At 63.8% G+C, this 57,671-nt stretch carries 23 protein-coding genes and 1 pseudogene (2 of these 24 only partly in view); 20 read left to right on the top strand and 4 right to left on the bottom strand.

Annotated elements, in window-relative coordinates; translation table 11 throughout:
* The 12 genes and pseudogenes from G6N57_RS32280 to G6N57_RS01965 all read left to right on the top strand — a co-directional run.
* Positions 1–660 carry the 3' end of a non-ribosomal peptide synthetase gene (locus tag G6N57_RS32280; protein ID WP_407665959.1) on the top strand. 18,918 nt of this gene lie to the left of the window's left edge, so the window shows 660 of its 19,578 coding nt (coding positions 18,919–19,578); the start codon falls outside the window, past its left edge; its stop codon occupies positions 658–660.
* A 29-nt stretch (positions 661–689) separates the two neighbouring features.
* Positions 690–12,923 carry a non-ribosomal peptide synthetase gene (locus tag G6N57_RS32275; protein ID WP_163646686.1) on the top strand — a complete coding sequence of 4,078 codons (12,234 nt, stop codon included), beginning with the start codon at positions 690–692 and terminating at the stop codon, positions 12,921–12,923.
* A gap of 118 nt (positions 12,924–13,041) precedes the next feature.
* A complete protein-coding gene (locus tag G6N57_RS02010; protein ID WP_165777816.1) occupies positions 13,042–14,382 on the top strand; it encodes a wax ester/triacylglycerol synthase domain-containing protein in 1,341 nt (446 codons plus the stop codon).
* A gap of 31 nt (positions 14,383–14,413) precedes the next feature.
* Positions 14,414–15,088 (top strand): methyltransferase family protein, encoded by a 675-nt coding sequence (locus tag G6N57_RS02005; RefSeq protein ID WP_097926529.1) that lies wholly within the window; start codon positions 14,414–14,416, stop codon positions 15,086–15,088.
* Positions 15,089–15,229: 141 nt separating this feature from the next.
* Positions 15,230–16,567: a WS/DGAT/MGAT family O-acyltransferase gene (locus G6N57_RS02000; protein ID WP_097926528.1), complete on the top strand. Its 1,338-nt coding sequence runs from the start codon at positions 15,230–15,232 to the stop codon at positions 16,565–16,567.
* Positions 16,568–16,889: 322 nt separating this feature from the next.
* Positions 16,890–17,843 carry a ketoacyl-ACP synthase III gene (locus tag G6N57_RS01995; protein WP_077742609.1) on the top strand — a complete coding sequence of 318 codons (954 nt, stop codon included), beginning with the start codon at positions 16,890–16,892 and terminating at the stop codon, positions 17,841–17,843.
* A complete protein-coding gene (locus tag G6N57_RS01990; RefSeq protein ID WP_133118415.1) occupies positions 17,824–18,108 on the top strand; it encodes an acyl carrier protein in 285 nt (94 codons plus the stop codon). The genes G6N57_RS01995 and G6N57_RS01990 overlap by 20 nt, the downstream gene beginning before the upstream one ends.
* Positions 18,109–19,239: 1,131 nt before the next feature.
* A complete protein-coding gene (locus G6N57_RS01985; protein ID WP_077742607.1) occupies positions 19,240–19,536 on the top strand; it encodes an MbtH family NRPS accessory protein in 297 nt (98 codons plus the stop codon).
* Positions 19,533–31,814: pseudogene (locus G6N57_RS01980) on the top strand (amino acid adenylation domain-containing protein); the annotation flags it as partial. The gene G6N57_RS01985 and the pseudogene G6N57_RS01980, both read left to right, overlap by 4 nt.
* Complete coding sequence (locus G6N57_RS01975) at positions 31,811–33,127, top strand: WS/DGAT/MGAT family O-acyltransferase (RefSeq protein ID WP_077742606.1); 1,317 nt, start codon at positions 31,811–31,813, stop codon at positions 33,125–33,127. The pseudogene G6N57_RS01980 and the gene G6N57_RS01975, both read left to right, overlap by 4 nt.
* An 80-nt stretch (positions 33,128–33,207) precedes the next feature.
* Positions 33,208–34,254 (top strand): ornithine cyclodeaminase family protein, encoded by a 1,047-nt coding sequence (locus tag G6N57_RS01970; RefSeq protein WP_077742605.1) that lies wholly within the window; start codon positions 33,208–33,210, stop codon positions 34,252–34,254.
* A gap of 33 nt (positions 34,255–34,287) precedes the next feature.
* Complete coding sequence (locus tag G6N57_RS01965) at positions 34,288–35,631, top strand: hypothetical protein (protein WP_077742604.1); 1,344 nt, start codon at positions 34,288–34,290, stop codon at positions 35,629–35,631.
* Here the strand turns inward: G6N57_RS01965 and G6N57_RS01960 are convergent.
* The 3 genes from G6N57_RS01960 to pks2 all read right to left on the bottom strand — a co-directional run bounded on the left by G6N57_RS01960 (position 35,628) and on the right by pks2 (position 44,825).
* Positions 35,628–36,944 (bottom strand): WS/DGAT/MGAT family O-acyltransferase, encoded by a 1,317-nt coding sequence (locus tag G6N57_RS01960; protein WP_077742603.1) that lies wholly within the window; start codon positions 36,942–36,944, stop codon positions 35,628–35,630. The two genes, G6N57_RS01965 and G6N57_RS01960, sit on opposite strands and share 4 nt — an antisense overlap.
* Positions 36,945–37,304: 360 nt before the next feature.
* A complete protein-coding gene (locus tag G6N57_RS01955; protein WP_077742602.1) occupies positions 37,305–38,117 on the bottom strand; it encodes a GAP family protein in 813 nt (270 codons plus the stop codon).
* 447 nt (positions 38,118–38,564) lie between these two features.
* A complete protein-coding gene (pks2, locus tag G6N57_RS01950) occupies positions 38,565–44,825 on the bottom strand; it encodes a sulfolipid-1 biosynthesis phthioceranic/hydroxyphthioceranic acid synthase (protein WP_077742601.1) in 6,261 nt (2,086 codons plus the stop codon).
* A gap of 474 nt (positions 44,826–45,299) precedes the next feature.
* Between pks2 and G6N57_RS01945 the strand changes: the two genes are divergently transcribed.
* The 6 genes from G6N57_RS01945 to G6N57_RS01920 all read left to right on the top strand — a co-directional run bounded on the left by G6N57_RS01945 (position 45,300) and on the right by G6N57_RS01920 (position 54,762).
* Positions 45,300–47,027, top strand: a complete 1,728-nt coding sequence (locus G6N57_RS01945; RefSeq protein ID WP_077742600.1) for an AMP-binding protein — start codon at positions 45,300–45,302, stop codon at positions 47,025–47,027.
* Positions 47,028–47,050: 23 nt separating this feature from the next.
* On the top strand, positions 47,051–47,851 hold the full coding sequence (locus G6N57_RS01940; RefSeq protein ID WP_077742599.1) for an alpha/beta fold hydrolase: 801 nt from the start codon (positions 47,051–47,053) through the stop codon (positions 47,849–47,851).
* A gap of 312 nt (positions 47,852–48,163) precedes the next feature.
* On the top strand, positions 48,164–48,574 hold the full coding sequence (locus G6N57_RS01935; protein WP_097925935.1) for an MmpS family transport accessory protein: 411 nt from the start codon (positions 48,164–48,166) through the stop codon (positions 48,572–48,574).
* The gene (locus G6N57_RS01930; protein ID WP_077742598.1) at positions 48,571–51,453 is read left to right on the top strand and encodes an MMPL/RND family transporter; all 2,883 of its coding nucleotides are present in this window, start codon (positions 48,571–48,573) and stop codon (positions 51,451–51,453) included. Before G6N57_RS01935 ends, G6N57_RS01930 begins: the two co-directional genes overlap by 4 nt.
* 5 nt (positions 51,454–51,458) lie before the next feature.
* A complete protein-coding gene (locus G6N57_RS01925) occupies positions 51,459–54,323 on the top strand; it encodes an MMPL/RND family transporter (RefSeq protein ID WP_077742597.1) in 2,865 nt (954 codons plus the stop codon).
* 115 nt (positions 54,324–54,438) lie between these two features.
* Positions 54,439–54,762 (top strand): hemophore-related protein, encoded by a 324-nt coding sequence (locus G6N57_RS01920; protein WP_077742596.1) that lies wholly within the window; start codon positions 54,439–54,441, stop codon positions 54,760–54,762.
* Between the two features lie 11 nt (positions 54,763–54,773).
* Here G6N57_RS01920 and G6N57_RS01915 read toward each other — a convergent pair whose 3' ends face one another.
* The gene (locus G6N57_RS01915) at positions 54,774–55,679 is read right to left on the bottom strand and encodes an IclR family transcriptional regulator (RefSeq protein WP_077742595.1); all 906 of its coding nucleotides are present in this window, start codon (positions 55,677–55,679) and stop codon (positions 54,774–54,776) included.
* A gap of 111 nt (positions 55,680–55,790) precedes the next feature.
* Between G6N57_RS01915 and G6N57_RS01910 the strand changes: the two genes are divergently transcribed.
* The gene (locus G6N57_RS01910) at positions 55,791–56,918 is read left to right on the top strand and encodes a hypothetical protein (RefSeq protein WP_077742594.1); all 1,128 of its coding nucleotides are present in this window, start codon (positions 55,791–55,793) and stop codon (positions 56,916–56,918) included.
* 3 nt (positions 56,919–56,921) lie between these two features.
* On the top strand, positions 56,922–57,671 hold the 5' portion of the coding sequence (locus tag G6N57_RS01905; protein WP_077742593.1) for an SDR family oxidoreductase. It continues 33 nt past the right edge of the window; the window shows 750 of its 783 coding nt (coding positions 1–750); the start codon lies at positions 56,922–56,924; its stop codon lies beyond the right edge, outside the window.

Genomic DNA, 57,671 nt, shown 5'->3' with positions numbered 1-57,671 from the left:
GCGGTGGAGTGGCCTGTTGAGCTTCAGCAGCGGATCGCCCGGGTGGCTCGTGAACAGAATGCCACCAGTTTCATGGTGGTGCAGGCGGGGTTGGCGCTGCTGCTGTCGAAGCTCAGTGCGAGTCCAGATGTGGCGGTGGGAATTTCAATTGCCGGCCGCAATGATCCGGCACTCGACAGGTTGGTCGGGTTCTTCGTCAACACGCTGGTGCTGCGCGTCGACTTCTCCGGCGATCCGACTATCGGTGAACTGTTGGAGCAGGTGCGGCAGCGTGGTTTGGCGGCCTTCGAGCATCAGGACGTCCCGTTCGAAGTTGTGGTGGATCGAGTCAACCCGACTCGCAGCCTGACCCATCACCCGCTGGTGCAGGTGATGCTGTCCTGGCAGAACCTGGAATGGCAGCACACCGCGGATGTCGCCGGTGGCCTGGCGCTGGGAGACGTGCAGGTTACTCCGCTACCTGCTCAGACCCACACCGCCCGTACTGATCTGACCTTCGCGCTAGGTGAACGCTGGACAGAGACCGGCGAGCCCGCCGGGATTGGAGGAACCGTGGAGTTTCGCACCGACGTCTATGACGAGGCCACTGTCATGCGGTTGACCGATCGGTTGCGAAAGGTGTTGATGGCGATGACGGCTGAGGTAGAGGCGGCGTCGTGACAGCCGACCTCAGTCGGCGCTCGTCGTCGATGGATTTCCTGGATGAGGACGAGCACGCTGAGCTGTTCGGCTGGGGCAATCGGGCGGTGCTGTCCGACCCGACCTCGGTGTCGTCGTCGATTCCGATCTTGTTTGCAGCGCAGGTGGCGCGCGCACCCGAGGCGCCGGCGGTGACATTCAACGGCTACTCGTTGTCGTATGCGGAGTTGGATGAGTCATCGGATCGCTTGGCGCACCGGTTGATCAGTTTGGGCGTGCGCCCGGGTATGCGGGTGGCATTGTTGTTCCCGCGCTGCGTTGAAGCGATTGTTTCCATCGTTGCGGTGTTGAAGGCGGGGGCGGCGTATCTGCCGATTGATCCGATGCATCCTGATGCGCGGGTTCGGTTCATGTTGGATGATGCGGCGCCGGTGGTGGCGGTCACGACCGCGGAGTTGATGGGCCGGTTCGCCGGGTGCGATCTGGATGTCATCGATTTCGATGAGGTGCGTCAGCACGACGGGCAGGGGCAGAGACTGCCGGCGGTGACGGCTGATGATGTCGCGTACTTCATCTATACGTCGGGGACGACGGGTCGTCCGAAGGGTGTGGCGATTACTCACGCCAATGTGGTGCGGTTGTTGGCGACGTTGGATGCGGAGTTGGGTCTGGCGGGTCAGGTGTGGACGCAGTGTCATTCGTTGGCGTTCGACTATTCGGTGTGGGAGATCTGGGGCGCGCTGTTGTTCGGCGGCCGGTTGGTGGTGGTACCTGAGTCAGTGACGCGGGCTCCGGAGGATCTGTTTGCCTTGTTGGTTGCTGAGCAGGTCACCATGTTCAGCCAGACGCCGTCGGCGTTTTATGCGCTGCAGACTGTCGATGCGGTGCACCCGGGGTCGGGTGGCGGGTTGAAGTTGGAGACGGTGGTCTTCGGTGGGGAAGCTCTTGAGCCGCAGCGGCTTCGGGGCTGGCTGGATCGGCATCCGGGTTCGCCGCGGTTGATCAATATGTATGGGATTACCGAGACGACGGTGCATGCGTCGTTCCGGGAGATCGTGGCCGGCGATGTTGAGGGCAGTGTCAGTCCGATTGGTGTGCCGTTGGGTCATCTTGGGTTTTTTGTGTTGGATGCATCGTTGCAGCCGGTGCCGGTTGGTGTGACGGGTGAGTTGTATGTGGTCGGCGCGGGGTTGGGGTTGGGTTACTGGCGTCGTGGTGGGTTGAGTGCGTCGCGGTTTGTGGCGTGTCCGTTCGGCGGGGTCGGGTTCCGGATGTATCGGACCGGGGACCTGGCGTCCTGGGACAGTCACGGGCAGCTGCGGTATCTGGGACGTGCTGATGAGCAGGTCAAGATTCGTGGGTATCGGATCGAACTGGGTGAGATTCAAACAGCTCTGGCTGAACTTCCTGGTGTCGATCAGGCGGCGGTGATCGCCCGGGAGGATCACCCTGGCGACAAGCGTCTGGTTGGCTACATCACCGGCACTGCGGACCCCGCCGCTGTCCGTGCCACGTTGGGTCAACGGTTGCCCGGTTACATGGTGCCCGCCGCGATCGTGGTACTTGATGCCTTGCCGTTGACGGTGAACGGAAAACTCGACCGGCGCGCTCTGCCGGCCCCTGACTACGTCCAAGGCCAGCAATATCGTGCTCCGGCAACTCCGGTAGAGGAGGTCCTGGTCGGGATCTACGCGCAGGTGCTGGGGTTGGAACGCGTCGGGGTCGACGATTCGTTCTTCGACCTGGGCGGGGATTCGCTGTCGGCCACCCGTTTGATCAATGCCATCAATGCCAGTCTGAGCGCCGATCTACCGGTAAGGGCGGTGTTCGAGACACCTTCGCCTGCACAACTGGCGGCCCGTGTGGGTGAGAGTTCGGGTGGGCGTGAGCCGTTGGTGGCTTTGCCGCGGCCTGATGTCATTCCGTTGTCGTTTGCGCAGCAGCGGTTGTGGTTTCTTGATCAGTTGGAGGGGCCGTCGCCGATCTACAACATGGCGGTGGCGCTGCAGGTCACGGGCCACCTGGATGTCGAGGCGCTTGGTGCGGCGCTGGTTGATGTGGTGGGGCGTCATGAGTCGTTGCGCACGGTGTTCCGGTCGGTTGAGGGGATTCCGGAGCAGGTGGTGGTGCCTGCCGAGACAGCTGATTGTGGTTGGCGTGTGGTTGATGCGGGCGGGTTCTCGGCTGCTGAGTTGCGTGGGGCCATCGGCGAGTTTGCCGGTCGCGCTTTCGACCTGGGCAGCGAGATCCCGTTGCGGGCAACGCTTTTCCGGGTTGATGAGGATGAGTATGTGTTGGCTGCGGTGGTGCACCATATCGCTGCCGATGGTTGGTCTGTGGCTCCGTTGATCGCGGATCTGCAGTTGGCGTATGCGGGGCGGTCTGGGGGATGCGCGCCGCAGTGGGCGCCGTTGCCGGTGCAGTATGCGGATTACACGTTGTGGCAGCGGGCGAATCTGGGTGAGCTGGCTGATCCGAACAGTCGGATTGCTGGGCAGGTGGCGTATTGGGAGCAGGCGTTGGCCGGGTTGCCCGAGCGGCTGGAGTTGCCGACGGACCGGCCGTATCCGGTTGAGGCGGATCATCGGGGTGCCAGTGTGCCGGTGTCGTTGCCGGCCGAATTGCATAAGCGTGTCCGTGAAGTGGCGCGGGAGCACAATGTCACGACGTATATGGTGGTGCAGGCCGCGCTGAGCATCCTGTTGTCGAAGCTCAGTGCGAGTTGTGATGTGGCGGTGGGTGTTCCGATCGCGGGTCGTGGTGATGCGGCGCTGGATCGTTTGGTGGGGTTCTTCGTCAACACGTTGGTGTTGCGGGTGGATCTGGGCGGTGACCCGACTGTTGCGGAGTTGGTGGCCCAGGTGCGTCAGCGCAGCCTGGCCACTCTTGAGCATCAGGATGTGCCGTTTGAGGTCTTGGTGGATCGGCTCAAGCCGACTCGGTCGCTGGCGCATCATCCGCTGGTGCAGGTGGCGTTGGCTTGGCAGAATTTCACCGCCGACACATCGACCGAAGCGACTCTGGGTGAGGCGCGGGTCAGTCCGTTGTCGGTTGATACTCAGGTCGCTCGGATGGATCTGACGTTCTCGTTGGCTGAACGGTGGGACGAGGCTGGTGAGGCGGCCGGGATTGGCGGTTCCGTCGAGTTCCGCACTGATGTGTTCGACGCGTCCAGCATCGAGACCCTGATCGAACGGTTGGCGCGGGTCGTTGAGGCACTGATTGCTGACCCGGGGCGGCGGCTGTCATCGATTGATGTGCTCGATGCCGCCGAGCACGCTCGCCTCGACGAGATCGGCAACCGGCCTGAGTTGACCCGTCCCGCACCTCCTGTGGCGTCGATTCCAGGGTTGTTCGCTGCGCAGGTGGCTCAGGTGCCGGATGCGGTGGCACTGAGTTTCGATGGCCGTTCGATGACGTATCGGGAGCTCGACGAGGCATCGAACCGGTTGGCACACAGTCTGGTTGAGCATGGTGCAGGTCCTGGTCGGTGTGTTGCGGTGTTGTTGCCTCGGTCGGCGGAGGCGATCGTCGCGGTTCTGGCGGTGCTGAAGTCGGGGGCGGCGTATCTGCCGATCGATGCGATGCATCCTGATGCGCGGATCCAATTCACGCTCGGTGACGCCGACCCGGTCGTCGCGGTGACCACGTCAGCACTGGCCGGGCGGCTGGATGGAACCGGCGTGGCGGTCGTCGATATCGACGCCGCCGGTGTCGCAACTCAACCCGGCGCGCCCCTACCTCCGCTGCCCGGCGCCGGTGACATCGCCTACTTGATCTACACGTCGGGGACGACGGGTCGTCCCAAGGGTGTGGCGATTACTCACGCCAATGTGGTGCGGTTGTTGGCGACGTTGGATGCGGAGTTGGGTCTGGCGGGTCAGGTGTGGACGCAGTGTCATTCGTTGGCGTTTGACTATTCGGTGTGGGAGATCTGGGGCGCGCTGTTGTTCGGGGGCCGGTTGGTGGTGGTACCTGAGTCAGTGACGCGGGCTCCCGAGGAACTGCTCGCATTGTTGGTGACTGAGCAGGTGACGGTGTTGAGTCAGACGCCGTCGGCGTTCTACGCGCTGCAGTCGGCTGATGCGGTGCAGCCGGAACTGGGCCGTCAGCTGAAGTTGGAGACGGTGGTCTTCGGTGGGGAAGCCCTTGAACCGCAGCGCCTTCGGCCGTGGTTCGATGCCCATCGAGGGACACCGCGGCTGATCAACATGTACGGCATCACCGAGACGACGGTGCATGCGTCGTTCCGGGAGATCGTGGCCGGCGATGTTGAGGGCAGTGTCAGCCCGATCGGTGTCCCGTTGGGTCACCTGGGCTTTTTCGTTCTGGACCAGGGTCTGCGGCAGGCCCCGTTCGGGGTGGTCGGCGAGTTGTACGTCGCGGGTGCCGGTGTCGGAATGGGATACTGGCGCCGCGGTAACCTGACTGCATCGCGGTTTGTGGCCTGTCCGTTCGGCGGGGCCGGGTTCCGGATGTATCGGACCGGCGATCTCGCGGCCTGGGGTTCTGATGGGCAGCTGCGGTATCTGGGACGCGCTGATGAGCAGGTCAAGATTCGCGGGTACCGCATCGAGCTCGGTGAGATCCAGTCTGTCCTCGCGGATCTGGATGGTGTCGATCAGGCGGCGGTGATCGCCCGGGAGGACCGCCCGGGCGATAAGCGTCTGGTCGGCTATGTCACCGAAACATCCGTTGGCAGCGTCAATTCGGCGTCGATCAGGGCTGTGATGGCCGAGCGGTTGCCGTCGTATATGGTGCCCGCGGCGGTGGTGGTGGTTGACGCGTTGTCACTGACCGTCAACGGCAAACTTGACAGGCGAGCCCTACCAGAACCGGAGTACGCCGACGTCGATCGCTACCGGGCTCCGGGTACGCCCACCGAGGAGATCCTGGCGGGCGTCTATGCGCAGGTGCTGGGGTTGGAACGGGTCGGGGCGGATGATTCCTTCTTCGACCTGGGTGGAGATTCGCTGTCGGCAATGCGGTTGATCAATGCGATCAATGCCAGTCTGGATACCGATCTCGCAGTGCGGGCAGTGTTCGAGGCGCCCACGGTGGCGCAACTCGCGGCGCAGGCCGGCGAGCGTTCGGGTCGGCGGGAACCGTTGGTGGCCCAGCCGCGGCCCGACGTTCTTCCACTGTCGTATGCCCAGCAGCGGTTGTGGTTCCTCGACCAATTAGAGGGGCCGTCACCGATCTACAACATGCCGACCGCGTACCGGATCACCGGCGGGCTTGATGTTGATGCGATGGGCCAGGCGTTCGCCGATGTGGTGGAGCGCCACGAAGCTCTGCGCACGGTGTTCCCGGCGGTCGACGGTGTGCCAACACAGGTCGTGCTACCGGCCGGACAGGCCGATCTCGGGTGGCAGGTCGTCGACGCCACCGATTGGTCGATGGAACGGCTGTCCGCCGCGATCCACGGCGCTGTCGGGTACAACTTCGATCTGTCGGCCGAATCACCTTTGCAAGCAACCCTTTTCCGAGTGGATGAGGATGAACACATCCTGGTCGCGGTGGTCCATCACATCGCAGGTGATGGCTTGTCGATCGGCCCGCTGGTACGTGATCTTGGCGTGGCGTATGCCGCGCGGTGCCTGGGACAGGTACCGGGGTGGGCGCCGTTGCCCGTGCAGTATGCGGATTACACGCTGTGGCAGCGCGCGTATCTGGGTGATCCGGCCGATCCCGAGAGTCGGATCGCCGGGCAGTTGGCGTACTGGGAAGAGGAGCTGGCCGGGCTGCCGGAGCGGCTGGAGCTGCCCACCGACCGGCCGTATCCGGCGGAGGCAGACTACCGCGGAGCCAGTGTCACGATGGAGTGGCCGGTCGAGTTGCAGCAGCAGATCGCGCACGCCGCGCGGGGGCACGATGCAACCAGTTTCATGGTGGTGCAGGCTGCTCTGGCGGTGCTGTTGTCGAGTCTGAGCGGGAACACCGATGTGGCGGTGGGATTCCCGATCGCCGGTCGTGGTGATCCTTCGTTGGATGAGTTGGTCGGGGTTTTCATCAATACACTCGTGCTACGAATCGAGCTTGACGGTGATCCCACTTTTGCCGACCTCTTGGCGCAGGTGCGTAGACGCAGCCTGGCTGCCTATGAGCACCAGGATGTGCCCTTCGAGATGATTGTGGATCGGCTCAACCCGGCCCGCAGCCTGACCCACCACCCGCTGGTCCAGGTGTTGGTGGCGTGGCAGAACTTGACGAAACAGGACGAAGGCCAGCCCGCGGCAACGTCTTTGGGCGGTATGCAAGCCACCCCGCTGGAAGCCGATACTCAGGCCGCGCGCATGGACCTGACGATCTCGTTGGCAGAACGTTGGAGCGGAGGTGAGCCCGCCGGGATCACCGGGGCGGTGGAGTTCCGCACCGATGTGTTCGACGCCGACACCATCCAGACCTTTATCGAGCGACTGTCGCGAGTGGTCGAAGCTCTGACCGCCGATCCCGCGGCGAAGCTGTCTTCGGTGAATCTGCTGGGGCCGGCTGACCACGCCACCCTCGAGGGGTGGGGCAACCGGGCGGTGCTGGCCGATCCTGTCTCCGCGGTGTCGATCCCGGTGGTCTTCGCCGAGCAGGTGGCACGGGACCCGGACGCGGTGGCGGTGGTGTGCGGTGACAGTTCCTGGACCTATCGCGATCTCGACGATGCGTCGAATCGCCTGGCCCACCTGCTTGTTGGTCATGGGGCAGGGCCCGGTGAAAGTGTCGCGCTGCTGCTCAACCATTCGGCCGAGGCGATCGTCGCGATCCTGGCAGTGCTCAAGTCCGGCGCGGCGTACCTTCCGATCGACCCGATGGTGCCGGACGCGCGGGTCGAGTTCATGCTCGGCGATGCCCGCCCGGTCGCAGCAATCACCACCTCCGGGTTGAGTGCGCGGCTGGATGGCGCCGACCTGGCTGTCATAGACGTTGCCGACGACCGGATCGAGATGCAGCCAAGCAGCGCGCTGCCCGGGCCTGCCGCCGATGACATCGCATACGTGATCTACACATCGGGGACCACTGGTGTGCCGAAGGGCGTGGCGATCACGCATCAGAACGTGACCGAGTTCCTCGGGGCTGTGGACCCGGCGTTGGTGGGCCCCGGAACAGTGTGGTCGCAGTGGCATTCGCTGGTGTTCGACGTCTCGGTGTGGGACATCTTCGGCGCGCTGTTGCACGGTGGCCGGTTGGTGGTGGTGCCCGAGGAGGTGGCACGTTCACCGCACGATCTCCACGCGTTGCTGGTCGCCGAGAAGGTCAGCGTCTTGAGCCAGACGCCGTCGGCTGCGGGGATGCTCTCACCGCAAGGCTTGGAGTCCGCCGCCTTGGTGGTGGCCGGTGAAGCTTGTCCCACTGAGTTGGTGCAGCGCTGGGCGCCGGGGCGGGTGTTGATCAACGCTTACGGACCGACCGAGGCCACCGTGTACGCGACGATCAGCGCGCCGTTGAAAGCCGAAGAGGCCGGGTCGAATGTTGTTCCGATCGGCGCACCGGTACCGGGCGCGGCATTGTTCGTCCTGGATCGCTGGCTGCGGGAAGTGCCGCCCGGCGTTGTAGGGGAGTTGTATGTGGCCGGCCGCGGCGTCGGGGTCGGATATGTGGGTCGACCGGGGCTGACCGCATCCCGCTTCGTTCCCTGCCCGTTCGGCGGCGCAGGAGCCCGCATGTACCGGACCGGCGACTTGGTGCGCTGGGGCGGCGATGGGCAGATGCAGTACTTCGGGCGCGCCGATGAGCAGGTCAAGATCCGGGGCTACCGGATCGAACTCGGCGAAATCCAGGTCGCTCTGGCGGATCTGGATGGCGTGGAACAAGCCGTCGTCATCGCCCGCGAGGACCGCCCGGGTGAGAAGCGTCTTGTCGGCTACGTCACCGAGTCCGTGACGGGAATGGTCGACGCCGGAAAGGCCCGCGGCCAGCTTGCCGAACAACTCCCTGCCTACCTGGTGCCTGCTGCGGTGGTGGTGCTCGACGAGATACCGCTGACGGTCAACGGCAAGTTGGACAGGCGCGCGCTACCGGCACCGGAATACCTCGACGCCGACAGCTATCGTGCTCCGGCAACCCCGACCGAGGAGATTCTGGCCGGCATCTTCGCCCAGGTGTTGGGGCTGGACAGGGTCGGCGTCGACGACTCGTTCTTCGATCTCGGCGGTGACTCGCTGTCAGCGATACGGCTGATCAATGCCATCAACACTGCGTTCGATACCGATCTGGCAGTCCGAGCGGTCTTCGATGCGCCTGCCGTGGCACAGTTGGAGACGCGAATCGCCACCGGTACCGGCGGCCGGTCCGCGCTGGTGCCCGTGCCTCGGCCGGCCGTGGTGCCACTGTCGTACTCCCAGCAGCGGTTGTGGTTCCTGGACCAATTGCACGGTCCGTCACCGATCTACAACATGCCGATGATGTATCGGGTCACCGGATTGGACGTCGATGCGCTCGGCTTGGCTCTGGCCGATGTGGTGGCCCGGCATGAGAGCCTGCGCACGGTCTTTCCCGAGGTCGACGGTGTGCCCCGGCAGCTGGTGATCCCGGCCGAGCAGGCCGAGATCGGCTGGCAAGTTGTTGATGCCGCTGGCTGGCCGGCAGACCGGTTGGCCGGTGCCGTCGACTCAGCGATAGGGCACCCGTTCGATCTGAGTATCGAGATCCCGATCCGCGCAGAGCTTTTCCGCGTTTCTGAGAATGAGCATCTGCTGGTCGCGGTGATGCACCACATCGCTGGTGACGCTTGGTCTTTCGCTCCGCTTGCCCGTGATGTGGCGGCCGCCTACGCGGCTCGATGCGGTGGGCAGGCGCCGGACTGGTCTCCTCTGCCGGTGCAGTATGTGGATTACACACTCTGGCAGCGCGAGCAGCTCGGCGAGCTGTCCGATCCGGAGAGCCGCATCGCCGGGCAGCTCGACTGCTGGCAGGATGCGCTGGCCGGACTGCCGGATCGACTTGAGTTGCCGACAGACCGCCCCTACCCGGCGGTCGCCGATCACCATGGCGCCGTCGTGGAGGTGGAATGGCCTGCGGAGTTGCAGCAGCGGGTGGCGCAGGTGGCGCGGGAGCACAACGCGACGAGCTTCATGGTCCTGCAAGCCGCACTCTCGGTTCTGCTCTCGAACCTCAGCGCCAGTTCCGATGTGGCGGTGGGTTTTCCGATAGCCGGACGCAGTGATCCCGCGCTGGATGAGTTGGTCGGGTTCTTCGTCAACACCCTGGTGTTGCGGGTGGAACTTGACGGTGATCCCACCGTCGCCGATCTGGTCGGGCAGGTGCGTCAGCGTAGCCTCGCCGCCTACGAACATCAGGATGTGCCGTTCGAGGTTCTCGTCGAGCGGCTCAATCCGGCGCGCAGTCTCACCCATCACCCGCTGATCCAGGTGATGCTGGCCTGGCAGAATCCCGCCAGCGCGCCCGATGCCGAGTCGGCACTGGGCGATGTCTACGCCGCACCATTGATGGCCGAAACTCACACCGCACGGATGGATCTGGTCTTTGCCTTGGGGGAGCGGTTCGATGCGGAGGGTGCTTCGGCCGGGATCGGTGGTTCGGTGGAGTTCCGCACCGACGTATTCGATGCCGAGACCGTTGAGGTGATGGTTGGGCGGTTGGCGCGGGTGTTGGAGGCGATGACGGCCGATCCGGCGCGACGGTTGTCCTCGATCGATGTTCTCGACGGTGCCGAGCACGTTCGTCTCGATACGGTTGGCAACCGGGCGGCGCTGACTCGGGCCGCGCCTTCGCAAGCGTCGGTACCGATGCTCTTCGCCGAGCGGGTGGTTCGTACGCCCGATGCCGCTGCACTGACGTATGAGGGCCGTTCGTGGTCGTATCGGGAGTTGGACGAGGCCTCGAATCGGTTGGCGCACTTCCTCGTTGGTCACGGTGCGGGTCCGGGTGAGTGTGTGGCGGTGTTGCTCGACCGTTCGGCTGCGGCGATTGTGTCGATCCTGGCGATACTCAAGACCGGGGCGGCGTACGTGCCGATCGATCCGGCGCATCCGGACGCGCGAATCGCGATGGTGGTTGGTGATGCCCGACCGGTGGCCACGGTCACCACCGGGGAGTTGGCCGGGCGTTTGGACGGCCTGGGGGTGGCCGTCGTCGATGTGGCGGATCCCCGCACCGAGGCCGAACCCAGTACCGCGGTCCAGGCGGGTCCGGCTCCGGATGACATCGCGTATGTGATCTATACGTCGGGCACCACCGGTGTGCCGAAGGGGGTGGCTGTCCCGCATCGGAATGTGACGGGGTTGCTTTTGTCGTTGGATGTGGAGTTGCCGCGTGTTGGGGTGTGGTCGCAGTGGCATTCGTATGCGTTCGATGTGTCGGTGTGGGAGATCTTCGGTGCGTTGCTCAGTGGTGGGCGGTTGGTGGTGGTGCCGGATGCGGTGGCGGGTTCGCCGGATGAGTTGCACGCGTTGCTGATTGCCGAGGGTGTGACGGTGTTGAATCAGACGCCGTCTGCTGCGGCGGCGCTGTCTACCGACGGTTTGGATTCGACGGCGTTGGTGGTGGCCGGCGAGGCCTGTCCGACCGAGTTGGTGGATCGGTGGGCGCCGGGTCGGGTGATGCTCAATGGTTATGGGCCGACGGAGACGTGGTACACGTCGTTCAGTGCGCCGCTGGTAGCCGGGTCGACGGTGGTGCCGATCGGTGTGCCGATACCGGGGGCGGCGTTCTTCGTACTCGATCCGTGGCTGCGTCAGGTGGCTGCTGGGGTGGTCGGTGAGTTGTACGTCGCTGGGGCTGGTGTGGCGAGTGGCTATCTGGGTCGGGGTGGGTTGACCGGGTCGCGGTTTGTGGCGTGTCCGTTCGCTGAGGGGCAGCGGATGTATCGGACCGGGGATCTGGTGTCCTGGGCACCCGATGGGCAACTGCACTATCTGGGCCGGGCCGATGAGCAGGTCAAGATCCGTGGGTATCGGATCGAGCTGGGTGAAATCCAAGCAGTCATGGCTGATCTGGAGGGTGTGGATCAGGCGGCGGTCATCGCTCGTGAGGACCGCCCGGGCGACAAGCGTCTGGTCGGCTATGTCACCGGCACCGCAGGCGGAGCAGAAGTCCGCGCTGCTCTGGCGCAGCGGTTGCCCAGCTATATGGTGCCGGCAGCCGTGATGGTCTTGGATACGCTGCCGTTGACGGTCAACGGCAAGCTGGATCGGCGAGCGCTGCCGGTACCGGACTATGCCGACGCTCGGCAGTATTGTGCTCCGGCCACGCTGACCGAGGAAATCCTGGCCGGTATCTACGCCGATGTACTGGGTCTGGAGCGGGTCGGGGTCGAGGATTCGTTCTTCGACCTGGGTGGGGATTCACTGTCTGCGATGCGGGTGATCGCTGCGGCCAATGCGCGTTTGGATGCGGAGTTGGCGGTGCGGGTGATGTTCGATGCGCCGACCGTGCGCGGTTTGGCTCAGCATGTGGGCCGCGCCGAGAGCTCGCAGGAAGTGGTTCCGGTGGAGGTGCTCAAGCCCGGCAACGGGGTACCGCTGTGTTGTATCCATGATGGCTTCGGGTTGAGTTGGTCGTATCGGGCGTTGGGTCAGTATGTGGACGGCCCGATCATCGGGATCAATCAGGTGCCCGCCGATGGCGAGCGGGAAGCTATGTCGATACGCGGCATGGCGTCGCGCTATGCCGATCGGCTGCAGGAGCTGTATCCTGTTGGGCCGTATCGCATCTTGGGTTGGTCGTTCGGTGGTGTGGTTGCTCATGCGCTCGCGGTGGAGCTCCAGCGCCGCGGGTGTGAAGTACAGCGCCTGGTCCTGCTCGATGGGTTGCTGAACCCGAACAAGTTCTGGAAGCGGATCACCAGGACGCTTGCGAGGAATCAGGCGGTTACCGAGGGATGGGTTCTGGATTACATCCTGCGGACCAACAGGGCTCGGGTTCCGGTGCATTGGGGCCTACTGACGTATTCAAAGGTGGCCGACATCATCGCGCGACATGGGGCCAGTCCTCCGTCGCGACAGCTGGTGGCGTTCATGGCGCGCAGTGTCAGCGCCGGTCAAGTGATGCTGCTCGATCATGCGCCCGATGTGTTCGACGGTGATGCCGTGATGTTTTCGGCTGCGCGTCCGCGGTGCGAGGACACCGGCGGGGATGGGGTCAGGTCGAGGTTGGCGCGCCTGCGTAACCGCAGGGCTGCCCGATCGCTGCTGCACAGTTGGCGCCCATACGTTTCCGGTGAGATCACCGTGCTGCCCGTGGGTTGCACACATTTCGAAATGTTCACCCCTGAATCACTGAGGGGATACGCAGAACAGCTCAAGGCGCTATTGGAAAGTACCTCGGAATAGTTTCGTAACGATGCTCGGACGCGACAGCGTCGAGCGGCCGATGTTGGGACGGTGATCGCCGATGCGGACCACTTACACAGACGAGGCGCGCGAATCCAGCGCGGACGTAGGTCCGAAAGTGAGCAACGTTCTCGATGTGCTCGACCAGCGTGTGTTCGACCTCGGGTCGGCGATAGGGGTCAACAGCCTGCTGCAGAGCGTCTGGGTGTACGACCGCCCGGTCGATGTCGATGGTCTGCGGCGGTTCCATGAGAATCTCCGGCAGGGACGGCTGTCCCGCGGCATCGAACGATCACCGCTGCCGTTCGGTCGGCACCGCTGGGTGGCATCGGACAATTCGTCCGACCTTGAGATCGTCGAGATAGCCAGGTCGCGAGAAGAATTCGATGACTGGCTCGACGAGCAGATCAACACTCCGCTGGATTGCGAGCACGGTCCGGGATGGCACCTGGCGGTGCTCCCGTTCACCGACGGCGGCTCAGGAATCAGCTTGGTGGTATCACACTGCCTCATCGATGGAGTCGGGCTGTGTGAGGCGCTGGCTGATGCGGCACTTGGTCGCGACGATCCGATGAGCTGGCCTGCAGCGGCATCGCGCAGCCGTGGGAAAGCCCTACTGCAGGACAGCTGGCAAGCTGTGCGCGACATTCCGGCTGTGTTCCGGGGTGTGATCGCCTCGATTCGGTTGGCCAGACGTAGCCGCGAGAGCGCCGGGGCCGCCGGCGCGACCACTTCGCCGGCTACCAAAGCATCTGCACCTGAAGGATATTCCGACGTACCAACGGCAGTTCCGATGGCAACGATCTTGGTCGATGCCGAGGAGTGGGACGCCCGCGCCCAAGCACTCGGCGGGACCAGCAACTCGTTGTTGGTGGGATTGGCGGCCCGGCTGGCCCAACGCGGGGGACGGGTTGGCGCCGACGGTTCGGTGGTCGTGGGAATGCCGGTCAATGAGCGCGCTGATGACGATACCCGTGCCAACGCGAGAAGCAGTGTGGCGGTCGCGGTCGACCCTGAACTCGCGACGACGGACCTGCGTGAAATCCGGGCTGCGGTCAAGCAGGCGTTGATTCGTCACGGAGAGGTGCCTGACGAGGAGTATGCGGTGAATGCCATCATTCCGCTGTTGCCCAAGCGGCTCCTCGTGGCCACTTCCCGTGTCGGTTCACCCAACGGCGTCGGTTCCTCCAACCTCGGTGTGGTAAATCCGGCTGCCAGCCGGCCCGATGGCACGGAGTGCGACTTCTTGGCCATCAAGGTTCTGCCCCATCTGGGGCTGACGGAAGCGATGCTCAACCGGTTCGGCGGTACGCAGTCGTTTCTGTCGGGGAGGGCGAACGGACGCGTCTTCGTCTCGGCCCATTCCTATCTGCCGGGTCGGGTCAACACGAATGCCCGTTTACAACAAGACCTTTCAAACGCATTGAAAGACTTTTCGCTCACCGGCACGCTTCTTTGAGCGTCCCCGAATCACACAGGTAGGAGATGACATGAGCACCAATCTTCGGGTGGCTGTCCAATCCGTCTTGGGCGTGGCGTTGTTCTGTGCGCTGCTGTTCGTGCCCGCGGGGACGTTCAACTACTGGCAGGCATGGGTTTTCCTGACGGTGTACGCGGTGATGGCGAGTCTCTCGACCGTCTACCTGTTGAGGAAGGACAAGGCGGTCGTAGAGCGGCGCATGCGCGTCGGGCGGAAGTCAGAGTCGAGACCGGTGCAGAAGGCCGTCCTCGGGGTCATCGCGGTCTTGTCCATTGCGCTGCCGGTGTTCTGCGGCCTCGATCATCGCTTCGGTTGGTCCCCGGTGCCTGCCGCGGTGTCGTGGATCGGCAACGCGATGTTCGTCATCGGCCTCGTGATCACGATATTCACGATCGTCCAGAACAGGTATGCGTCAGCCAACATCACGGTGGAGTCGGAGCAGAAGCTGGTCTCCACCGGCCTGTACGGGCTTGTGCGGCATCCGATGTACATGGGGGCGCTGCTCATGGTGGCGGGAATGCCGCTCGCGCTTGGATCATGGTGGGGGCTGGCAGTTCTCATTCCCGTCCTCACTCTGTATGCCTTCCGTATCCAGGACGAGGAGAAGCTGCTTCGCCAGCAGCTCGCCGGATATCGGGAGTACACGCAGAAGGTGCACTACCGGCTCGTGCCACTGGTCTGGTGACGACGGAAGGAGATCGCCCGGTAGCAGCGTTTTCTCCGCGCGACATGGGAATGGCTGCCACCCAAGATGTCAGCGGCATCGGACGACGCTGACCACCTGCAAACACGAGACAGAGAAAATCAGGGCAGATACAGTTCGAAAATGAGCAATGTACTGGATTTGCTCGACCAGACCATATTCGACGTATCGCGAGCGACGGGACGCCCCAGTCTGCTGCAGTGTGTCTGGGTGTACAACCGCGCGGTCGACATCGATGGGCTGCGGCGGTTCCATGAACATCTTCAGCGGGGACGGTTGTCCCGCCGCATCGCACGGTCGCCATTGCCGTTCGGTCGGCACCGCTGGGTAGCGCCCGACCATCTACCCGACCTTGAGATCGTCGAGTCGGCCCGCCCGCGTGAAGAATTTGATGCCTGGCTCACCGAGCAGAGTAAGACCCCACTGGATTGCGAGCACGGTCCCGGATGGCATCTTGCGGTCCTCCCGTTCACCGACGGCGGCGCCGGGGTGAGCTTTGTCATCTCACATTGCCTCACCGACGGCGTCGGGTTGTGTGAGGCGCTGGCGGATGCCGCGCATGGGCGCGACGACCCGATCAGCTGGCCTCCTGCCGCATCGCGTGGCCGCTTGCGGGCCTTGCGCGAGGACGCCGGCCAAGCCGCGCGCGACATCCCTGCGATGGGCCGCGCGCTCGTCGCCGCGATACGTTTGGCCCGGCGCAGCGGCGGTGGTGCCGGAGCTGCAACACAACCGCCTGCCACGCCATCTGCGCCGCCCGCAGGCATCGACGAGCCCATCACGCTCCCGACGGCGACGGTCTTCGTCGATGCCGAAGAGTGGGAGGGCCGCGCACAGGAACTCGGCGGCAGCAGCACCGCGCTGCTTGCGGGATTTACGGCCCGACTCGCCCAGCGAGTGGGACGGGTCGCCGCAGACGGCTCGGTCGTCGTGATGATGCCGGTCAACGAGCGCGCCGCCGGCGATACTCGTGCCAACGCGATCAGTAATGTCGGCGTAACGGTCGACCCTGCACGCGCGACGATTGACCTGCGCGAGATCCGGACCGCAATCAAACAAGCGTGGATTCGCCACAGGAGGGTGCCCGACGAAGAGCGGGCAGTGAATGCCATCGTTCCCCTGTTGCCCAAGCGGCTCCTCGGGGGCGCCAGTGGTGCGATGGTTGGCTTCGCTCCCAACGTCGTCGGCTCATCGAACCTCGGTGTGGTAAGCCCGGCTGCCGACCGACCGGATGGCACGGACGCCGATTACTTCGCCATGCGGAATGTCCCCCTAGGCGTGACCAAGGCGACGATGCACCGGCGCGGCGGAACCCAGTTGGTGGTTTTGGGAAGATCGCACGGACACGTCTTCGTCTCGGCACTTGCGTATCAGCCGGGCCGCCCCAACTCGGATGACGACTTGCGACAGGACCTTTCGAGCACCTTGAACGATTTCTCGCTCACCGGCACGCATCTTTGAGCGCACCGACGACCAGGTGATCAATGCGGATTCCGGGAATGGAGTGTGGATAGACGTGCGCCCCGGCTACCCGGCATCACAAAGGCGAGTTCGCTGTTTGTCTCGTTCAGTTGAATGCCGAAACAGCCATTTCAATGTATTCACCCATTACGCTCGTTACGATGGCGGTCGACTATGTCCTTCAGCACGGATGGGGTCACCTCGTGTCAACCGAAACCCACGAGTGGACAGAAATCCCGCGGCTCGCGGTTGATTGCGCCGCCGGCTGCATCCCGGACTTCTATCCAATTTTTCCCGTAGCCGCACAAGCAGGGTGATTCGGATGTCTGCTGCGATGGATCGCGAGGTGCGCGTCGCAGGCATCGGCGTCCATATCCCGCCGTCGCGTCAACCGAACCTCCCGCTTTTGCCGGGATTCGGTGTAGACGAAGAGTTCATGCAACGACGGATAGGAGTCACGACTCGGGCGATCAAAGCACCAGATCAGAAGACCAGCGATCTGTGCATCCAGGCTTTCAACGACCTCGCCCGAAAAGTGCCTGGGCTTGATACCGATGCCATAGAAATGATCTGCCTGGTCACGCAGAATCCAGATTCGCGGATACCCCATACTTCGGCCGTCATTCACCAATCGCTGAACCTACCCGCCTCGTGCATGACATTCGACATCTCGCAAGGTTGTGCAGGGTTTCCTCACGCCCTGGCGGTCGCGACGTCTCTCGCCGAGCGGTTTGCGTTTGACAACGCGCTGATCTTTACCTGCGACCCGTACTCCACGATTGTTGACCCTTCGGACCGCGACACGGCTCTGCTGTTTGGCGACGCCGCCACTGTGACCTTCCTCGATAGGGCTGGACCGGGATTTCGGCTCGTAGATGCCGCGTTCGGCACGAGGCCCGGTTCGGCTGCCGTCTTGCGTTACGAGGGTCGACTCGTCATGGAAGGCCGGGAGGTGTTCCTGAACGCTGCTCGAGAGGTACCTCGGGCGATCCGCCGCTTACTGGAATGCCACCACCTGCGCGAAGGTGACATTGATCTGTTTCTCTTGCACCCTGGCTCCAAGTATCTGCTCGACGTACTGCGTGGCGACCTCGGCGTCGGTGAGGACCGATTGCCTTTTGAGGCAGGAGAATACGGGAACACAGTATCCTCCTCGATCCCGCTGATGCTGGCATCGCGTCTGGATGCTGAGCAATCCGCAATGCGAATTCTTCTGAGCGGGTTCGGCGTAGGCTTTTCCTGGGGTACATGCCTGCTTGAGCGAATTCGAGGATGAAAGGAACCTGGCAACGATGGTCACTAGTCAAGAACTCATTGAGCTAATTGCTGGATCCGGGATCGAGGTAGATGCGGCAACCTTGTGTGACGATTTGGACTTATACGGACAGGGATTTGATTCGCTCGACGTGGCGAACCTGGAGTTGCGACTTGAACAGCGCTATGGAGTCGAATTCGGTCCCGAACAATCACTCAAGTTGTTGACCATCAGAGCCTTCGTCGACTACCTCAACGCTGAGCGCAGTAGCGCTTCGAACGCGTAAGCGCCCCCTCTGGGGCGATAGCAACATTGGCATGGATGCCGATTGGTTTGCCATGCGGAATATCCCCTAGGCGTGACCCAAGTAGTTGTTTGACAGTGCTTGGTTCATCGTGGGAGTTGGGGACTGGTAGTTCTCATGTCCCGTCCTGACTCTGTGCGCCTCCCGGTTCGTGCCACTCGTGTGGTGACGACGATCGTCCGGTAGCGGCATTTTGGTAACCATCGCGCCCTGCATCGGGGCTACCGCACCGACTGGTGCCCAGAGGGCGCGGTAGTCCGTGAGCTACGCGGGACCGCGGATCCGCGATCGTTGACAGGATCTGCTTCCCGGCGGGCGACGGCCCGCAGAAACCTGCCGATCTCCGCCTCAACATCTCGCGCTCTGGTGACTGCGGCGAAAATGCACCGATGGTGTATCGGCTTCTGGTCACTGTGCAAGATCTTGAAAGTTCGCTATTCATTGAATACGCAAACTAATCCCGGCTGCATTCTGGGCGGCTTTGGCGAGTATTCGAGGTGTGCGCCGCCAAGTCTTTCTTCGTCGCCCTGACTCCACAGTGTCACGCACGGCGATCGCACTAGGTATTTGCTGAAATTGCAAATACCTGAAGTTTTCCGGTGCCTGAGATCCCCTCTTGGTGGCGCGGCGCAGTCGCATGGCACAGGCATCGACACGGTGGACTTCGCTGGATTGAACTACACAGTTGTCACGCGCCTGGCGTTAGGGAAAGACGTGCTGTTCAAGCGGGTTCCTGTGCCTCTCGACGCGAGTCGTGGCGGTGATTGTAGAGGCGGTCTCGGCGCCCGGTGCTTCTGCCGCCGGGGCGGAAGTCTTCGGCCCGTCGCGTCGACCGATGCCTGTCGACCGACGGTTGTTCACACCGTTTGCTCAAATTGTTGACGGCGTCAACGCTGACACCGGGCTGTCCGGTACTTCGAGGATGTTTTTCCGGATATGCGATTTTTGTGCCCGCCCGGCGAGAAGTGATTATGCTGACAATTTGCAACTGGCAAATCCATAGCTGGAGTGCGCCGCAGGAAACAGATTTCAGAGGTCAGGGTAGGGGGGCGGGAAGGCCCTGCTTCTGGATTCTTGAACGATTGTCACTGGTCGACTTGGCGGAGGGGACAGGTGAACGTTGACGAGGAACACAGCCTGTCGGTGACCTCCGCCGAGGTCCCTGCGGGCTCGGCAGCGATGTCCGGCGAAGGAGCCGGTGCCGCCTTTCTGGACTACATCGAACTGAACTTGGCCGGCGCCCTGTCGAAGATCCTGTCCGCCTCGCGTTGGGGGGTTCCAATGACGATTGATGAACAGTCGGTGCCGGTAGAACGTGCGCAGGCCGACACGTCTTCTTCGGTGACGAGGTGCCACCGCATCGCCCTCTCAGGCTCCGCTGAGGCGGACCGGGTCGAGGCGTTGTCGTGACTGCCGATTTGACTCGACGGTTGTCGTCGATCGATTTCCTGGATGAGGATGAGCACGACGAACTGTTCGGGTGGGGTAATCGGTCGGTGCTGACGGTGCCGGCCGGCGGTTCGGCTTCTATTCCGGAGTTGTTTTTAGCGCAGGTGACCTGTGCGCCGGATGCGGTGGCGGTGGTGTGCGAGGGTCGGTCGTTGTCGTATGCGGAGCTCGATGAGTTGTCGAACCGGTTGGCGCACAGTCTGGTTGAGAATGGTGCAGGTCCTGGTCGGTGTGTTGCGGTGTTGTTGCCTCGGTCGGTGGAGGCGATCGTCGCGGTTCTGGCGGTGTTGAAGGCGGGGGCGGCGTATCTGCCGATCGATGCGATGCATCCTGATGCGCGGATCGAGTTCATGCTCGGTGATGCGGCGCCGGTGGTGGTGGTGACAACCGGTGCGTTGCGGGAGCGACTGGACGGGGTTGACCTGACAGTCGTCGACGTCGCAGATACTGCGATCGATGCGCAACCCAGTGCGGCACCGTGGAGGCCGGTTTCAGATGACATCGCCTACTTCATCTATACGTCGGGGACGACGGGTCGTCCGAAGGGTGTGGCGATTACTCACGCCAATGTGGTGCGGTTGTTGGCGACGTTGGATGCGGAGTTGGGTCTGGCGGGTCAGGTGTGGACGCAGTGTCATTCGTTGGCGTTTGACTATTCGGTGTGGGAGATCTGGGGCGCGCTGTTGTTCGGGGGCCGGTTGGTGGTGGTACCTGAGTCAGTGACGCGGGCTCCGGAGGATCTGTTTGCCTTGTTGGTTGCTGAGCAGGTCACCATGTTCAGCCAGACGCCGTCGGCGTTTTATGCGCTGCAGACTGTCGATGCGGTGCATCCGGGGTCGGGTGGCGGGTTGAAGTTGGAGACGGTGGTCTTCGGTGGGGAAGCTCTTGAGCCGCAGCGGCTTCGGGGCTGGCTGGATCGGCATCCGGGTTCGCCGCGGTTGATCAATATGTATGGGATTACCGAGACGACGGTGCATGCGTCGTTCCGGGAGATCGTGGCCGGCGATGTTGAGGGCAGTGTCAGCCCGATCGGTGTGCCGTTGGGTCATCTTGGGTTTTTTGTGTTGGATGCATCGTTGCAGCCGGTGCCGGTTGGTGTGACGGGTGAGTTGTATGTGGTCGGCGCGGGGTTGGGGTTGGGTTACTGGCGTCGTGGTGGGTTGAGTGCGTCGCGGTTTGTGGCGTGTCCGTTCGGCGGGAACGGGGCCCGGATGTATCGGACCGGGGACCTGGCGTCCTGGGACAGTCATGGGCAGCTACGGTATGGCGGCCGTGCTGATGAGCAGGTCAAGATTCGTGGGTACCGCATCGAGTTGGGTGAGATTCAAACAGCTCTGGCTGAACTTCCTGGTGTCGATCAGGCTGCGGTGATCGCGCGGGAGGATCACCCTGGCGACAAGCGTCTGGTCGGCTACATCACCGGCACTGCGGATCCCGTCGCGGTTCGTGTGGCGTTGTCGCAGCGGTTACCCGGTTACATGGTGCCCGCCGCGATCGTGGTACTCGATGCCTTACCGCTGACGGTCAACGGAAAACTCGACCGGCGTGCTCTGCCGGCCCCTGACTACGTCCAAGGCCAGCAATATCGTGCTCCGGCAACTCCGGTAGAGGAGGTCCTGGTCGGGATCTACGCGCAGGTGTTGGGGTTGGACCGGGTCGGGGTCGACGACTCGTTCTTCGACCTGGGCGGGGACTCCCTGTCGGCCACCCGTTTGATCAATGCCATCAATGCCAGTCTGAGCGCCGATCTACCGGTAAGGGCGGTGTTCGAGACACCTTCGCCTGCACAACTGGCGGCCCGTGTGGGTGAGAGTTCGGGTGGGCGTGAGCCGTTGGTGGCTTTGCCGCGGCCTGATGTCATTCCGTTGTCGTTTGCGCAGCAGCGGTTGTGGTTTCTTGATCAGTTGGAGGGGCCGTCGCCGGTCTACAACATGGCGGTGGCGCTGCGGGTCACGGGGCGTTTGGATGTCGAGGCGCTTGGTGCGGCGCTGGTTGATGTGGTGGGGCGTCATGAGTCGTTGCGCACGGTGTTCCGGTCGGTTGAGGGGATTCCGGAGCAGGTGGTGGTGCCTGCCGAGACAGCTGATTGTGGTTGGCGTGTGGTTGATGCGGGCGGGTTCTCGGCTGCTGAGTTGCGTGGGGCCATCGGCGAGTTTGCCGGTCGAGCTTTCGACTTGGCCAGCGAGATTCCGTTGCGGGCAACGCTTTTCCGGGTTGATGAGGATGAGTATGTGTTGGCTGCGGTGGTGCACCATATCGCTGCCGATGGTTGGTCTGTGGCTCCGTTGATCGCGGATCTGCAGTTGGCGTATGCGGGCCGGTCTGGGGGATGCGCGCCGCAGTGGGCGCCGTTGCCGGTGCAGTATGCGGATTACACGTTGTGGCAGCGGGCGAATCTGGGTGAGCTGGCTGATCCGAACAGTCGGATTGCTGGGCAGGTGGCGTATTGGGAGCAGGCGTTGGCCGGGTTGCCCGAGCGGCTGGAGTTGCCGACGGACCGGCCGTATCCGGTTGAGGCGGATCATCGGGGTGCCAGCATGCCGGTGTTGTTGCCGGCCGAATTGCATAAGCGTGTCCGTGAAGTGGCGCGGGAGCACAATGTCACGACGTATATGGTGGTGCAGGCCGCGCTGAGCATCCTGTTGTCGAAGCTCAGTGCGAGTTGTGATGTGGCGGTGGGTGTTCCGATCGCGGGTCGTGGTGATGCGGCGCTGGATCGTTTGGTGGGGTTCTTCGTCAACACGTTGGTGTTGCGGGTGGATCTGGGCGGTGACCCGACTGTTGCGGAGTTGGTGGCCCAGGTGCGTCAGCGCAGCTTGGCCGCTCTTGAGCATCAGGATGTGCCGTTTGAGGTCTTGGTGGATCGGCTCAAGCCGACTCGGTCGCTGGCGCATCATCCGCTGGTGCAGGTGGCGTTGGCTTGGCAGAATTTCACCGCCGACACATCGACCGAAGCGACTCTGGGTGAGGCGCGGGTCAGTCCGTTGTCGGTTGATACTCAGGTCGCTCGGATGGATCTGACGTTCTCGTTGGCTGAACGGTGGGACGAGGCTGGTGAGGCGGCCGGGATTGGCGGTTCTGTCGAGTTCCGTACTGATGTGTTCGACGTGTCCAGCATTGAGACCCTGATCGAACGGTTGGCGCGGGTCGTTGAGGCGCTGATTGCTGACCCGGGGCGGCGGCTGTCATCGATTGATGTGCTCGATGCCGCCGAGCACGCTCGCCTCGACGAGATCGGCAACCGGGTCGTACTGGCCGAGTCTCCCGTCACCGTGATGACGATTCCGGAGTTGTTTGCAGCGCAGGTGACCTGTGCGCCGGATGCGGTGGCGGTGGTGTGCGAGGGCCGGTCGTTGTCGTATGCGGAGTTGGATGAGTCATCGGATCGCTTGGCGCACCGGTTGATCAGTGTGGGCGTGCGCCCGGGTATGCGGGTGGCATTGTTGTTCCCGCGCTGCGTTGAAGCGATTGTTTCCATCGTTGCGGTGTTGAAGGCGGGGGCGGCGTATCTGCCGATTGATCCGATGCATCCTGATGCGCGGGTTCGGTTCATGTTGGATGATGCGGCGCCGGTGGTGGCGGTCACGACCGCGGAGTTGATGGGCCGGTTCGCCGGGTGCGATCTGGATGTCATCGATTTCGATGAGGTGCGTCAGCACGACGGGCAGGGGCAGAGACTGCCGGCGGTGACGGCTGATGATGTCGCGTACTTCATCTATACGTCGGGGACGACGGGTCGTCCGAAGGGTGTGGCGATTACTCACGCCAATGTGGTGCGGTTGTTGGCGACGTTGGATGCGGAGTTGGGTCTGGCGGGTCAGGTGTGGACGCAGTGTCATTCGTTGGCGTTCGACTATTCGGTGTGGGAGATCTGGGGCGCGCTGTTGTTCGGCGGCCGGTTGGTGGTGGTGCCCGAAGCGGTGACCCAGGCTCCCGAGGATCTGTTTGCCTTGCTGGTTGCTGAGCAGGTCACCATGTTCAGCCAGACGCCGTCGGCGTTTTATGCGCTGCAGACTGTCGATGCGGTGCACCCGGGGTCGGGTGGCGGGTTGAAGTTGGAGACGGTGGTCTTCGGTGGGGAAGCTCTTGAGCCGCAGCGGCTTCGGGGCTGGCTGGATCGGCATCCGGGTTCGCCGCGGTTGATCAATATGTATGGGATTACCGAGACGACGGTGCATGCGTCGTTCCGGGAGATCGTGGCCGGCGACGTTGAGGGCAGTGTCAGTCCGATTGGTCTGCCGTTGGGTCATCTTGGGTTTTTTGTGTTGGATGCATCGTTGCAGCCGGTGCCGGTTGGTGTGACGGGTGAGTTGTATGTGGTCGGCGCGGGGTTGGGGTTGGGTTACTGGCGTCGTGGTGGGTTGAGTGCGTCGCGGTTTGTGGCGTGTCCGTTCGGCGGCGACGGGGCCCGGATGTATCGGACCGGCGATCTGGCGTCCTGGGACAGTCACGGGCAGCTACGGTATGGCGGCCGCGCTGATGAGCAGGTCAAGATTCGTGGGTACCGCATCGAACTGGGCGAAATCCAATCGGCCCTGCAAGATCTCGACGGAGTGAGACAAGCCGAGGTCATTGCGCGGGAGGACCGTCCAGGTGACAAGCGATTGGTCGGCTACATCACCGGCACTGCGGATCCCGTCGCGGTTCGTGTGGCGTTGTCGCAGCGGTTACCGGGTTACATGGTGCCCGCCGCGATCGTGGTACTCGATGCCTTACCGCTGACGGTCAACGGAAAACTCGACCGGCGTGCTCTGCCGGCCCCTGACTACGTCCAAGGCCAGCAATATCGTGCTCCGGCAACTCCGGTAGAGGAACTACTGGCCGGCGTCTATGCGCAGGTGTTGGGGTTGGAACGGGTCGGGGCGGATGATTCCTTCTTCGACCTGGGTGGGGATTCGCTGTCTGCGATGCGGTTGATCAATGCCATCAATGCCAGTCTGGATACCGATCTCGCAGTGCGTGCAGTGTTCGAGGCACCCACGGGTGCCGAGCTTTCCGCGCGTGTGGGTGAGAGTTCGGGTCGGCGGGAACCGTTGGTGGCCCAACAACGTCCGGCGGCCATTCCGTTGTCGTATGCCCAGCAGCGGTTGTGGTTCCTCGACCAATTAGAGGGGCCGTCACCGATCTACAACATGCCGACCGCGTACCGGATCACCGGCGGGCTGGATGTCGACGCGCTCGGTGCGGCACTGGCCGATGTCGTCGAGCGCCACGAAGCTCTGCGCACGGTGTTCCCGGCGGTCGACGGCGTTCCCCGACAGGTCGTGTTGCCGGCCGGACAGGCCGATCTCCGGTGGCAGGTCGTCGACGCGGCGGACTGGTCGATGGATCGACTCCACGACGCGATTCGCGCGACCGTCGGATACAACTTTGACCTGTCGGCTGAGATCCCTCTGAAAGCAACCCTTTTCCGTCTAGGCGATGACGAACATGTGCTGGTTGCGGTCGTCCACCACATTGCAGGTGATGGCTTGTCGATCGGCCCGCTGGTACGTGACATCGGGCTCGCCTACGCGAGCCGGTGCGCGGGACAGGCCCCGGGTTGGGCGCCGCTGCCGGTGCAGTACGCGGATTACACGTTATGGCAGAGAGCGAATCTGGGTGACCCGGTCGACCCCGACAGCCGAATCGCCGGGCAATTGGCGTACTGGGAGCAGGCATTGGCCGGGTTGCCCGAGCGGCTGGAGCTGCCCACAGACCGGCCCTATCCGCCAGTTGCCGATTACCAAGGGGCCGGTGTCACGATGGAGTGGCCGGCCGAGTTGCAGCAGCAGATCGCCCGCGCAGCCACTGAACACAATGCGACCAGCTTCATGGTGGTGCAGGCCGCTCTGGCGGTGCTGTTGTCGACGCTGAGCGGGAACACCGATGTGGCGGTGGGATTCCCGATCGCCGGTCGTAGTGATCCAGCATTGGAAGAGCTGGTCGGGGTTTTCATCAACACGCTGGTGCTACGAATCGAGCTCGACGGCGACCCATCCGTTGCTGACCTGGTGGCGCAGGTGCGTAGACGCAGCCTGGGGGCCTACGAGCACCAGGACGTTCCCTTCGAGATGGTTGTCGACCGGCTCAACCCAGCCCGCAGCCTGACCCACCACCCGCTGGTCCAGGTCATGATGGCGTGGCAGAACCTAACCGCTCAGGACGCTGATCAAGCGGCCACCGCGAGTTTGGGTGGTATGCACGCCACCCCACTGGAAGCCGACACTCAGACCGCCCGAATGGACCTGACCATCTCGTTGGCAGAACGCTGGAACGGAGGTGAGCCCGCCGGGATCACCGGGGCGGTGGAGTTCCGCACCGATGTGTTCGACGCCGACACCATTCACACCTTCATCGAGCGACTGACGTGCGCGGTCGAAGCTCTGATCACCGACCCATCGGCACCGTTGTCGTCGATCACGCTAGTGGCAACCGCCGATCACGCCCGCCTCGACCAGTGGGGCAACCGGGCGGTGCTGACCGAGTCGGTTGCTGTGTCGACGTCGATTCCGGAGTTGTTCGCTGCGCGGGTGGCTCAGGCGCCTGAGGCGGTAGCCCTGAGTTTCGATGGTCGTTCGATGACGTACCGGGAGCTTGACGAAGCGTCGGACCTCTTGGCATACGAGCTAGTTGAGTGCGGTGCACGGCCGGGGAAGTGTGTGGCGGTGCTGCTGCCCCGGTCGGCGGATCCTGTGGTCGCGATTCTGGCGGTGCTCAAGTCGGGGGCGGCATATCTGCCGATCGATCCGATGCATCCCGATGCGCGGATCGAGTTCATGCTGGCTGACGCCCGCCCGGTCGCAGCGATCGCCACCTCCGGGTTGCGGACGCGGCTGGCGGGGAGGGACCTGCCGGTCATCGATGTGGACGAACCGGCTCTCGGCGTGCAATCTGGCATCTCCTTACCCGTGCCTACCCCCGGCGACACTGCGTATCTGATCTACACCTCTGGGACGACGGGTCGTCCCAAGGGTGTGGCGATTACTCACGCCAATGTGGTGCGGTTGTTGGCGACGTTGGATGCGGAGTTGGGTCTGGCGGGTCAGGTGTGGACGCAGTGTCATTCGTTGGCGTTTGACTATTCGGTGTGGGAGATCTGGGGCGCGCTGTTGTTCGGGGGCCGGTTGGTGGTGGTACCTGAGTCAGTGACGCGGGCTCCCGAGGAACTGCTCGCATTGTTGGTGACTGAGCAGGTGACGGTGTTGAGTCAGACGCCGTCGGCGTTCTACGCGCTGCAGTCGGCTGATGCGGTGCAGCCGGAGCTGGGCCGTCAGCTGAAGTTGGAGACGGTGGTCTTCGGTGGGGAAGCCCTTGAACCGCAGCGCCTTCGAACGTGGTTTGAAGGTCATCAGAGCTCCACACGATTGATCAACATGTATGGCATCACCGAGACGACGGTGCATGCGTCGTTCCGGGAGATCGTGGGCAGTGACGTCGAGGGCAGTGTCAGTCCGATCGGTGTGCCCCTGGCCCATCTTGGCTTTTTCGTGTTGGATCGCTGGTTGCGGCCGGCGCCGGTTGGCGTGGTGGGTGAGCTGTATGTGGTCGGGGCAGGATTGGCGAACGGCTATCTGGGCCGAGGCGGATTGACCGCATCGCGTTTTGTGGCTTGCCCGTTCGGTGGGAACGGCTCGCGGATGTACCGAACCGGAGACCTCGCGTCGTGGGCTGCCGACGGGCAGCTGCGGTATCTGGGACGCGCCGATGAGCAGGTCAAGATCCGGGGATACCGCATCGAACTGGGCGAAATACAGTCTGCTCTAGCAGATTTGAGTGGGGTCAGTCAGGCCGCTGTCATCGCGCGGGAGGACCGTCCAGGTGACAAGCGATTGGTTGGCTACATCACCGGCACTGCCGATCCGGTAGAGATCCGCGCGCGACTGGCCGACCGGTTGCCGGGGTATATGGTGCCCGCGGCGGTGGTGGCGCTGGACAGTTTTCCGTTGACGGTCAACGGAAAACTCGACAAACGCGCCCTGCCGGCACCCGAGTACGCCGACGTCGACCGGTACCGCGCCCCGGCCACCCCGTCCGAGGAGATCCTGGCCGGGATCTACGCCCAGGTGCTGGATCTGCAGAGGGTTGGGGTCGATGACTCGTTCTTCGACCTGGGTGGAGATTCGCTGTCGGCGACTCGGTTGATCAACGCGGTCAACGCCACTCTGGACGCAGACCTGGCGGTTCGTGCGGTGTTCGAGGCACCCACTGTGGCGCAACTCGCGGCACGTGTCGGTGAGAGTTCGGGTGGACGTGAGCCGCTGGTGGCTCAACCGCGACCGGATGTCATACCGCTGTCTTATGCCCAGCAGCGGTTGTGGTTCCTGGACCAATTGCACGGTCCGTCACCGATCTACAACATGCCGATGATCTATCGGGTCACCGGACTGGACGTCGACGCGCTGCGTCGGGCATTGGCCGACGTGGTGACCCGGCATGAGAGCCTGCGCACGGTCTTCCCAGCGGTCGACGGTGTTCCCCGACAGCTGGTGATCCCCGCCGAGCAGGCCGAAATCGGCTGGCAGGAGTTTGACGCGTCAGATTGGCCGGCAGACCGGCTGGCCGGTGCCATCGACACAGCGGTAAGGCATCCGTTCGATCTGAGTATCGAGATTCCGATCTGGACAGAGCTTTTCCGTGTTTCGGAGAACGATCATGTGCTGGTGGCGGTGGTCCATCACATCGCTGGTGACGGATGGTCTTTCGCTCCGCTTGCCCGTGATGTGGCGGCCGCCTACGCAGCCCGGTGTGGCGGGCAGGCTCCCGAGTGGTCTCCCTTGCCGGTGCAGTACGCGGACTACACACTCTGGCAGCGCGAGCAGCTCGGCGAGCTGTCCGATCCCACGAGCCGCATCGCCGGTCAACTGGCCTACTGGCAGGACGCCTTGGCGGGTCTGCCCGACCACCTCGAGTTGCCGACGGATCGGCCGTATCCGATCGTCGCCGATCACCGCGGCTCCGTCGTGGAGGTGGAATGGCCTCCGGAGTTGCAGCAGCAGATCGCGCGCGCAGCCAGTGAGCACAATGCGACCAGTTTCATGGTGGTTCAGGCCGCGTTGTCAGTCCTGTTGTCGAAACTGAGTGCTAGTTCCGATGTGGCGGTGGGTTTCCCGATAGCCGGACGCAGTGATCCCGCGCTGGATGAGCTGGTCGGGTTCTTCGTCAACACCCTGGTGTTGCGGGTGGATCTGGCCGCCGACCCCACCGTCGCCGATCTGGTCGGGCAGGTGCGTCAGCGTAGCCTCGCCGCCTACGAACATCAGGATGTGCCGTTCGAGCTGTTGGTGGATCGGCTCAATCCGACCCGTAGCCTGAGCCATCATCCGCTGATCCAGGTGATGCTGGCCTGGCAGAACTCCACTGTCACCTCCTCTGCCCAGTCGGCACCGGGCGATGTCTACGCCGCGCCACAGCTGGCCGAAACTCACACCGCACGGATGGATCTGGTGTTCTCCCTGGGGGAGCGGTTCGATGCGGAAGGTGCTTCGGCCGGGATCGGTGGTTCGGTGGAGTTCCGCACCGACGTGTTCGACGCCGAGACCGTCGAGGCGATGCTCGGGCGGCTGGGGCGGGTTCTCGCGGCGATCACCGCCGATCCGACACTGCGCGTGTCGTCGATCGATGTGTTGGACGGTGCCGAACACGCTCGTCTCGACGAGGTCGGCAACCGTGCCACGTTGACTCGTCCTGTATCTCCTCAAGTATCGGTCCCGATGCTGTTCGCCGAGCATGCGGCCCGTGTGCCTGATGCGGTGGCGGTGACCTTCGACGGCAGGTCCATGTCGTACCGAGAACTCGACGAGGCCTCGAATCGGTTGGCGCACTTCCTCGTTGGTCACGGTGCGGGTCCGGGTGAGTGTGTGGCGGTGTTGCTCGATCGTTCGGCTGCGGCGATTGTGTCGATCCTGGCGATACTCAAGACCGGGGCCGCGTACCTGCCGATCGACCCGGCGCATCCCGATGCCCGGATCGCGGTCGTTGTCGCTGCTGCGAAGCCGGTCGCGGCGCTGAGTACCGGCGGTCTGGCTGAGCGGCTGCGTGTGCGCGGGGTCGAGGTCGTCGATGTGGCCGATCCGCGTATCGATAGCCAGTCGAGCACCGCATTGCCGGCGGTGGCTCCCGATGACATCGCGTATGTGATCTATACGTCGGGCACCACCGGTGTGCCGAAGGGGGTGGCTGTCCCGCATCGGAATGTGACGGGGTTGCTTTTGTCGTTGGATGTGGAGTTGCCGCGTGTTGGGGTGTGGTCGCAGTGGCATTCGTATGCGTTCGATGTGTCGGTGTGGGAGATCTTCGGTGCGTTGCTCAGTGGTGGGCGGTTGGTGGTGGTGCCGGATGCGGTGGCGGGTTCGCCGGATGAGTTGCACGCGTTGCTGATTGCCGAGGGTGTGACGGTGTTGAATCAGACTCCATCTGCTGCGGCCGCTCTTTCCTCGGTCGGCTTGGAGTCGACGGCGCTGGTGGTCGGAGGCGAGGCCTGTCCGACCGAGTTGGTGGATCGGTGGGCGCCGGGTCGGGTGATGCTCAACGGCTATGGGCCGACGGAGACGTGGTACGCATCGTTCAGTGCCCCGCTGGTAGCCGGGTCGACGGTGGTGCCGATCGGTACACCGGTACCCGGGGCGGCGTTCTTCGTGCTGGATCCATGGTTACGCCAGGTGCCGGCTGGGGTGATCGGTGAGTTGTACGTGGCCGGAGCCGGGCTTGCGAGCGGGTACCTGCACCGGGGCGGGTTGACCGGGTCGCGGTTTGTGGCGTGCCCATTCGGCGCGGTGGGGCAACGCATGTATCGCACCGGTGATCTGGTGCGCTGGGGCGTAGACGGTCAGTTGCAGTATCTGGGCCGAGCCGATGAGCAGGTCAAGATCCGCGGGTATCGGATCGAGCTGGGTGAAATCCAAACCGTGCTGGCCGATTTGGAGGGCGTCGATCAGGCGGCGGTCATCGCTCGTGAGGACCGCCCGGGCGACAAACGCCTCGTCGGGTACATCACCGGTGGCGCAGACCCGGCCGAAATTCGCGTCCGGCTGGGCGAACGGTTACCGAGCTATATGGTGCCGGCAGCCGTGATGGTCTTGGACACCTTGCCGTTGACGGTCAACGGCAAACTCGACAAGCGCGCCCTGCCGGTACCGGACTACACCGACGGTCGCGAATACCGGCCCCCGGCAACGCTGACCGAGGAAATCCTGGCCGGTATCTACGCCGATGTACTGGGTCTGGAGCGGATCGGGGTCGAGGATTCGTTCTTCGACCTGGGTGGGGATTCACTGTCTGCGATGCGGGTGATCGCTGCGGCCAACGCCAGTTTGGAAACCGAGTTGGCGGTGCGGGTGATGTTCGATGCGCCCACGGTACGGAGCCTGGCTCAGCTTGTGGGCCGCGCCGAGAGCTCGCAGGAAGTGGTTCCGGTGGAGGTGCTCAAGCCGGGCAACGGGGTACCGCTGTGCTGTGTCCATGATGGCTTCGGCCTGAGTTGGTCGTATCGAGCGTTGGGTCAGTATGTGGACGGCCCGATCATCGGGATCAATCATGTTCCCGCTGACGGTGTTCCCGAAGCAAAGTCGATACAGAGTATGGCGGCAAGCTATGCAGACAGGATTCAGGATCTTCATCCTGCTGGGCCATATCGGATTCTCGGATGGTCGTTCGGCGGCGTAGCGGCCCACGCGCTCGCGGTGGAGCTCCAGCGCCGCGGGTGTGAAGTGCAGCGTCTGGTCTTGTTGGATGGCTTGTTGAATCCGAACAAGTTCTGGAAGCGCATCACCAGAAAGATCGCGAGGAACCAGGCGGTTGTCGAAGGCTGGGTTCTGGACTACGTCCTGCGGACCAATGGCATTGGTGTTCCGATGCATTGGAGACCGCTGACCTATTCAAAGGTGGCCGACCTCGTCGCGCGACACGGGGTCAGCCCTCCCTCCAAACGGCTCGCGGAATTCATGGCGCGAAGCGTCAGCTCGGGCCAATTGCTTCTCCTCGACCATGCGCCCGATTTGTTCGACGGCGATGTGGTGATGTTTTCGGCTGCGCGTCCGAAGTGCGAGGACACCAGCGGTGACGGAATGACGTCGCGGTTGGCGCGCCTGCGTAACCGCAGGGCGGCCCGATCGCTGCTGCACAGTTGGCGCCCATACGTTTCCGGTGAGATCACCGTGCTGCCGGTGGGCTGCACACACTTCGAGATGTTCACCCCTGAATCGCTCAGTGGATACGTGGAACAGCTCAAGTCGGTTTTGGAAAGCGCCGTTCAACGATGAGCAATGTACTCGATGTACTCGACCAACGTGCGTTTGATCTCGGGCGGGCGATAGGAGTCACCAGCCTGCTGCAGACTGTCTGGGTCTATGGCCGTCCGATCGACATCGACGGTCTGCGGCGGTTCCACGAACATCTTCGGCAGGGCCGGTTGTCCCGCCGCATCGAGCAGTCACCCTTGCCGTTCGGCCGCCACCGCTGGATAGCCTCCGGGGGTTCATCCGACCTCGAGATCGTCGAGACAGCCCGCCCGCGGGAACAATTCGACGACTGGCTCGATGAACAGGTCAACACTCCGCTGGATTGCGAGCACGGTCCTGGATGGCACCTGGCGGTGCTCCCGTTCACCGACGGAGGCGCCGGTGTGAGCCTGGTCGTCTCGCACTGCCTGACAGACGGCGTCGGGCTGTGCGAGGCGCTGGCGGACGCGGCACTTGGCCGCGACGATCCGATGAGCTGGCCTGCAGCGGCATCGCGCAGCCGTGGGAAAGCTCTGCTGCAGGACAGCTGGCAAGCTGTGCGCGACATCCCTGCCGTGGGCCGTGCTGTCGTCGCCGCCATCCGGTTGGCCAGGCGCAGCCGTGCCGGTGCCGCACCGACCATCACGCCACCGACGTTGCCCGGCGCCGACGAACCCACTGCGGTTCCGATGGCAACGATCTTCGTCGATGCCGAGGAGTGGGACGCTCGCGCCCAAGCACTCGGCGGGACCAGCAATTCATTGTTGGTGGGATTGGCGGCCCGGCTGGCCCATCGCGCTGGACGGGTCGGCGCGGACGGCTCCGTCGTCGTGGGAATGCCGGTCAATCAGCGCGCTGACGGCGATACCCGCGCCAATGCGATCGGCAACGCCGCAGTCACCGTCGACCCTGAACTCGCGACGACGGATCTGCGTGAGATCCGGGCTGCGGTCAAGCAAGCGCTGATTCGTCACCCGGACGTGCCTGACGAGGTGTATGCGGTGAACGCCATCATTCCGCTGTTGCCCAAGCGGTTTCTCGGGTCCACGTCCCGTGTCGGTTCACCCAACGGGGTCGGTTCGTCCAACCTCGGTGTGGTGAATCCGGCTGCCAGCCGGCCCGATGGCACGGAGTGCGACTTCTTGGCCATCAAGGTTCTGCCCCATCTGGGGCTGACGGAAGCGATGCTCAACCGGTTCGGCGGTACGCAGTCGTTTCTGTCGGGGAGGGTGAACGGACAGGTCTTCGTCTCGGCCCATTCCTATCTGCCGGGTCGGGTCAACACGAATGACCGTTTACAACAAGACCTCTTGAGCGCTTTGAAGGACTTTTCGCTCACCGGAATGCATCTGTGAAGGGCGGCGCGGATGAAAATTCACCTGGACAGCCAGACTGCGGCATCACATGTAAAGGGGGATGGACAGTGGACACATTAATGCTTTCGTATAGCGATGCGAGGCGCTTGGTGGACATGGTGGGAATGGACGTGATAATGCGCACCTGTATCGACAGGTTGCGGAGGGGGCTTTCGGAGGTGGCGCGCGACGGTTGGCGAAACTGCCCGCCCCGAAATGGGTTTGTGCACGACTATCGAGTTGGTGGTGGGGTGATCGAGAACATGCCGTATCTCGAAGTCAATCGTGGAATGACATTGAAAACAATCAGCTATAAGCCGAATAACAACGCCGAGCATCGGTTGCCGACTGTCGTCGGAGCAATATGTAGGTACAGCGATTCCAGCGGTGAATTGCTCGCGATCTGTGATGCCACAGTACCTACTGCAATTCGTACCGGTGCTGCTACTGCTGTGGCCAGTTCGATTCTCGCTCGGCCTGATTCGCAAACTGCGGCGATAGTCGGTGCTGGATTGCAGGCAGTTACCCAGATCCACGCGCTGAGCGTTGCGTTTCCTCTGGACCGGATCCAGGTTTACGACATCGACAGACGGTGTGCTGAATCCCTGGCGGATCGGTGCAACTTCACGTCCGCCCGGTTTGAGGTCTTTGACGACCCGCACGGCGTTGTCAACGGTGCAGATATTCTGGTGACCGCCACATCGGTTCGTCCTGGCGCAGGCCCAGTCGTGAAGGACGAGAGGCTTGCCCCCCACCTCCATATAAATTCAATCGGATCGGACGAGCCCGGCAAGACTGAGTTGCCGCTGTCAGTTTTGAACAGGGCATACATTTGTGTCGACCATATGGAACAAGCATTAAACGAAGGAGAATGCCAGGTTCTTGAAAGAGATGAAATCGACGTAACCTTGCAAGACCTGGTCGGAGTTGCAAGTTCGACGGGCGAACCACTTCCTCAAGTGCACGATCTCACCGTGTTCGACAGCACTGGATTCGCATTTGAAGACCACGTGGCTCTGGACGTATTTCTAGACTTCGCAGCCGAGGCTGGTATCGGCGATAAATTCTCTATCCTCGACGGGCCGGTGGCGCTGCATTCACCGTACTTGGCATCGGCAGCCAAATAGCACGGCTCACCACTTGGAAAGTGCGGTTGGATAATGAGCAACGTACTCGATGTGCTCGACCAGACCATGTTCGACGTCGGGCAGGCGGTAGGAGGCGCCAGCCAACTGCAGTGCATCTGGGTGTACAACCGGCCTGTCGACATCGATGGTCTCCGGCGGTTCCATGAACACCTCCAGCGGGGACGGTTATCCCGCTGCATCGAGCAGTCTCCCTTGCCGTTCGGCCGCAGCCGCTGGGTAGCACCAGACAACCTGCCTGAGCTCGAGATCCTCGAGTCGGCCCGCCCGCGGGAAGAATTCGACGACTGGCTCGACGAACAGATCAACACCCCACTGGATTGCGAACACGGTCCAGGGTGGCGACTTGCGGTGCTCCCGTTCACCGACGGTGGCACCGGGGTCAGTTTTGTCCTTTCCCGTTTCCTGACCGACGGCGTCGGGCTGTGCACGGCGCTGACGGATGCAGCACTCGGCCGCGACGACCCGATCAGCTGGCCGGCCGCCGGATCCCGCGGCCGGTGGCAGGCCCTCCGCGAAGACGCCCGCCAAACCCTGCGCGACATCCCCGCCATGGGCCGGGGCGTTGCCGCCGCTATCCGATTGGTCCGGCGTAGCCGCGGTGGCGCTGTCGCCGCGACCGCACCGACCAGCACGCCACCGGCGCTGTCCCCCGGCTCCGGCGAATGCGTCACGCACGCGATGGCAACGGTATTGGTCGACGCGGAGGAGTGGGACGCCCGCGCCCGGGCGCTCGGCGGGACCAGTAACTCGTTGCTGGTGGGATTGGCGGCCCGGCTAGCCCACCGGGCGGGCCGGGTTGCTGCGGATGGTTCGGTCGAGGTGATCATGCCGGTCGATCAGCGTGCTCAGGGCGACACGCGCGCCAACGCGATCGGCAATGCCACAGTCACGGTCGACCCTGAGCGTGCGATCACAGACCTGCAGGAGATACGGGCGGCGGTCAAACAGACACTGATCCGCCACCGGGAGGAGGCCGACAACGAGATGGCAGTGAACGCCATCGTCCCTCTGCTACCGCTGCGGCTTCTCAAGGCTGCCCGAGAGGCAACCACTGTCGTCACATTGAATCAAGTCGGCTCATCCAACCTGCGCGTGGTCAACCCGGCCGTCGGTCGGCCCGACGGCACGGAGGCCGATTCTTTCGCCCTGAGGGTGATCCACCTGGGTGTGACCGAGGCGAGGATGCGCCGGCTCGGAGGAATTCAGTCAGTGCTCTCCGGAACGGTGAACGGAAAGGTCTTCATCTCGGCCATCGAGTATCTGCCAGGCTTTCCCAACTCCAATGACAGCTTGAAACAAGACCTTTCGAGCGCGTTGAAGGACTTTTCGCTCACCGAACAGCTGGCAGTGAGCTAGAACTCATCCAACGCTGTCGAAAGCTGCAGTCGCAGCTCATCATTCGAATTGTCATGGCCTGGGAGATAAGAACTCAACGACACAAAAATCCGTCCGTCCATCGCGCCGGAAAGCATGGTCTGCACCCCGCCGTAGCGGTCCAGGGTCGACGTGGCCACGCCCAGGTGGTGCAGCCTGATGGCGAAAGAATCGGCCGCCGTGCCATCGGGTCGGCTGGCGGCGGAATCAATCTCTCCGACGTTCGATGCGCCGACGAGATTGAATGGGTTGCCCCTGGCCGCGCTGCGGGCGGCTTTCAGGACCCGCTCAGGCATCAGGGGCACCAGCGCATTCAGTACCTGCTGGGGGTCGGGTTGCTCCGAGTGCCGAATCAGTGCTTGCTTGACTGCGGACCGGATCTCACTCAGATCTGTCGTTGCAGACGCCGGGTCGACTGTGGTGCGCACGCCTCCGATCGCGTTGGCGCGGGTGTCGTCCGCAGTGCGCTCGTTCACCGGTAGCGTCACGACCACCGAACCGTCCGCAGCAACCCGTCCGGCCTGTTGCGCGAGGCGGGCCGCCAGACCCACAAGCAGCGTGTTGCGGGTGCCACCGAGTGCGTGTGCGCGGGCGTCCCACTCATCGGCGTCGACGAATATCGTCACCGTTGGTAGCAGGTGGGGTTCGTCGTCTCCAGGCGGCAGCGCAGACGATGCCGGGGCGGACGGTCTGACTGCCTCGGCGCCGTTGCGCCCTTGTTGCCCCAGGCGTATTGCGGCGGCGACGGCGCGGCCGATGGCCGGGATATCGCGCACGGTCTGGCGGGCGTCTTCTCGCATGGCTCGGAACCGCCCGCGCGATCCGGCGGCGGGCCAGCTGATCGGGTCGTCGCGACCGAGCGCTGCATCCGCCATCGCCTCCCACAGCCCGACGCCGTCGGTGAGGCAATGCGAGACGACCAGGCTCACACCGGCGCCGCCGTCGGTGAACGGGAGCACCGCCAGGTGCCATCCGGGACCGTGCTCGCAATCCAGCGGGGTGTTGACCTGTTCGTTGAGCCAGTCGTCGAATTGTTCGCGCGGGCGGGCTGACTCGACGATCTCAAGCTCAGGTAGATGGTCGGGCGCCACCCAGCGGCTGCGCCCGAATGGCAGTGGGGACCGTGCGATGCAGCGAGACAGCCGACCTCGCTCAAGGTGGTAGTGGAACTGCCGGAGACCGTTGATGTCGACCGGGCGGTCATACATCCAGACACACTGCAGCAGGGTGTTCGACCCAGTGGCCTGCCCGATGTCGTACATCGTCTGATCGAGCAGATCGAGTACGTTGCTCATCCTTGTACGGTACGAGTCCAAGCGCCGCTGCACGTGGCAATTTTGCTGATTAGATTCGAAATCTGTTGCAATGAAACGTGTTACACAACACCTGATCAATCCGGCGAATTTGTCTGGTCCACTGAATGTCTCACCTTCAGCGAGAAGTGCGGTTGGGTAGATGGTTTCGCTAGATTCCGCCGATCGGTGCAGATAAGCGGTGCCTCCGCCTGCCTCGCCCGTCTGGGTTGGCTGGTGGCCGGCGAATAACGCGGATTGAGTTCGCGCTCGGTTTCCTGGCCGAGTTGTTTGCCCGGAGGCCGGGTAGGCGCGCGCCGGCAATGGTGTGAGTCGAACATCAGGGCCAGACAGGCCGGCGCCTCAGAGGCCGCCGATGCCCCTGAGCACCAAGGACGCTCCGACCACCGCGCAGATGGCGGCCGCGAACGCCTGGCGATGTGCACTGGCCCATTCGTGCAATCTACGCAGTGCCGCCTGGGTTCGCGCTGGTGCAACCACGTTGCTGACGAGGATGAACTCCTCGACGAGAAGCACGCCGAAGACGAACGCGATCAGTGCGATCAACTGGACCTCGAACGAGGCTCCTGAGGCTACGACGATGGCCAGCGCGAACAGAACCCCGTCGAGTGGCGGGACCACGATGATGCCGATGACGAAGGGGATCCACGGGGACCCGTTCTGCCAGGCCTTGCGGATGCGCCCCGCCAGTCGCCGAGATTTGGGATCGGCATCGTCATCGTCCGGCGTGGAGTACAACAGCCGTGCGATGGCAGGCGGTGCCCCTGAATCGTCCACGAGTGTCGAGGTGGTGCCGACACCGTCACCCGATGGCCTCTGATGACTCCCTGCGGCCACGGGCGTTCGCAACAAGTTGCGCGCCACCATGAACACAGCGATCGCCAGGAGAAGCACTCCGAGCGCGATTGTGATGCGTTGTGCGGCCGGATTCGCGGTGGGGTGCGCAAAATTCTTCGCGAAAGCGGACGAAGCCGGAGTGGAGTGGAGCACGAACAGTGGAATGACGAGGGTGGCCATTCCGATGAGCACTGCGCCCGCCCAGTAAGCGAGCAGGTTTTGCACGGGCCGCGGCCGCGAGAGCACCAGGAGGATGATTCCGAGGCGCACAGGATTGATGGTCGTCAACAGTGCCAGTACTACCAGCGAGCCCCACATGACCGAGATCCTACCTTTTGCACAGTTTGCTGCGCTGATTCTTGAAACTTGAAAGTGAAGTACTTTGAGGCCATTTGGCCGTGCGGATCTGCGGGACCGCGTGAGTCATGATCGGCGGAAGCCGATCTGCGTAGCCCCATCGCGCATCGCCTCGGCGGCCTTGACGTTATTCTGCTGCTTCTCCCCGCTGTGCTGTCGTCGAATTTCTCAGAGTCATTGTGAAATAACCAGTTTAGTTCCGGCTGTTTCGATGGCAGCCGGAACGTGACTCAAGAACTGTCCATCGTCTCGACGAGCGTCCGGAACTGCGGGCGTGGCGTCGACGGCGTTCGCCGACGGCCCAGGGTGAGGCTCGGGCGCTGGTTCGTTCGGTCCACGGCATCTCGAACTCAACGCCCCTCGGTGGATTTGCCGAAAATCTGATTGGACTGCGCGCCATGGTGCATCTCAGGCAGCTCCCGCGGGCATGAGCTTCTCGCACAGCAGGTCCGCCAGACCGTGCACGGTCGTGATGCCAGTGGCCGAGATCCGGATCCCTGTTTCGTTTTCGATACGGGTGCGCAGTTCCAGCGCGCCCAGCGAATCCATGCCGTACTCGGAGAGAGAGCGGTCCGGATCGACGCTGCGGCGCAGGATCACGCTCACCTGGTCGGAGATCACGTGCCGCAACTTGGCTGCCCACTCGTCGGGTGGCAGTTCATCGAGTTCGGCGCGCAACTTGCCTGTGCCCGTCGTGCTTTGGCCAGTCGACCGGAAGGCCTCGGCGAAGGGGCTGCGCTCGGCGAACAGGCTCAACCACGGAGCGCCCGTGATCGGGGCATAGCCGGTGTATGCGCGGTCGTGACGCAGCAGCGACTCGAATGCGTACGCACCTTCGTCGGGCGCGATCGCGACTCCGGTACCTTCGGCCAGGGCGGTGCCGCGACCGATCTGCGCCCAGGCTCCCCATGCGATGGCGGTGCCCGGCAGGCCCTGCGACCGGCGCCACAAGCTGAATGCGTCCAGCCAGCTGTTGGCAGCGGCATACGCGCCCTGCCCGGGAGAGCCGACCAGCGCGGCCGCCGACGAGAACGAGCAGAACCAGTCCAGCGGCTGGTCCGCGGTGGCGGTATGCAGATTCCATGCGCCGTAAACCTTTGGCGCCCAGTCACGCTCGATGAGTTCGTCAGTGATGTTCGTCAGCGCGGCGTCCTCGATCACACCCGCTGCGTGTAGTACGCCGCGCACCGCGAGGCCATCGGCGGTGGCGGCAGCCACCAATCGCTCCGCTGTGCCGGCCGCGGCGATGTCACCGCACTCGACGAGGACGTCGACACCGGCGGCGCGGAGGCGCTCGACTCTCTCCAGTGCTTGGGCGCTGGGCTGTGAGCGCGAGGACAGCACGATCCGCCCACATCCGTTGGCCGCCATACGCTCGGCGATGAACAATCCGAGGCCGCCGAGACCGCCGGTGATGATGTACGCCCCGTCGGGCCGGAACACCCGGACCTGTGCCGGCGGTACCACGAGCCGGCTGGAGCCGGTGTGCGGGATGTCCAGCACCAGCTTGCCGGTGTGCTGCGCGCCGCTCATCATCCGGATCGCGGTGGCGGCGTCGGCGAGTGGATAGTGCGTGACCGCTGGCATCGGTAGATCACCTTCGGCGGTCAGCAGATAGACCGTTTCCAGCAATTCTCGGAGCCGGTCCGGATGACTGACCGACATCAGAGCCAGATCGACGGCGTAGAACGACAGGTTGCGTCGGAACGGGAAGAGCCCCAACCGGGAATCTCCGTAGATATCCCGTTTGCCGATCTCGACGAACCTCCCGCCGAACGCCAGCAATTCGAGGCCGGCCCGCTGGGCCGCGCCGGTCACCGAGTTCAGCACGATGTCTACGCCGTAGCCTTCGGTATCCCGGCGGATCTGATCGGCGAACTCAAGGCTGCGCGAGTCGTAGACATGCTCAACCCCCATGTCGCGCAGCAGCTGCCGACGCTGCTCGCTACCCGCGGTGGCGAAGATCTCCGCGCCGGCCGCGCGGGCGATCGCCATCGCGGCCTGGCCGACCCCGCCGGTCGCGGAGTGGATCAGCACCTTGTCGCCTGCCTTGATCCGGGCCATGTCGTTCAGCCCGTAGTACGCAGTGGCGGTCGCAATGGTCAGCGCGGCCGCCTCGGAGTCGGTCAGGCCTGGCGGCAACGTGGCGGCCAGGCGTGCGTCGCAGGTGACGAATGTGCCCCAGCACCCGTTGGCACACAAACCGCCGACGCGATCGCCGACCTTGTGTTCAGTCACGTCAGGCCCGACCGCGGTGACCACACCGGCGAAGTCGATACCCAGCTGTGGAAGGTGACCGTCGAACGCGGGATAGCGGCCGAATGCGACGAGCACGTCGGCGAAGTTGACGCTGGAAGCGTTGACCGCGACCTCGATCTCGCCCGGCCCGGGGGGAACCTGCTCGCAGGCAACGAGTTCCATCGAGTCCAGGTCGCCCGGGGTGCGGATTTGTAGCCGCATCCGGTCGCGCTCAAGCTGGGCGACCGTCGTCTGCCGCTCGTCGGGGCGTAGCGGGGCGAGGCACAGCCGGGCTGCATACCACCTGCCGTTGCGCCACGCGGTTTCGTCCTCATCCGATCCGCTGAGGAGTTGCCGCGCCACCTGATCGACTGCAGTGGCTTCGTCCACATCGATCTGGGTGGCGCTCAGATGCGGATGCTCGGTGCCGATGACCCGGATCAAACCGCGTAGCTCGGCCTGATCCAGGTTGGCCACGTCGCCGGCTATCACCGTCTGGGCGTTGCGGGTGACCACGAACAGGCGGGGCAGCTCGCCACTCACTTCCGGCAATTGGCGGGCGATGTGTACGAGCTGACGCACGTACTCGCGACCCCGGAGGGGGGACTGATCCGCGTTGTCGCCGTTCCGCGGTCCCTCCAGGACCACCACACCGGTGAACCGGCCCGTACCGAGAAGGCCGCCCAACTCCTGGCACGTCGGCGCATCGTCGACTTGATCCGGCCAGTACATGGTGGTGCATTGGGCACCACTGTTTTTCAGGGCGTCGCTCAACTCGGCGGTCACCGAGTCCTGGCCGGCACTGATCAGCAGCCACGATCCGGCTTCGGCGTATTCCACCTCCGGTAGTTCGCGATGCCGCCATTCGACGGTCAGCAGTCTCTCGCTGAGCACCTGATCGTCGTGTCCGTTGCCGGAGGCGCTGGTGCCCAGGCGAAGTCCTTGCACACTCAGCAGGACAGTGCCTTCGGCGTCGAGCACATCGATGTCGGCCTCGATTCCGGCGGTGTCGGCCTTTGTCAACCGCGTGTAGCAGTAGTGCGCGTTGCGCGCCGAGCGGTAGATCCGTAGCCGCCGCACGCCCAGGGGCAATCCGAGCACGTCCCCGCCGAGGGCCTGAACGTCAGGATGCGCCTCGACCGATTGGAAGCAGGCATCCAGAAGTGCCGGGTGCACGCCGTATGCGTCCTGCTGCGAGCGGATCGAGCGGGGGAGCGCGACGTCGGCGAGCACAGTGCGGGCCTCCGCCTCGCCGGTGCGTACGGTGACCAGGCCGGTAAACGCCGGGCCGTATTGAATCCCATGCTGGCCCACGCGATCACGCACATCCGTGCCGTCCTCGTCGCAGGGGTGGGCGACCAGGAGCGCAGAGATGTCGTATGAGGGAGGCGGTTCACCCGCTGCGGTATGCAGGACCGCACTGGCGTGCCGCGCCTGCTGGCCGTCCTCATCGGTCTCGACGGTGAAGGCGGCGACGCCGGGGGCCGACATCGATGCCGAGGCCCCGACCACTGTCTGCTCACCGAGAAGCAATGCCTGCTCGAACCGGATGTCGCGGACTTCGGAATCCTCGCCCAACACAGCCCGGGCAGCGGCCAGCGCCATCTCGCAGTAGCCCGCCCCGGGAAGGACTGCGACAGTCCGTATCTGGTGATCGGCGAGCCAGGGTTGGGCGGCAGTGCCGATATCGGACTGCCACACGTAGCGCTCGGGTTCCTCGTGCAACCGGACATTGGCGCCCAGCAGGGGGTGCACTGCGATGGTGCAGCCGCCGTGGGTCTGCGCTTCCTGACCGCCACCGCTGAGCCACAGCCTGCGGTGTGTCCAGGTCGGTAGCGGCGCATCCACCAGTTGACCGTCGGGGCACAGCACCGAGAAATCAACGGCGGCTCCGGCGCTGTGTAGATCGGTCAGCAGTCCGCGCAGCCCATTGGGCATCGCTTGTTGTCGGCGCATCGCAGCCAGGGCGGCCATCGGTGTTTCGCGGCCGGCGGCCGTCTGTTGCAGGGCCCGGGTGAGCAGCGGGTGTGGCGACAGTTCGGCGAAGACCCGGTGGCCGTCCTCCAACGCCGCCTGCACCGCGGTGGCGAACCGCACCATCTTGCGCATGTTGGTCACCCAGTAGTCGGCATCGCATACCGGTTGCTCGCGTGGGTCGAACAGGGTCGCCGAGTAAAACGGAATTTCCGGTGTCATGGGTTTGAGGTCAGCGAGTGCGGCAGCCAGGTCGCTGACGATCGGCTCCACCTGGGGTGAATGGAAGGCGACGTCGACCGGAACTTCGCGGGCCATCACGCCACGTTGTTCCCAGTCCGCCACGAGATCGCGCACGGTCTGGGTGGTACCTGCGACGACGGTGGACTGTGGCGATGCCACCACCGCCACCACGACATCGTTGATGCCGCGGCCGGTCAACTCGGAAAGTACTTGTTTGGCAGGCAATTCCACGGCTGCCGTGGCACCCTTCCCAGAAATTCGGGTCATCAGCCGGGACCGTCGGCAGATGAGGCGCAGTCCGTCCTCCAGCGACAACGCCCCCGCGACGACAGCTGCCGCGCCCTCCCCGAGGGAGTGGCCGATGACCGCTGCGGGATGCACCCCGTGTGCCTTCATCGTGGCGGCCATGGCGACCTGCATGGTGAACAACGTCGGCTGCAGCCGATCCTGCCCGGTCACGGCTTCTGGCGCCGACATCGCTTCGGTAACAGAGAATCCGGACTCGGCCGCGATGATCGGCTCGGCCAGCGCCACCGTGGCGGCGAACACCGGCTCGGTTGCCAAGAGCTCGGCGCCCATTCCGGCCCACTGCGAACCCTGGCCGGAGAACACCCACACCGGACCACGGTCATCGCGCCCGACGGCGGCCTGGAATGGTGTATCGCCACTGGCGATTTCGCGCAACGCCGAGACGAGTTCCCCTCGGCTGCTCGCACCGACAGCAGTGCGCACCGGTCGGTGCACGCGTCGGCGCGCCAGAGTGTAGGCCAGATCCGTCAGGGCGACATCATCGTGTGCCTGCACCCAGTCGGCCAGCCGCCCGGCGGTGTGCCGCAGTTCCTCGGCCGAGGTCGAGGACAGTGGGAACAGCATCGGGGCCGCCGATGCCGGTAGCGGCGAATCGGCGGGTTCCTGCGCCGCGAGCGGTGCCTGCTCCAGGATCGCGTGCACATTCGTCCCCGACAGCCCGTAAGACGACACCGCCGCCCGTCGGGGATGATGTCCGTTGGTGCACCACGGTGTCGTCTGCTGGGGCACAAAGAGTTTGGTCTGAATCTCGGCGAGTTGATCGGGCAGTCGGGTGAAATGGAGGTTGGGCGGTACCTCGCCGTGCTGCACCGCCAGGACAGCTTTCATCAGTCCGATTGCGCCAGAGGCTGCCTGGGCATGCCCCAAGTTGGTCTTGACCGATGCCAGCGCGCAGGGGCCGTCGACGCCGTAAACCTTTGCCAGGCTGGAGTACTCGATCGGGTCGCCCACCGGTGTGCCGGTGCCGTGTGCCTCGACCATGCCGACCGTGGCTGGTTCGACCCCGGCCGCTGTCAACGCCGCGCGGTAGACCGCGGTCTGCGCGGCATCTGACGGTGTCGCGATGTTGACGGTGTGACCGTCCTGGTTGGCCGCGGTACCGCGAATCACGGCCAGTATCCGGTCGCCGTCTCTCAACGCATCGGGCAACCGCTTGAGTAACACCACGACGCAGCCTTCGCTGGCCACGAATCCGTCGGCGGCGATATCGAACGCGTGGCAGCGTCCGGTCGCCGAGAGCATTCCCTCAGCTGAGCCGGAAGCGAACTTGCGCGGGTCCAATGCCAATGTGACGCCGCCGGCCAGAGCGAAATCGCTCTCACCCTCGTGCAGGCTGCGGCAGGCCAGGTGCACCGCGGTCAGGCCGGAAGAACATGCCGTGTCGACTGTGAGCGCCGGACCGTGCACCCCGAGTGCATATGCGATCCGCCCCGACGCCAAGCTGAAGTTGTTGCCGCTGAAGCCGTATGCCGCCTCCAGGGACCGCGCGTCGGCGGCCAGCATCTGGTAGTCGGCGTGCGTCAATCCGACGAACACGCCGGTCAGCGAATCGGCCAGGGCTTCGCGAGTGAGGCCGGCATGTTCCATGGCTTCCCAGGCGGTTTCCAGCAACAGTCGGTGCTGCGGATCGACCGCCACGCTCTCGCGTTCGTTGATGCCGAAGAATTCCGCATCGAAGCCGGCTACGTCGTCGAGGAATGCGCCCCACTTCGATACGGATCGACCGGGAACGCCTGGCTCCGGATCGTAGTATTCGTCAGCGTCCCAGCGTTCCGGCGGAACCTCGGTGACCAAGTCATCGCCTCGGATCAAGGCCTCCCAGAACTGCTCGGGCGAGTCGATGCCGCCGGGCAGACGGCAGGACATTCCGATGACGGCAACCGGGGTAACCGGGGTGACGGGCATGCGGGGCTCGACGATCCCGGCATCCGCCGCAGGAAGCCTCTCGCGCACGATTTCAGATGCGGTCAACTGCCACTCCTCCCCGCAGGCCTTTCTGCGGTTCGGCCGCTGTCAGGCTCCATGCCCCGTGTTGCGTCGAGCCGCGAAAATAGGCCGGTGGATGCCACGCGGCTATTAGTGGCTCAGCGCCCGTCAAGGGCGGTCACAGTCATTAACAGTATGTTCGCTGGAGAAAGTTGTCCCAGAATCCGTTCAAACTGCTTGCGAGATGCGCCCGATTTCAAACAGTTCGAGGTCATCGAGACGCAAACGTCCTGACAGTCAAGATCAAAGGCCATCGCTGCGCGCGTGAAGGGCATTTCGCTCTGAGTGTTCGTTTGGGCGGAATGACCTCGTTGTGATTCATATGGTCAGCGAAATGGAATTTGCTGATGGATCCGGATATATCGGCACGATTACCGCGATACTCTGACGTCCGTGGGAGAGGCATCCATTTTGACCCTGCTGGGGGATCGTGCGGGTCTGCAAGGCGACGACACTGCGGTGACGTTTGTTGACTATGAAGCAAGCTGGGAGGGCTCGACCGAGAGCCTGACGTACTCCCAGCTGTATCGGCGCGCGTGCGGGGTCGCACGAGCGCTCGGTAGCTGCGGCTCGCCGGGTGACCGGGCGCTGATCCTGGCCCCTCAGGGCTTGGACTACATCGTCGCCTTCTTCGGGGCGCTGAAAGCGGGACTGATCGCGGTTCCGTTGGCGGTTCCGCTGGGCGGCGTCAGCGACGACCGGGTCAGTTCGGTGCTGCAGGACGCGGAGCCGACGGTCGTCCTGACCACGTCGGCGGTGGCCGGTGTGGTCACCGACTACGTCAGGGCGCACTCCGCATCCCCGCCGGTGATCGTCGAGGTGGACGCCCTGGATCTCGACGCCCCGGGGGGCGCTGGGCTGCCCGGTGGAAGTGTCACGGACACGGCGTATTTGCAGTACACCTCGGGCTCGACGCGCAACCCGGCCGGCGTCATGATGTCGCACCAGAACCTACTGGCGAACTTCGAACAGCTGATGTCGGGTTACTTCGCCGAATTCGGAAATGTCGTCCCGGAGGGCTCGACCATCGTCTCGTGGCTGCCGTTCTATCACGACATGGGCTTGTACCTGGGCGTCTGCGGGCCGGTGCTGGCTGGAGTCCCGGCCGTGCTGATGAGTCCGGTGGCGTTCCTGCAACGTCCGGCCCGGTGGATGCAGATGCTCGCGACCCACGGTCGTACGTACACAGCCGCACCGAACTTCGCATTCGAGCTGGCGGTACGCAAGACGTCCGATGCCGACATGGCCGGGCTCGATCTCTCGGACGTGCTCGTGATCATCACCGGCAGTGAGCGGGTGCACCCGGCAACGCTCGAGCGCTTCACTCAGCGCTTCGCGCGGCAGAACCTGAGCCCGAAGGTGATACGCCCGTCCTACGGGATGGCCGAAGCCACCGTGTACATCGCGACGCGCGAATCGGGGGAGTCACCGGCGATCGTGCGCTTCGAATCCGAGGCGCTGACCGAGGGGGCCGCGCGGCGCTGCCAGAACGGAGCGGGCACCCCGCTGGTCAGTTACGGCATCCCGATCGCGCCGATGATCCGGATCGTGGATCCCGAAAGCCTGGCCGAGTGTCCATCCGGAACCGTCGGGGAGATCTGGGTCCACGGCGACAACGTCGCCAGCGGCTATTGGCGCAGACCGGAGGAAACCGAGTCCACCTTCGGTGGCCGGATCGTCAATCCGGCCGCCGGTACGCCTGAGGGGCCGTGGCTGCGTACCGGGGACTCGGGATTCGTGTTCGACGATGAGTTGTTCATCATCGGACGTATCAAGGATCTGCTGATCGTGTACGGGCGCAATCACTCTCCTGACGACATCGAGGCCACGATCCAAGAGGTCAGCCGGAGTCGGTGTGCGGCCATCGCCGTGCCGGACGGCCATACCGAGAAACTTGTGGTCATCATCGAAGTCAGGAAGCGGGCCGAGTCGCCCGCAGACCAGCTCTCGGCCGTCAAGCGCGACGTGACCTCGGCGATCTTCAACGTGCACAGCCTGGGCGTCGCGGATCTGGTTCTGGTGCCTCCTGGTTCGATTCCGATCACGACGAGCGGCAAGGTGCGGCGCGCGGCGTGTGTCGATCAGTACCGGCAGGGTGAGTTCGCCCGTTTGGACGCCTAGGTACCCATGCGGGTGGGTGACAAGTGAACCTGGCCTATGACGACCGGGGTGACGGTGAGCCCGTGCTGTTCATCGCCGGCCAGGGCGGACTCGGACGCACGTGGGATCTGTACCAGGCACCCGCATTCCGTGCCGCCGGATATCGGGTGATCACCTTCGACAACCGGGGTGTTGGTGCCACGTCGGAGGCCGACGGCTTCACCACGGCGACGATGGTGGCTGACACGGCGGCGTTGATCGAGCGCCTTGATGCCGCACCCGTGCGGGTGGTCGCGGTCTCGATGGGCTCGTACATCGCCCAGGAGCTGATGCTGGCCAGGCCCGAATTGGTGAGCCAGTCCGTTCTCATGGCCACCCGTGGGAGACATGACCGTACGCGCGAGTTCTTCCGAATCGCCGAACGGGACCTGGCCGACGCCGGTGTCATGCTGCCTGCCACGTATGACGCGAAACTGCGTCTGCTGGAGAGCTTTTCACCGAAAACCCTGAACAACGAGGATTCCGTGCGGGATTGGATCGACATGTTCACCAGGTGGCCGGCCAAACTGACGTCCGGGATCCGCGCTCAGTACGGCGTCGCTCCGTTGAACGACAGAAGGCCCGCCTACCGGACCATCGCCACGCCGGTGCTCGTGATCGGATTCGCGGATGATCTGGTGATGCCGCCGCACCTCGGAGCGGAAGTGGCAGATGCCCTGCCGAACGGGCGCTATCTCGAGATCGCCGACGCCGGCCACCTGGGCTTCCTGGAACGCCCGAATGCGGTTAATTCGGCAATCTTGAATTTCTTTGCAGAATCACACAACGGCCATTCCTTGCCGTGACAACTGTTAGCCGCGTTAAATTCCGTTCCCCGGCGAAGGTCGCGCCAAATGGATTACGATCCCGTATCACCTTGGGAATGGACAGATATGGAGGTCGCCTGAATGCTCTACTGGTCAGGCTCGGATCGTCCTGCCCGAGCTGTTGTATGCCTGCCGTGACATCCATTTACGGCAAGCCAGAGGGCGCTGCCGTAAAAGAGTTGCCGGCTTCTCCGGGGCGCCGGTCGGTGCACTTCGCCGGTTCCTGCGGCGTGGATAGTGCGGATTAGGCCGCGGATTCAGGGGGTTGGTGATTTGGGGGTTCTGAAGCGGGTGTGGATTCCGCTGCTGATCTTGGTGGTCCTCGGTGCCGGAGGATTCACCGTCATGCGGCTGCACGGTGTTTTCGGCTCGCAGACCCGCCCCGCATACGCCGACACAGAGCTCGAGGAGCGTAGGCCGTACGACCCCAAACAACTGGTGTATGAGGTGTTCGGTCCACCTGGGACGGTGGCGAACATCAGCTACTTCGACGTCGATGCGGAACCACGGTTTGTCGAAGGGGCAAGCCTGCCATGGTCGTTGAAGTTCGCGATGACCGAGGCGACATCCATGGTCAACGTCATCGCGCAGGGCGATAGCAACAGAATCGGCTGCCGCATCATCGTGGACGACGAGGTCAAGTCGGAGAAGGTCGAGAGCGGGGAAAGCGCGTTCACCTACTGCCTCCTGAAGGCCGCATGAGTAGCCAGATGACCGGCGGCAAACCGCCGTTCGTAGCGAGGATGATCCGCGTACTGGCGGTGCCGATCATCATCGGGTGGTTGCTGATCGCGTACGTCCTGAGTGCGATCGTCCCCCCGCTGGAGCAGGTCGAGAAAGAGCACTCGGTATCGCTGATCCCCAACGATGCGCCTTCGTTCGAGGCGGTCGAGCGGATGGGCAGGAACTTCGGCGAGGCGACCTCGAACAGTGCGGCGATCATCGTCCTCGAGGGTGATCAGCCCCTTGGTGACGACGCGCACCGGTACTACAACGATCTGGTCCGTCAACTGCGGGCGGACACCGCGCATGTGCAACACGTCCAAGACTTTTGGGGCGATCCGCTGATGGCGGGCGCAGCAGAGAGCGCTGACAGCAAGGCCGTCTACGTTCAGATGGGTCTGGCGGGCGATCTGGGCCAGTCACTTTCGAATGAATCGCTGGAGGCAGTTCGGGGCATCGTCGACCGGAGTTCGCCCCCTCCGGGGGTGAGGGCCTACGTGACCGGCCCCGCGGCGATGGTCGCCGATTTGAGCGCGAGCGGCAACCGCACGGTCCTGCTGGTCACGGGCCTGAGCCTCACGGTCATCCTGGTGATGCTGTTGTTCTTCTTCCGTTCGATCTTCACCGCCGTGATCCTTCTGTTCCTGGTTGGCATCCAATTACAGGTGGCCCGAGGGGTTGTCGCTCTTCTCGCCGACAGCGGTCTCATCGGGCTGTCCACCTACGCAGTCAACCTTCTGGTCACACTCGGAATCGCGGCAGGAACCGACTACGGCATCTTCTTCGTCGGGCGCTATCAGGAGGCGCGACAGGCAGGCGAAGACAAGGAACAGGCGTTCTACACGACGTACCGCAGCGTCGGCAAGGTGGTGCTGGCGTCGGGATTGACGATTGCCGGTGCGGTGTTCTGTCTCAGCTTCACCCGATTGCCCTATTTCCGGACTCTCGGTGTTCCGTGTGCCCTGGGCATGATGGTGGCAGTCGCGGTGGCACTGACGCTGATCCCGGCGGTGCTTGCGCTGGGCAGTCGACTCAGGTTGTTCGAGCCGAGACGCAAGATCATCGTTCGTCGGTGGCGCCGGATCGGCACCGCGATCGTTCGCTGGCCCGCGCCGATCCTGGTTGCGGCTTGCGCGGTGTCGCTGATCGGGCTGTTGGCGCTGCCCGCATACCAACCCGGCTACAGCGACCAGAAGTATCTGCCCAAAGACATCCCCGCCAACGCGGGGTACGACGCAGCGGCCCGGCATTTCCAGCAGTCGCTGATGGCGTCTCCCGACATACTGTTGGTCGAGGCCGATCGGGACATGCGTAACCCGGCAGATTTCCTGGTGTTGAACAAGCTGGCCAAGGGCGTGCTGTCCGTTCCCGGGGTGGCCCGGGTGCAGTCGGCGACCCGGCCCGAGGGTATTCCCCTCAAGCACACCACGATTCCCTTCATCATCAGCTCCTCCAACGCCGGCCAACTGCAGCTCCTGCCGTTCCAGAAGGCCCGGATGAACGACTTGGCGGCGCAGGCCGACGAGATCTCGAAAACCATCGCCGTGATGCAACGCATGTACGGGCTCATGCAACAACTCGCTGCCGCGACCAATGACGTGGTGAGCAAAACGCATGATCTGGAAGACGTGACCCTTGAGTTGCGCGACCACATGGCCGACTTCGACGACTTCTGGCGGCCGGTGCGCAACTACCTGTACTGGGAGCCACATTGCTTCAACATCCCGCTGTGCTGGTCGACGAAGTCTCTGTTCGAGGCGCTTGACGGTGTCGACAAGCTCACCGTGACGATGCACCGGCTGATCGGGAATCTCGATCAACTGAATGTGCTTCTGCCGCAGATGATCGCCCAGTTCCCCGCCATGATCGCGACGATGCAGAGCACACGGACGATGATGCTGACGATGCGCAGCACCATGGGGGGCATCCTGGCGCAGATGGACGAGATGTCCGATGGTGCCACCGCGATGGGCAGAGCCTTCGACAATGCCCAGAACGACGATTCGTTCTATATCCCACCCGAGGTCTTCAAGAACGCGGACTTCAAGCGGGTCATGGACGTGTTCTTGTCACCGGACGGGAAGACGGCGCGCTTGCTCATCACCCAGCGAGGCGATCCCGCGACGCCTGAAGGTATTGCGCGGGTAGAGCCGATCAGAACGGCTGCAGAGGAGGCGCTGAAGGGAACGCCTCTGGAGAACGCCAAGCTTTACCTCACCGGGACCTCGGCGATGTCGAAAGATCAGGTGGACGGGTCGACCTATGACCTGCTGATCGCGGGAATCGCCGCGCTGTGCCTCATTTTCATCATCATGCTGATCATGATCAGGAGCCTGGTGGCGGCGTTGGTGATCGTGGGGACGGTGGCGCTTTCTCTCGGCGCGGCGTTCGGACTGTCGGTGTTGGTCTGGCAACACATCCTCGGAATCGAGTTGAACTGGATAGTCCTCGCGATCGCGCTCATCATTCTGTTGGCGGTCGGTTCTGACTACAACCTGCTGCTGGTGTCCCGGATGAAAGAGGAGATCAAGGCGGGCATCAACACGGGCATCATCCGCGCCATGGCCGGCAGCGGAAAGGTCGTGACGGCAGCGGGTCTGGTGTTCGCGGCAACCATGTTTGCGTTGCTGGCCAGCGATGTGCGCACCATCGGCCAGGTGGGTTCCACGATCGGCATCGGCCTGCTCTTCGACACCTTGGTGGTGCGTGCGTTCATGACGCCGTCCATCGCGGCGCTGCTCGGCCGTTGGTTCTGGTGGCCGCTCGCGGTGCGTCAGAGGCCCGCCAGTGCGCTGCTGCGGCCGACCGGGCCTCGGCCGCTGGTCCGTTCCCTGTTGCTCAAACCCGACGAACGCTGACCGCGGTGAGCAACAAGCCGCCGCTTATTGCCAGGGTGATTCATCGGCTGGCCGTGCCGATCATCATCGGCTGGTTGGTGGTCGTCGCCGTGCTCACCTTCGCCGTTCCATCGCTCGAAACGGTGGGGCGACAGTACTCGGTGTCGTTGGTCCCCAAAGACGCCCCGTCGTTCCAGGCGGCAAAGCACATGGGCACGGTGTTCGGCGAATCCGACTCCGACAGTGTGGCAATGATCGTCCTGGAGGGAGACCAGCCTCTCGGGGATGCGGCGCACCGCTACTACGACGACCTGGTTCGCCAGCTGAAGGCCGACACCCGTCATGTGCAGCACGTGCAGGACTACTGGGGCGACCCCCTGACGGCGCCCGCGGTCCAGAGTGCTGACGACAAGGCTGTGTATGTCCAGCTGAATCTGGCGGGTAACCAAGGCGAATCCCTGGCGAACGAATCCGTCGACGCAATCCGGGGCATCGTGGACCGGACGCCACCGCCCCCGGGACTGAAGGCCTACGTCACCGGACCCGCGCCACTGGTCGCGGATATGAACCATGCCGGCGACAAGTCCATCATCAAGATCACCATTGTCACGCTCGTGGTGATCTTCACGATGCTGCTCCTGGTCTACCGCTCGATCATCACCGCGGTGCTTCTTCTCGTCATGGTGGGCATACAGGTCCAGGCGGCTCGTGGCGTGGTCGCATTGCTCGGTGAGCACCAGGTCATCGCGTTGTCGACATTCGCGGTCAATCTCCTGGTATCGCTCGGGATCGCGGTGGGGACCGACTACGGCATCTTCTTCCTCGGGCGCTATCAGGAGGCGCGGCAAGCCGGGGAAGACCGGGAAGCCGCCTTCTACACCACATTCCGAAGTGTGGCCAAGGTGGTGCTGGGTTCCGGCATGACCATCGCCGGCGCGATTTTCTGCCTCAGCTTCGCGCGGCTGCCGTATTTCCAGACGATGGGTGTTCCGACCGCCGTCGCGATGGTCGTCGCGGTGGCGGTAGCGCTCACACTCGTTCCGGCGGTTCTCGCGGTGGGCGGCCGGGTGGGCCTGTTCGAGCCCAAGCGCAAGATCATCGTCCGGCGGTGGCGGCGGCTGGCGACGGCGATCGTCCGATGGCCTGCGCCGATTCTGGTCACGGCCTGCGTGATCGCGCTCATCGGTCTGTTGGCCCTGCCGGCCTATCAGACCAGCTACAACGACCGGCTGTATGTGCCTGCCGACATTCCCGCCAATGTGGGATATGCCGCCGCTGAGAGGCACTTTCCGCAGTCCCGCATGACGCCTGACATCCTCATGCTCGAGGCCGACCACGACATGCGCAATCCGGCAGATCTGCTGATATTGAACAAGGTGGCGAGGGGGATCTTCGCTGTTCCCGGAATATCCCGGGTGCAGGCGGTCACCCGGCCTGAGGGCAACCCGATCGACCGGACGTCGATACCGTTTCTACTGAGCTTGCAGAGCGCCAATCAGGAACAGGTGCTGCCGTTCCAGCGGGACCGCATGAAAGATCTGTTGAAGCAGGCAGACGATCTGACCACGATGATCAACATCACGCAGCATCTCTACGATGTCGGTCTGAAAATGTCCGACACCACGCATCGGATGACGCAGGACACCCGCGATTTGGATACCACAACCGATGAATTGCGGGACCACATCGCCGATTTCGACGATTTCTGGCGGCCGATCCGCAATTACTTCTATTGGGAGCCGCACTGTTTCGACATCCCGTTCTGCTGGTCGTTCCGATCTCTGTTCGACTCGATCGACGGGGTCGATGCGGTCTCAGACGGCGTGCATGACCTGAGTCTCGGGACCGACCGCCTGGATGTCCTGATGCCCCAGATGATCGCCCAGTTCCCGCAGATGATCTCGAGCATGAAGGTCATGAGGGCCGGCCTTCTGACCATGCACAGCACAATGGCCGGGACCATGGCCATGATGGACGAGATGAGCGATAACGCCACCGCGATGGGTCAGGCGTTCGACGCGGCTCGCAACGATGATTCCTTCTACCTGCCGCCGGAAGTCCTTGAGAACAAGGACTTCAAACGCGCGATGAACCTGTTCTTCTCGCCGGACGGGAAGTCGGTCCGTTTCATCATTTCGCACCGGGGGGATCCTGCTACGCCCGAGGGGATTTCACGGGTCGAGGCGGTGCACCGGGCGGCCGAAGAGGCGCTCAAGGTGACTCCGTTGGAGAACGCCAAGATCTACCTGGCAGGTTCCGCCCCGACGTTCAAGGACATGCGTGACGGGTCGACCTATGACCTGTTGATCGCGGGGGTCGCCGCGCTGTGCCTGATCTTCGTGATCATGTTGCTCGTCACGCGAAGCCTGATCGCCGCGCTGGTCATCGTGGGGACGGTGGCGTTGTCGCTGGGCGCCGCGTTCGGCCTGTCAGTGCTCATCTGGCAGCACATTCTCGGCATCAACCTGCATTGGCTCGTGCTCGCGATGTCCGTGATCATCCTCTTGGCCGTCGGTTCTGACTACAACCTGCTGCTGGTGTCCCGGATGAAGGAGGAGATCGGCGCGGGGATCAACACCGGGATCATCCGGGCCATGGGCGGTAGCGGAAAGGTCGTGACAGCAGCGGGCTTGGTGTTCGCGTTCACGATGATGTCGATGGTGGCCAGTGACCTGCGGATCATCGGCCAGGTGGGTTCCACGATCGGTATCGGTCTGCTGTTGGACACCCTGGTGGTGCGCGCGCTCATGACTCCGGCCATCGCAGCGCTGCTCGGCCGCTGGTTCTGGTGGCCGCAGCGCGTGCGACAGCGGCCTGCCAGCGCGATGCTGCGGGAAACGGCGCCCCGGCCGGTCGCCCGTTCGCTGTTGCTGCGGTCCGACGAGAGCTGACGCGCTGTGCGGCATTTGCCCGGGCGTGGCTGAGTGCCGGCGCAGCGAATTGCAAAAGCCCTGGGGGATCAGCGCTGAGCGAGTAGAGTCCGGTCTTGGGGGAGGAGGTCCTCACATGACGAAGCGTTCGCTGACCACATTGGCTGTCGCCGTCGGCAGCTTGACCTTGTTGACCGTCGGAGCCGGTGTCGCATCCGCGGATCCCAGGCTGGATTCGGCCGTGAACACCACGTGCACTTACCCGCAGGTGATGGGGGCGCTGAATGCACAGAGTCCCATGGCGGGCGCCTCGCCGGCAGTTCAGGATGTGCTGCGCCAGTTCCTGGGCTCGTCGCGGGATCAACGGCAGAACATGGCCGAGGGCATCGCCGCTCAACCGGCCAACCAGCCCTACCTGGGATTGCTGCAGACAGTCTTCGACACCTGCAACAACTTCTGAGCGCAGCGGAGTCAGAGCCTCGGCTTGACCCCGCCCAGCTGCTCGGTCAACGCGTCGGCCGTCGCCACCAGTGCCCGGGCCCGGTCGGTGATCTCCTTGTCCGTCAACGCCGTTCCGATGTGCAATGACGCCGCCATCACCTGACGTTGATAGTGGTCGAACACCGGTGCGGAGATGACGCTGACGTCATGCGGGGTATTGTCGCCGGACCCCTCGTCACGCAGATACACCCGCTCGCCGATGTCGGAGACCAGCTCACTGAGCAGAGCGCGTAGTTCGTCGGGAAGGTTGGTCGACATCCCGGCCATCAGGGCGTAGAGCCGACGGCCCCCCGGCGTCAGGCGTTCCACCAGATACCCGTCCGTGCGGCAGTTTTCGATCACCCGGTGCAGCCGGGCAGATTCGGTGCGCAGCGGGATGGTCGGCGCCTTAGCCAGCCAGGCGCGCAGGGCATCGTCGTCCCACAGCACGAACATCAGGCCGACCGGCGGGGCGAACGGATAGCTCTGTCCGACCCGCACCCCGGCATCGCGGCCGGGCGGGCCGACCACCTCGAGCACGGTGATCCGGTCGTCGACGACGGCCGTCAGACCCGCGGAGGTGTCGAAAGTGGCGGACAGCGCCCGCAGTTCGGCGCGGGCCGCGGGATTGACGCGCATGGACTCCTGGGCCGCGTGGCCGAGTGAGATCAGGCTCGGTCCAAGGCGATACGTCTTGTCGGCGCTGTCGCGGATCAGGTAGCCCGAATCGGTGAGCGTGCTGAGGATGCCCAGGCAGGTCGGCTTGCTCAGCCCGACCCGGCGGGTGAGCTCGGACAGTCCGAACCGCTCCTGCGGATGGCGGGACAGGAAATCCAGGATGGCCACCACCCGTGCAGTGGGCGGCGAAGCGCGGCCGGCCGGCTCGTCGTCTGGCATCGGACCTCCCTGGACTGAAGCCGCCGTTGACTCGATTTAGAACGCGTTCTAGTGTCAGGTAGGAAACTCTACCACTGCGGTTCAATATTGGACCGAGAGAGCAGATGCCGGATGTACTCACAACCACTGGTCGACGCCATCGCCGAGGCTGAGCGCCTGGTGAGCGCCGCTCCCTTCATCGAATCGGAAGCAGATCTCCTCGAGGGCCTGCAATACCTGGCCGGTTGTATCGCGGCGTGCACGCACGTCGCATTCGACTACGACCGCGACCACCCGTTCCTGCACAGCGGAACCGGGCCGTTCACCAAGATGGGTCTGGACAACCCCGACACCATGTACTTCGGCACCCGGGTCCAGCCCGGGCACGAGTACGTCGTCACCGGACGGCGCGGGACCACCACCGACGTCAGCTTCCAGTTGCTCGGTGGCGAGTACACCGACGAGAACGTGCCCGACAGTGAGACCGCGTTCGACGATCGCAAGCTCGACATCGCCGCCGACGGGACGTTCGAGTGGCGGTTCAGCCCGGCGACGCCGTCGCAGTTGGTGATCCGGGAGGTCTACAACGACTGGTCGGCTCAGCGCGGCTCCTTCGCGATCTCGCGCACCGACACCGCAGGCACGGCGCCCGCGCCGCTGACCCGCGAACTCATCGAAAAGCGTTACGCCACCGCAGGCAAGCAACTCGTGCAGCGGGTCAAGACCTGGCTGCAGTTCCCCAAGTGGTTCTACGACAACCTCCCGGTCAACACGCTGACCGCGCCTCGGTTGACCCCGGGTGGGCTGGCCACGCAGTACTCGTCGGTCGGGCATTACGACATGACGCCGGACCAGGCGATGGTCATCACGCTGCCGGTGTCGGACGCGCCCTACCTGGGCTTCCAGCTGGGCAGCCTCTGGTACATCTCTCTGGACTACATCAACCACCAGACCTCGTTGAACGGCACGCAGGTGCAGGCCGACCCGGACGGCAAGATCCGCATCGTGGTCTCCGACGCGAACCCGGGCGTGACCAACTGGTGCGAGACGTTGGGCCACGGCAAGGGATATCTCCAGTTCCGCTGGCAGCGGGTTTCGCGGGAGTTGACCGCCGAGGACGGGCCGACGGCAGAGTTGGTGGACATCGATTCTGTGGCCGACAAGCTGCCGTACTACGACAGCAACAAGATCTCCGAAAATGATTGGCGGGCGCGAATTGCGCTTCGTCAGAAGCTTATTGGCGAAAGGATGGTGGGCTGACCGATGGCCGGACTGCTCGAGAACAAGGTTGTCGTCATCAGCGGTGTCGGGCCCGGGCTCGGGACGACGCTGGCCCGCCGATGTGCGGAGAACGGCGCCGACCTCGTGTTGGCCGCCCGCACGGTGGAGCGGCTCGAGGACGTGGCCAAAGAGGTGACGGCTCTGGGCCGTCGTGCGCTCGCGGTGGGCACCGACATCACCGACGAGGAGCAGGTCGCCAACGTGGTGGCTCGCACGATGGAGGAGTACGGCAAGGCAGACGTGTTGATCAACAACGCGTTCCGGGTGCCGTCCATGAAGCCGTTCGCGAACACCACCTTTGATCACATGCGGGACGCGATCGAGCTGACCGTGTTCGGCGCACTGCGCATGACCCAGGGCTTCACCCCCGCCCTGGAAGCAGTCAAAGGCTCAGTGGTGAATGTCAATTCGATGGTCGTCCGACACTCGCAGGCCAAGTACGGCGCCTACAAGATGGCCAAGTCGGCCCTGCTGTCCATGTCGCAGACCCTCGCCACCGAACTGGGGGAGAAGGGCATCCGGGTCAACTCGGTGCTGCCCGGCTACATCTGGGGTGAAACCCTGGAGGGGTACTTCAACCATCAGGCGCAGAAGTACGGCACCACCGTGGAACAGATCTACAACGCGTCAGCGGCTGGGTCCGATCTCAAGCGGCTGCCGACCGAGGATGAGGTGGCCTCGGCGATCCTGTTCATGGCCAGTGATCTGTCCAGCGGGATCACCGGTCAGGCC

Origin of the sequence: Mycolicibacterium boenickei, from assembly GCF_010731295.1 — a bacterium.
GTDB lineage: Bacteria > Actinomycetota > Actinomycetes > Mycobacteriales > Mycobacteriaceae > Mycobacterium > Mycobacterium boenickei.
Note: the sequence above shows the minus strand (reverse complement) of the source record. Positions and strands in the feature narration are given on the sequence as shown.

Coding starts and splice junctions, on each gene's coding strand:
- G6N57_RS32275 (WP_163646686.1), top strand. CDS start 690: ATGGATTTCCTGGATGAGGACGAGCACGCTGAGCTGTTCGGCTGGGGC.
- G6N57_RS02005 (WP_097926529.1), top strand. CDS start 14,414: ATGAGCACCAATCTTCGGGTGGCTGTCCAATCCGTCTTGGGCGTGGCG.
- G6N57_RS02000 (WP_097926528.1), top strand. CDS start 15,230: ATGAGCAATGTACTGGATTTGCTCGACCAGACCATATTCGACGTATCG.
- G6N57_RS01995 (WP_077742609.1), top strand. CDS start 16,890: ATGTCTGCTGCGATGGATCGCGAGGTGCGCGTCGCAGGCATCGGCGTC.
- G6N57_RS01975 (WP_077742606.1), top strand. CDS start 31,811: ATGAGCAATGTACTCGATGTACTCGACCAACGTGCGTTTGATCTCGGG.
- G6N57_RS01970 (WP_077742605.1), top strand. CDS start 33,208: ATGCTTTCGTATAGCGATGCGAGGCGCTTGGTGGACATGGTGGGAATG.
- G6N57_RS01965 (WP_077742604.1), top strand. CDS start 34,288: ATGAGCAACGTACTCGATGTGCTCGACCAGACCATGTTCGACGTCGGG.
- G6N57_RS01960 (WP_077742603.1), bottom strand. CDS start 36,944: ATGAGCAACGTACTCGATCTGCTCGATCAGACGATGTACGACATCGGG.
- G6N57_RS01955 (WP_077742602.1), bottom strand. CDS start 38,117: ATGTGGGGCTCGCTGGTAGTACTGGCACTGTTGACGACCATCAATCCT.
- pks2 (WP_077742601.1), bottom strand. CDS start 44,825: ATGCCCGTCACCCCGGTTACCCCGGTTGCCGTCATCGGAATGTCCTGC.
- G6N57_RS01930 (WP_077742598.1), top strand. CDS start 48,571: ATGAGTAGCCAGATGACCGGCGGCAAACCGCCGTTCGTAGCGAGGATG.
- G6N57_RS01920 (WP_077742596.1), top strand. CDS start 54,439: ATGACGAAGCGTTCGCTGACCACATTGGCTGTCGCCGTCGGCAGCTTG.
- G6N57_RS01915 (WP_077742595.1), bottom strand. CDS start 55,679: ATGCCAGACGACGAGCCGGCCGGCCGCGCTTCGCCGCCCACTGCACGG.
- G6N57_RS01910 (WP_077742594.1), top strand. CDS start 55,791: ATGTACTCACAACCACTGGTCGACGCCATCGCCGAGGCTGAGCGCCTG.